The following is a 57,671-nucleotide window of genomic DNA, read 5'->3' as shown; positions in this document are numbered from 1 at the left end:
AGGCGTGCGTGCAGACTATTACGACGTCGCGGCCCAAGATGCTCTAGCGCCACAAGGGCAAATTGCCGCTCGTGATACTTATAATACTTGGCTGTACTCAGGCTCCCTAAGTGCTAATTTTAAGTTGCAAGATGACTTAGTGACTTACACTAGTTACAGCTACAGCGAAGCCACCTCTAACAGCATCGCTGGTGGCACAGCATTGGGCGCTAACAACCAAATTAACCCACTAAACTTTGAAACAGTCAATGAGCTGTTTGAAGTAGGTATTAAATATGCGCCTTCCCAAAAGCCTTGGTATGCAGATGCCTCAATTTTTGAACAAACCCGTAGTCTACGTAACAGAGACGGCAGTAACTCAGGGATTGTGGCAAAAGGGTTTGAAGGGCAAGTGGTGTACCAAGGGCAAAAACTTTGGGCTACTTTAGGTTATAGCTATTTAGATGCACGCTACGACGACTCGGCTAGTTTTCAAGATTCACAACAAGTGGCTGACGCCTTTGATAACTCACGACCAGACATTATTGTAGGCACAGGTATAGGCGCGCCTAACTTTGCTGGCTTTGAACCGTCTAATCAAAGAGTGCAGGGCATACCAGAACAAACAGTATCGATGAATGCAGGGTGGATGATCTCTGAAAACTGGGACGTTTCAGCCTCGGCAATTTATAGCAAAAGCTACCCGCTAGATTACTTGGCTACTGTGCTAATACGTGATCAAATTACTATAAACGCCAATACAACTGTGGCATTAAGTCAACATGCTAAGTTACGTTTCGAAGTTCAAAATTTAACGGATGAAAAAAACTGGCGACCAGTGTTTGAAGGTGGTTACTTTGGCTCTACCTTGGTATTCCCAGAATTACCCAGAAGTGTGCAAGTTACCTATCGTCATAACTTCTAAGCGGTTAATTGAATTAGGTGATAGGTTGGTCATAGCTCAATTAGTCTTCATGCAATCTTAAAAGATTACAGGGCGCAAGTAGCTTTTAATACGCTACTTCGTTCTAAACTAACTTATTGCCTTGTTAACTGCTTGCCCTCTTAATATTAAAAGAAGAATAACCAGTTAAACCTTCAAGTAAACACCTAATAGATATTACATACACTGTTTAGAGTTCACCATGCTGATACGTGCTGAAAACTTGGTTGAAGAGACTTAAAACTTTCTGGTGCATCCTTTTCCCACGGCCAAACACCGTTCACAGTAGGAAATACTAGTTGTAACACTGGGTAATCAGTTCCTTTGTATAACCAATTACATGAAAGCATATGTTCTTCTTTGTACTTTTCCGCAACAGGTTTAAAGCAAACTTCAAAACCATCAAGGAACCCCTCATAAAAATCCCCTACAGAAAAGTTTTCATCATTTTGGATTCGGCTATTATATTCATTTGCAATCCATGATGCTAAGTCGTTTCTAAGACCAAGTATGATCAATTCAGGCTTCTTTGTTTGCCTGGTGATACCTGTCGTATATGTAAAATTAGGATCGTCTTCTTTTGGGTCAAATACAGAAGTAACATGACATCCATATTCTTCTATATTTTTCATTATCTCTATTTCAGCTTGGTTCATATAAACGCTTGTGATTCCTTAGATTTAACATATACGCCTTTGCGGTGGGGTTCTGCAAAGTTCGTTACGTGTCGCTGTTAATTTTAATATTATTATCTTTACACCATTGAATAGTCGCTCGTTTTAACGCAGCCTCCTCGTACGTATACCAATCTTCTAGCTTTCCTTTTGATTCTAACAGCGACTTAAATTTTGCGTATGCGCCGCGGCGGCTAAAAATATCGTATCCAAGTTCCAATTTTTCGGGGATCAACTCGGCAATAAAACTCAGGGCCAATCGCTTACTTAATCCTAAATCCTGTTTGCTGGGTAACATAAGATATCTATTACTCTCATAGAGGTCATCTGGTATCGGTTCTTCCACAGCATCACCAACATAATAAATTTTGCCAGTATCTAAATTGACATACGCCTCATGGTCTCCCAATCCAGAAGAAGAGAATTCAATTGCCCACTCAATGTCATCTAATTTTGCTGCCATAACCTTCTCTTAGACATATAGTGATTTGCATATGAGGTGCGGCTTGTTCGCGTTTCATGCATAGTTGATTTGTTAGGTGCACTTTTACTCACAGATTTCATATACTTTTTTTAGCTCTGTCCACTCAGTGTCTTCGCACACTTGTAATTCGATTGGAAATTTATCGTGTTTCGATAGCGCACTATTTATTATTTCTCCTACTTTTTCAATGTTACCGGTATAGAAATGCCATTCGCGGGTGCCCGCATTTGTGTAGGAATAAACAAATATTGCTAATCGATCGACATCTAAGGGATCGACGATTGCATCTTCAAAAATTTTCATTTCATCTAGTTGGGTGTTGCTAGGCAACCCAGAGTCATTCGTCTGTTTATAATCCCAAAATATAACAAGCCGTTGAGGATAGTTAGGAGAGCCGATAAGTTGTCTTAACTCTGTTCTATAGCGGATAAGGCTAGGTTTTCCATTAGCTTTGCCTTCAGCAATGTTCCATGCGTCTGAATCCGCGGGTTTGATTTCCATTATGTTTCCTTAGTATAGATGTTAGTACTATTCCTTACATTTGAAGGTCCTTGTTTTTTGAATCTGTGGCGTTGATTACAAACATTTATATAGTTTGCAAGGATCAAATTTGCGTGAAGGCTCTCCATATATGTCTAAATAAGTTTTCCGACTAAACAGTTAGGTGTGATTGCTAAATACTACCTCAAGTTCGGGTAGCTTTATTCGCTTGCGAGATTGCATTATTGCGTCCTGTATAGCAAGCCGCTGTTCATCTGGTTTTAGGTTCAACAATAATTGTGCAAAATCCTTTACTGAATTAGCCCAATCCCTGTTATCGTTGCATTGCATAACATTTTCTAAGTGGTTTTTTGCATTTGGAGTATCCGAAGCGTATAAACACGCCATGCCTTTATGTAGGCAAGTCCAAATGTTCTGCTTGTCATCAATGGTGTTCTTTAATACAAACTCTTTTGCAAGCTCAGGAGATGACATTGAATGACGGTGGGTTAAGGCTTTATCTTTTGCTTTTTCAGCCAACTTAATTGCTTTTTTTAAAAACGTGTCTTCATCTTTAAATTCAACGAACGAGCTTTCTCTATAACCAATATCGAATGACAGGTGGTCTTTCGGGTACCAAAGCCAAGATATTCCCACGTTTAAATATGTACCTTTGGACCAACTCGATGGCTGAAACTCAATCATGGTGAGCCACCATTTGTTATCGTCCAGCCAAATTCTTGATTGCCCTTTTCTAACTAACCCAGCAGGCTTCAATACTTCCCTAGCGGCTTTATTGATTAGTTTACTATGTATTGGCGTCGCCATTGTTTCCTCTTGGCACCTGAAAGTATATTAGTCGGATCTCACTTGCCCCGACTGGAGTGACGATATATGTCCCTTTAATTAATTTATAGATTCTCAGTATCCATCCATAGAAAATCATCATTAACTTTTACTAACTGAAAGTTCATTTTTCCAGAAACAGGATATATTCCAGTTTGGCTTTGGGAGCACTGTCCAATATAAACCACCAAATGAAGCCTATGGATATTGTTAGCATTAACAAAAATATTTTCATGACAACTCCCATTGATTTATAACTCCAAACCAATTTTCTCGTATACATTTTACCAAGACGCCCAAGATAAAATACTTAAAAGAGTACGTCCATTTTATTATCCACTGACACCTATGCTAGCCGCTTACTAGAGAATATTATCCCCAACACTTCTGGATATGATTAAGCTTAATTCTTGTAACGAGCGTCCGCTTTGTTGTTGTAACTCGTTAAAGGATTGTTGTATTGCGGTAAGTGAGCGTTTTGATTGAGCAGAGCCTGAAATTATACCTCTTTGGGTAAAGTAGCCCACAATATCGTTGGTGAGTAAGAAGGTATCTTTACCAATGGCCCGCAAACCGTAGGGTCCAGTGTTGCCGCCTAATCTAGCGCCGTTCTTTTTGAGAAAAGCCCATAAACCAATGATGTCATCGCTGGGCCAGTCAGCCACAAACTTAGCAAAGCTGCCGTGCTCGCGGGCCACAGCGTCAATCATTTGCGCATTGTCGCGTATGGTTTTCACCTTAGTGAAGTTGCGAATAATGCTGGGGTCAGCTGCTTTTTGTTCTAGCATTTCGTCAGGTATTAATAAGATTTTTTCGATCGCGAACCCAAAAAACATGCGCTCAAAATCAGGCCATTTGTTTCTGACCACACGCCACACAAATCCAGACTGAAATACCTTTTGGGTAAACTCTGCTAAAAAACGGTCGTCACCAATTTGCTGTAATTCTGCTGGTTGTAAAGGTTTACCTAACATAGCTTCTAGTACTTTAGGGCCACCTTTTCGCTCACAAGCTCGCTGGTATATGTCTTTAAATTTTTCTAAATTTTCCATGGTGTGCTTAACATCTGTTGGGCGGTAACTGGGTATACGCCACGCGCTAATTTTAAGTTTACAGCGTGGCGCACGTTAGTATTTTTAGTTTGGGGGGCAAACTAAATTATGCAGCAATGCCTGAGTGACGTAACAGTGCATCAACTTCGGGCTCGCGGCCTCTAAAGGCAACAAACAACTCCATAGGCTCTTTACTGCCACCCATTTCGAGTATGTTTTGTAAAAAGTCTTGTCCGGTTTGAGGGTTAAAAATACCTTCTTCTTCGAAGCGGCTAAAGGCATCTGACGACAATACCTCAGCCCACTTATAGCTGTAGTAACCTGCGGCATATCCACCTGCAAATATGTGCCCAAAGCTGTTTTGAAAGCGATTAAAGCTAGGGGGAGTCAATACTGCCACTTGTTCGCGAACTTGATCTAACCAGGCCTGTACATTGGTTTGTTCTGCATCGATAAAGTTTTCGTGCAGACTAAAATCAAAAATACTAAATTCTAATTGTCTTAACATCTGCATAGCTGACTGGAAGTTACGGGCAGCTAACATATTGTCTAATAAGGTTTGTGGTAATGGCTCGCCAGTTTCATAGTGGCCAGAGATAAAGCTTAGAGCTTCTGGCTGCCAGCACCAGTTTTCTAAAAACTGACTAGGTAGCTCTACTGCGTCCCATGCCACACCGTTAATGCCTGATACGCCACCCACGTTGATTTTGGTTAGCATGTGATGAATGCCATGACCAAATTCGTGGAATAAGGTTACGACTTCATCGTGGGTAAATAGGGCTGGTTTGTCACCTACTGGGCCACTAAAGTTACAGGTTAGGTAGGCCACAGGAAACTGCTGAGTACCGTCTAATTTTTGTCTGCGTACTTGGCATTCATCCATCCATGCACCGCCGCGCTTTTTCTCACGGGCGTATAAATCTAAGTAAAAGCTACCTCTTAATTCACCAGACTCGTCTTTGATATCGTAAAAGCGTACGTCTTTGTGCCACGTGTCAACGCCTTCTCGCTCAGTAACAGTTAACTTGTAAAGCCTTGAAATAACTTCGAACAAGCCTTTTACCACTGTGTCTTGGGGGAAGTACGGTCGTAATTGTTCGTCAGATATTTTGTAGGTTTGCTCTTTTAGTTTTTCACTGTAGTAAGCAAAATCCCAAGCTTGTAAATCTGATGCTTGAAAATGCTCTTGGGCATAACTTGTCAGCGTATCAATATCTTGCTGTGCTTGTGGTTTAGAGCGATTGGCTAAATCGATCAAAAAGCCATTAACTTGCTCGCTAGAGTTGGCCATTTTGCTGGCTAATGAGTATTCAGCAAAGTGTTTAAAGCCTAGTAGTTTTGCAAGTTCTTGGCGTAACGTTAGGGTTTCGTTAATGATTTCGGTGTTGTCCCATTTGCCGGCATTTGGACCTTGCTCTGATGCCCTTGAGGTATAAGCTCGGTACATTTCTTCACGGAGCTGGCGATTATCAGCGTAGGTTAAAACCGGTAAATAACTGGGAATATCCAATGTAAATACCCAGCCATCAAGCTCTTTGCTTTGTGCCAATTGTTTAGCCGCGCCTAAAGCTGACTCTGGTAAACCTGCTAGATCTGCTTGGTCTGTGATATGTTTTTGCCAGCCTAAGGTAGCATCCATAACATTGTTGCTAAAGGTCGAGCCTAAATCAGATAAGCGACTTTTCACTTCGGCATAACGGGCTTTTTTCTCATCATCTAAGGCTACCCCAGACAATTTAAAATCACGTATCGCTTGGGTAATGACTTTTTGCTGGGCTTCTGACAAATCAGCAAATGCAGTACTGGCTTCAATTTCACAGTAGGCATTATATAAATCTGCATTTTGTCCTACCCAAGTACCGTATTCTGACAATGCAGGTAAGCAGGCATCGTGAGCTTCGCGAAGTGCATCATTGCTGACCACTGAGTTCATGTGTGACACAGGTGACCACTTTCGACTTAGCTGGTCGTCAATTTCTTCGATGGGAGCCACTAAGCTTTCCCAGCTATAATTTTGTTTGCTTAATAACTCAGAAATTTTAGTTTTACAGGCTGCTATCGCGTCTTCGATGGCAGGTTGAATGTGCTCAGGTTTAATGGCAGAAAATTGAGGCAGGCCAGATAAATCGTTAATTGGGTTCGTCATAAAAAACACCTTTTTACGTTAAGTTACTTTCAAAGGTTGGGTTGATAACAGTAAATCTCAATAGTAGTCCCATGATACCAGTAGAATTTTTTAACTCTGTGTAATTAATTTGTTTAAATTGGGTTCTTTTACATAATATGAATGCCTACATTCATTTTCTCGATTATATTAATTGAGAAAATGCGATGTTCTTTTTTGCAAATGGGCATTATCTTCTTATAACTATTTTTATTAAGGCAGACTTATGGCAGATTTCGATTTTATATGTATTGGTGGTGGCAGCGGTGGTATTGCATCAGCAAATCGCGCAGCCAAGCACGGCAAAAAGGCCGCTGTAATAGAAGCGGTTGCCATAGGTGGCACATGCGTTAACGTGGGCTGTGTACCCAAAAAGGTCATGTGGTTTGGTGCCCATGTAGCAGAAGCTATTAATTTATATGCTCCAGATTATGGCTTTGACGTAACGGTTAATAAATTTAATTGGAAAACCTTAGTAGATAGCCGTGAAGCTTATATCAAGCGAATTCATGGCAGTTACGGCGGTGGTTTTGAAAAAAATGGTGTCACCTTAATAAAAGGTTTCGCTACTTTTGTTGATAAAAACACTGTAGAAGTTGACGGCAAGCAATACACCGCTGATCACATATTAATTGCTACCGGCGGCCGCCCTGTTCAGCCTAATATTCCTGGTGCAGAGTTGGGTATAGACTCAAATGGCTTCTTTGAACTTGAAGAGCAACCTAAAAGGGCTGTAGTTGTAGGCGCGGGTTATATTGCTGTAGAGCTTGCAGGTGTAATGCATGCCCTTGGCACTAAAACAGATTTAGTGGTGCGTAAACATGCGCCATTACGTAACTTTGATACCATGTTGTCTGAGACGTTAGTAGAATTAATGGAACAAGATGGTCCTACGCTGCATACTCATGCAACCCCTACCCAAGTGCTTAAAAATGCTGACGGTTCGCTTACCATTGAATTTGCAAGCGGCGATAAAATCGAAACCGATTGTGTGATTTGGGCCATTGGCCGTGAACCTGCAACTGACAAAATTGGTTTAGACAAAATTGGCGTTGAGTTAACCGACCGTGGTTACATCAAGGTCGATAAATATCAAAATACTAATGTGCCAGGTGTATATGCAGTGGGCGACAACATTGGTTATGTTGAGCTAACGCCTGTTGCTGTTAAGTCAGGCCGCTTGTTATCAGAGCGTTTGTTTAATGGCCAAACTGATGCACACATGGATTACAGCTTAATACCTACAGTGGTATTTAGTCACCCGCCAATTGGCACTATGGGGCTAAGTGAAGCAGAAGCTAAAGCAGAATACGGTGAAGACAACATTACTGTCTTCAACTCAGGCTTTGCGGCTATGTATACGGCCGTTACTAAGCATCGCCAAATGACACGCATGAAGTTGATTTGTGCTGGCGACAACCAAAAAGTGGTAGGTATACACGGTATTGGTTTCGGTATGGATGAAATCTTACAAGGCTTTGGCGTAGCCATGAAAATGGGCGCAACCAAAGCAGACTTTGACGCTTGTGTGGCTATTCACCCAACGTCTGGTGAAGAATACGTCACTATGTAGATTTGCATTGAGTAAGCTTGAACTGGCGCTAAGCTAGTTGCTTACTCGGTGAGTTAAGACATTGATTAAAGGCCTCGCTATCGCGGGGCTTTTTTTCGCTGGCCGCTGGGCTTTTAAGCTTTAAGTTTCAAAGCTTAAAGATTTAGGGGCATCGCTTCGCGACTGGGTATTTACTGTTGTGAACAGAGCATGCGCTGCGCTTATTAAGATTATTCACTTCGTTCACTTATGTGCTTCGCACACTAAGAATTATTCACTTCGTTCACCGCAATCCATTGCGGGTTTTCAAACCTCATCCCTGAGGCTTGAGATACTTCTTTTCAAACGACAAAAGAAGTGTCCAAGAAAGTCTCTGCTCCGAACAAACCCCTAATCCATAAAATAATTGGCTTTAATGTCAGAACAGCAATAAGCCGCTCCAAGCTATAAAAGATTGCCTTGTCCAGATGTCCATATCTGGCCATCTGACAAGCCAATTAGTTTGTGGGGAATTTGTAGTCGAGGAACATCAAAAGCATATGCTTCGCACACAGAGAAAAGAATTTGTAGGTTGGGCTTAAGCCCATCAACTAACCCAGAAGTAATTATGACTAAAACCCTATTTACTTCCTGCATTTAATTTTACTTATATTAGTGTTTGAGCCGATTAAGGTGTATTATTCGGCTCATATATTGAGCCGAATATATATGGTTAATCGGCTCACTGGCTATTTAGGTGACTTGAGAAAGAGTGTTATATGTATATCTGGCAATCTCCGAACTGGACTAAGTTTACTTATCACAAAGCAAAGGTTGAGCCATTGCTGAAACAGGTATTGGATAATCAACGGCAACTTATTGGTAGGGCAGCTGACCTACCCGAGGAGTTAGATCTTCGGGCGCAAATGGATTCATTAATTCAAAGTGCCCTAAAAACCTCTGAGATTGAGGGTGAAATACTCAATGTAGGTTCTGTGCGTTCGTCAGTTGCACGGCATCTTGGGTTAGAAACGTCAGGCCTTACTCAATCTCAAAAAGATTTAGCCACAGAGCAAAGTGATAGCCTTATTACTTTATTAACCGATGCGACTTCGAATTTAGTTAAGCCGCTTACCCTTAAGCAATTGTGTGATTGGCAAAGCGCATTGTTTCCTAAAGCTGCTACCTTTCGGAATATCAAAACAGGGCAGTTAAGAGATGAAGCGCCAATGCAGGTTGTGTCGCAAACTCGTGGCCGAGAAGTCATTCATTTTGAAGCACCGTCAAGGGTGGAGTTATCGGATCAAATGACCCAATTTATTGATTGGTTTAATGCTTACCCACAAACCCAAGTAAACAGTGCTAGTGATAATATTATCAGGGCTGCTTTTGCACATTTATGGTTTATCACTTTGCATCCCTTTGAGGATGGTAATGGGCGTGTTACACGGGCATTGACTGATCGTGCTTTGGCTCAGAGTGAACAAACTAGTGTATGTTTTTATTCACTGAGTAGTGTAATTGAGCAAAACCGCAAAGGTTATTACGACATACTTGAGTCAACCCAAGGTTTGAAAACAGTTAGCCAAATCAAGAGTGGCCATGGTAATGATGTAACTGATTGGGTTATGTGGTTTTTAACGATTTTAAATCAAGCTATTGAGCAAGGGTTAAAACGTATCGACCGTGTTGTCAGTAAAACCCGTTTTTGGCAGCAGCATAGTCAGACAATATTAAGCGTTAGGCAAATTAAGGTGTTGAACCGTTTGCTTGATTCTAACGGTGAAGAGTTTGAGTTGGGCATTAATGCCCGAAAATATCAAAGCATTGCGGCTGTTAGTAAAGCGACTGCCACCCGTGACCTTAGTGATCTCCTTAGCAAAAACTGCCTTGTACAAGCAGCTGGTGGCGGGCGCTCTACTCGATATCTGTTAAATATTTACGATAAAGTTATTGTTTAGTTTTGTAAATTTCAAAAGGAATTTGTATTCACTAATTGTCTTCTGCATCTATAGATGCTCTTATTAGGTCAATAAAGTTAAAGCGTTTTTCATTTAATATGGGATCACTGGCGTGTAACCAATTACCGTTAAAAGCGATGACCAAATCATGTTTAGGATCAATAAAAATGGTTTGTCCAAAAATGCCTCTGGCGGTAAAGCTGCCATCATCAAATGTCCACCATTGATATCCATAACCTTTGTCATCTCGGCCTATATCGACTTGCTTATTTGTGGCTTTTGCCAACCAGTCATCGGGGAAAATCGATTCACCGTTTATGGCGCCTCCTTCTAAGATAAATAAGCCGTAACGTGCGTAATCACGTAAACTTGCTTGAATACAACAACCGGAAATTTCATAGCCGTCTGCACCTAATAACCAGCTTGCTTTATTTTCCATACCAAAGGGTTGCCAAATCTTTTCGGTAAGATAATCGGCCAGATTACGGCCTGTTGCTTGTTCAACTAAAATACCTATTAGGTTGGTTTCGCCAGTAGAGTAACTCCATTTTTCACCAGGTGGGTGGGCTCGTTTGAGTTGGCGCATGTAACTAACAATGGTAGGTAAACCATCTTCAGCTTGGTGCAAGTTAAATTGTGAAACGTCTGAGTTAGGATCAGTGTAGCTTTCGTTCCATGCTACGCCAGATGTCATTGTCAGTAATTGTTCAATTGTGACATCGTCATAGGCTGAGCCCTTTAGTCCAACAATGTATTGAGATACCTTGTCGTTAAGACTTGATATATGGCCTTCTTTTAGGGCAATACCCACTAAGCTTGACGTAAAAGATTTAGCCACTGAGAAACTAGTCCAACGCTTGTCTACAGAGTGCCCCAAACCGTATTTTTCGAAGCGTATTTTGCCTTTATGTAAAATTAATGCGCCAGATAAACTTTGTTCTTCAAAAAAGGCATTAATATCTTGGCTTAATGAAATGGCTTCTCCCTTTGGTAAAGGCCTCACGTTTTTACTGGGTGTGATGTCTCGTGATTTTACTAACCAAGGCAATTGATCGAGCAGCTTAAAGCCCTCGTCTCGTTGACTTTGGCTCCAAAAAAGAATTCTTGTATCTGTAGGTGGGTCGGACAAAAAGGCTCGCCAATCTGGGCCCACTGCCCACCAACTAACTGCTGCAACAATTAACAGTGTTAAAAAAACTCTGAGTGACCATTTTGTCCCTGCTTTCATGATAAGTCCCATTTAAATAAATTGGTGGAGTATTGTAGATCAAAGTAAATTGTCGTTTACCATTTTACATAGTGTTAGAAACTAAATTTTAGTCGTTTTATGATACGTATTATATTGTTCAGTCTCATGGTTTTATTTGTAATTGCTTGTGCACAACCAAGTGATTTTCCAAAAGATGTCAACGGACAAGTATTACAGCAATTTAAAGATAGCGGTGTTGATCTAGATAAAGAGTACGTAGTGGATTTTTGCCACTTGTTTGAAGATGAACAATCAGCAAAAAGTATGGCTAATGAGGTGGTAGAAAAATTCTTAGATGTATAAGTCGATATATTCGTAGACGAAGACTCAATATCGGTATGTGTATCCCGAAAAATGGTGCCCACCCACAAATCCATAACCATGGCTGAGTATGCTTTTGCCGGAATAGCGGATAAACACGGTGGCGTTAGTGATGGTTGGGGGTTTATGGTCGATTCACTTTAGGCCTAACTCAAATTTTTTTGGTTGGTACCTGAGCAATCCTTAAGATGGCTTAATGTTTTGATTGACTCTAAGTAGATTCGCTGACTCGAATTTTAAATCATTCTATAGCAATACAATATCAGCTTATAAGCCTCCCAATATAGAACTTTGGGTGGTCTTTGTAGTCAGACGCCTTAGTTTGAATTAGGTTCTCTAATTTCAAATCAGCCTCCAATTTTCCTTAAAATAAATGTTCAGGTTAACTAGTGACAAGTCTCAGAAGTCAAACAGATGCACAAATCGACAAAACCCGCCAAGGTAACCCTGAGTTCGCCCAAAAAGTAGATAAGCTTTTAGCAGATGCAGTAGCATTTAAACAAGGTGACAGTGCTTTAACAGTTGGTAGTAAAGCCCCAAGTTTTATTTTACCTGATGCAAATGGTGTTCTGGTAAAGTTTAGTGATTTGCTAGATAAAGGGGCTCTGGTTGTTACCTTTTACAGGGGCAGTTGGTGTCCTTATTGTAACTTGCAATTAAGAGCCTTGAGTCAGCGCTTAGCTGAATTACATGAGCTTATCGCCGAGCTGGTGGCAGTTAGTGCTCAGGTGCCAGATGAGTCATTAAGTGTTGTTGAAAAACAAGAGCTTACCTTCCCAGTTTTGTCTGATCAAGATGCCAAATTAGCCGAAGCCTTTGGTGTGGCATGGCAAGTGCCAGCAGTACTTACTGAGCACATGAAGAATGACCGCGGCCTAGATCTTGAAAAAATTAACAATGGTAATGGCAGTATTTTACCTATTCCTGCTACTTTTATTACTAATCAAGCGGGCGATATAGTGTGGCGCTTTGTAGATGTTGATTATCGCAACCGTTCTGAGCCAGACGATATTGTTGAGCAACTTAAAAGCCTCGGTTAAATCTATAGTTAATCCCCCTAAACTTGAAAATAGTCCATCACAGTAACCGACTATTTTCTAAACTTTAGCGCTTAAATCAGTTTGTCTTGCAAATGTTGTTTCATAAAGTTATTTGCTTTCCAGATATCAGTAATAGGCTGATGTGATTGGGGCTGTAAATGGGCATAAGGAAATGGACCAAACTCCGGTGTGATGGTGAAAGTTGATTGCTGGCGCTTTTTGGCGAAATCTATCACATTTTGCCATAGGTTCACGTGATTATTTACGTGATTTTCCCAGAGTGAGTCTTGTGGATCAGTCACCTGCGGCCCTTCTTCAAATCCCACTCGTGCATGAATATGATGCACATGAGGAAATATTTTTTCTAACCTAGCTAATTGATCCCCTAAGTCAGACTCGTGCACGACCATCCAGTGACTGATGTCTAAATTTAATTTTAATTCTGGTAGGGCAGAGACTATTTTTCAGTTTCAAATGTACTGAAGGTAGGTCTAAATCTGTGGGTTTCATGGGTAATGCTCACTTTGTATTTTTGCTCTAATTCTAAAGCGTGCTCAAACAGTTGTAGGTTGTCTTCTAAACTAAAAATATCTCTACCTGTGTGGCTGTTGATAAGTATAGGGTTAAACGATAGCGCTTGTTCTACTTGGGTTTCCATGCTTTTTAGGTGCTCTGCGACATTGTTACCTTCGGTTGCTATTCCTGTGATGATATTCAGAGAATAGTTGCGATGGGTAGCTAAGGTGAATTCAGCATCAAAGCCAAAAAATGGTAAAAATAATTCAGTGCCTTGGTATCCGTCTGCATGGGTTCGCTCTACTAAAGCTTTTAAGTCTTGTTCGTTAGTGCAGGGAGCTTCCCAGAATGATTTATGAAAATTCAGTTTCATGTATGTCTCGTGATCTCATGTATAGGGTGAGTGTGGTTTTCTTTAGAGGAGTAAAATAAAACTGCGATAAGCTTGTTTTACTATAATTAAGAGACACTTTACATGTCACCCTTACTCTTTCGTTAACAGTTGCGCCAAAGAGCTAGCCTCTTTGACATGACGCAGATAAATAACATCTGTTACTGCTTCAGATTGATTTCTATGTAAACCAAGCTGTATGAATAATGGGTTAGCATCGGGTTTGGTTTTTGCGTTTAACTTGGTAACGACGGCTTGGTTGTTAAACCACAGATTAATTTGCCCATCTTGTTTGTTTTCAGACCAGGTCAAAGCCATATCTATTTTATGCCATTTACCTACTTCAACAGTTTTTTGCCAATGTATCTGACGTTTTGGGTGGCTACTGAAAAATGTCAATTCTGTGATCGGATGTCCGTTTTTAACTTCTGGCGTGAGATAAAATCCCATACTTTGTTGATAGGTTTTGTCTGTTTCCCAGTAGGCTATGTTGTTAGTTATCTTGATGGGCCTGTCGAGGTAAAACTCCCAAGAAAAGTAGCTTGTATCTCCTTCGCTAGTTGCGCAGCCATTGTGCTTTACTTCGGCCCGAGTATGGCCATTAGGCCAAGTGGAGTTCGGTGTGATGGTTAACTTAGTGACAAGCGTTTTTTTATCTTTAGGGTCGGTAACGATAGTAATATCTTGTGGATTAAGTTGGTAATCCCACCCTGTTGCTTGATTGTTTTCGGTACTAGCGTGCCACTCAGGGCAGGCAATAGTTAGGCCTGAAAACAATAAGATAAACGCTGTTAAAAGTACTTTGATAGCCATCACAGAAAACTTGCAATTTGATCTAGTGGTTTTTTAGTACTAGCGTGGTGAGGCACTGTCGCACAACTTGCAGGATAACCTACGATTAATAGCATATAGGGGCGTTCATTATCTGGACGCTTGCAAATTTTGGATAAAAAACTCATGGGTTTAGGGGTATGGGTTAGAGTAACTAGGCCTGAGTGATGTAAGGCATTAATCAAAAAGCCTGTGGCGATACCAACTGACTCGTGTACATAGTAGTTATTTTGTTTTTGGCCAGCTTCAGACTCTTTAGTTTTTTGACTAAATATAGCAATTAACCAAGGGGCGTGTTCAAGATAAGGTTTGTTTGCGTCTGTACCTAGTGGCTTTAATGCACCTAGCCACTCTTCTCCTGCTCGGCCTTCATAAAAGCCTCGCTCGTGAGCTTCTGCTTGTTCTCGTACTTGCTTTTTAATTTCTGGTGAATAAATAGCAGCAAAGTGCCAAGGCTGATGGTTTGCACCGTTAGGTGCGGTACCTGCGGCTTTTAAGCAATTTTCAATAATAGCTTTGTCAACGGTCCGATCACTAAATTGGCGAATGCTATGACGACGTTTTATGTTTGTATAAAACTGCTCTGAACGCAGCAGCATTTCAGCTTGAGGATATTCAATAAAATCGTTTAATGGGGAGGCATTGTGGTTTTGCATAAGAGTCTCGTTACTAATTTTGTTTACGGTATTTGGTTGAAAATGAATTTGTTAGTTATCAATAAATATTAATTGTGACTTATTAAAGATTCTTTAACTTGGGGTAACATTCGCCTACTTACTGGAATTTGCAGCTTGTTGCTTAATATTAGATGTCCATTTTCGCCATCGCGTTTTAGGCTGATAACTTTATCGAGATTAACTATGTAAGACCTATGCACTTTGATAAAGGTGGTCGGTAATTGTTCTGCTATTGCTTTTAAACTACCGCTATAAAGCACCTCTTTGGTTTGCAGTTTTAGTTCAACGTAATCTCCTGACGCTTTGCAATAAAATATTTCTTGAGTGGGCACTTTATCGAGTTTTCCGGCACTGGGGATATTGATGAAATTAGCATTTTTTTGTTGCTGCATTTGTTCTAGTTTCAATTCAAGTTTGCCACGTAATGTTTTTTCAGCCTGTGCGATTTCCAGTTTATTTGAATAATCTTTTGCCTGTTGAAAAAATAAGTAGGTAAGTAAACTCGCAACAATGAGATAAAAGGCTAATTCGTGAAAGTATTGCTTTGTAGCCACAATAGTACTTATAAAAACGAACATAACGACTAAATACTTAGCTGTATACCAATTGAAGTTTTTTGCTAGTGTGGTGATAAGCAGTAGCGAAGATATGATGACTGGGAGCATGATCGCAAATGCCGTTTTGATATCAAAACCTGGAGTGAGAACCATTGCAATAATCGTAATCAAGGCCCCACTGTATATCCAGTGATGCTTATGCTTGCCAGCAAACTGATGGCTAAAAAAAGCGAGTAGCGATAGGCCAAAACCCATGGCAAATAAAGCGATACAAATTAATCGTATATCTTGCATAGGATAACTATAGTCAAATACGCCCCGTGATATCTCAGCTGCTAGTTGTGCGCTTACAAAAATTGACATCATAAAAAGTAAAGTTAAGGCTGATTTTTCTTTGGACATTAAAGCCAAGCTACCAAAATAGATGCTGCTAAGTATAAACATGCCCATAAAAATTAAGCCGAATGAACTACCTTTTTGAATAAATATTTTGTTAGTTCCGTAGGTCGCTAAACCTAAAAAGTGAATGGGGCGAGTAAGATCAAGATAGCCATGGTGAGCTGAAAGGTGCAGTACCAACTCATTTTTCTCTTGTTTTAAATGTTTTTTTGGTAGGTAAAAAACATGGTCCATTTTACCAACTATTTCTTCACTCTGATTAATATCTGGCTGCCCATTGTTGCCTATTTCTATGCCATTTAAATATACAGCACTTGATGTTTTACCTAATAAATAAAGTCCAATCGGTCTGTTATCTAAATCTAAAATAGTTTGGTCGGGTATGTCGGTGCGTAGCCATAAATTTTTGCCTTGAGGGTCGATTTCCCAAAAGTTTACCGGCTGACAGTTGGGTTGCGAAAAATCTGGAAAGTTTATCGAAGTGGGCACATCAACACATTGGGTGAATGTATGGGTGCCTAATGAATACACTGAATCAGTTGCACTAACGTTGGGACAGATTAATGTTGAAAATAAACAAACAAAGATGTGATACAAACGCAATTTTTATTTCCTATTTAGACTAGCAGATTAAAACAGTCTGCCGAATATCGTAAAAACACTACCGTTTAACCATTAGCCCAAGGGTTTAAGGGCCTTTGGCAGAAACCTCCTATTACCTGAGTGCCAAAAGGTGATGCAATTAAGCCATCTTAAATCAAATACGGGTATATCACATGTACTATAAAATTTTAGTGTTACTAATATTTACTGCGGTTAATTATGTAGTTAATGCCAATGAGAATATCGGATTATTTAAAAACGAAAAAGCAATATTATTCACAGCAAATGACGGACAGCAAACAGATGCCTATGAAGGATATATTATGGTTCCTGAAAACCGTAACAAAGCTAACTCTCGAGATATAAGGGTCAACTATGTGCGGTTCCCTGCAACCGGAAAATTCAAAGGCTCCCCTATTATCTATTTATCGGGTGGGCCAGGTGGCTCTGGAATTGGTACTGCCAAATGGCGTCGTTTCCCATTATTTATGGCACTAAGAGAGCATGCAGATGTGATTGCTTTAGATCAGCGCGGCACAGGCGCATCGGAAAAAATGCCATATTGTGTATCAGATTATGCCATTGGTTTAACTGAAGCTGTGCCCATCAATCAGGTCGAGCAAAGGTATCGTATAGCAGCCGCGGAGTGCGTATCTAAGTGGACAAAGCAAGGCGCAGATGTACTGGGTTATACAACGGTTCAAAATGCGTGGGATTTAAATGACCTACGCCTACATTTTAAGGCTCCTAAAGTCACTCTTTGGGGTATTTCTTATGGTAGTCACTTGGCACTAGCCGCTATCTCATTGTTTGAAGAACATATAGATAAAGTTGTGATTGCTAGCGCTGAGGGGATGGATCAAACAGTTAAGCTACCAGTTAACACCAGTGCTTATTTTAAACGTGTTCAACAGGAAATAAATCAGCACCCAGAGCTTTTGGCTGTATATGGCGATATCGTTGGCCGTATGCAAAGGGTACATCAACAGTTAGCTCATAAACCCATTAAATTAACCTTGAAGGATAAAGATGGATCACCTATGCCATTTTTATTTCAAAAGCGCCATATGCAGTTTCTTGCATCAAGAGTTATATCTGATCCAAGTGAGTTTCTAGCTTTATTACTAAGCACTTACAGAGATATTGAAGGTGGTAGTTATCAGTCAATCACAACAATACTCGAAAGAGGCATGTTTAATAACGAAAAAATTGGTTTTAGAATGATGTCTATGGCCATGGATGTTGCATCGGGGATCACTGACGCTCGTCTGGAGAAAGTACGCCAGCAAAAAGAAGATAGTTTGTTAGGCGATCTCTTGAACTTTCCTATGCCCCACCTAAACAAGTTAGTTGAAGGGTTAGATCTTGGTGATAATTTTCGTCAACCTAAACCTGCAGAAGTTTCTATGCTATTGCTTACAGGCACGTTAGATGGCAGAACTTATATTGAAGGGCAAAAAAAAGCAGTCGCTCATTTAAGTAATGTCACGCAGGTAAAAGTAGTTAATGCAGGACATAATTTATTTATGTCATCACCTGAGGTGCTTAGCACTATGCAGCAATTTTTGAGAGGAGAAAAAGTCGAAACGCTAACTATCTCTATTAAAGCTGAGTTTATAGAACACTTAAAACAGTCACTATAAGCATAAAAAAAGCCCAATCAAATATGATTGGGCGGCAGTATTTCATTTAGACCTTAGTCATTCTATTGTTAGCAATACTCAGGTCTACATGAATGTATATTATTATTATTGTAATCGATTTACGCTAAAACAACTTTTAATGCTGCAACACAAGCATCTGTTTCTGAAGGCGTACCAACGCTAATACGTGACCATGAGTCATAACCAGGCCAAGTTCTACCAACTACTCTGATTTTTAACGCTTTCATTTTAGCTGCAAACTCGTCATGAGGCATGCCTGTATCCATGTAAATGAAGTTTCCTTGTGGGTTTTTCGCATACGGTCTACCTAACTCTTCTGCTGCGGTTGTAAGTTTATTTCGTTCGGTTTTTATGGTGGCACGCATTGAATTTAGGTTCGCGTGGTCATCCATACTCGCCATACCGGCAACTAGACCTAGGTAGTTAACACCACCCATACGTAGCATGCGGCCCATAGTTTTAGCTTGTTTCGCAGGCATAATAGCGTAGCCTAAACGTTGGCCAGCCATAGCATGAATTTTAGAGAATGTACGACATACAACTACGTCATAACCATCGGCAACGAGTTTAGATTGAACATTAGCAGGATATGCGTCAGACATTTCAATATAAGCTTCATCGATGAAAACCTGACATCTTTTAGATACGCGCTTTGCAAATGCAGTTAATTTTGCTGCATCAACTACTGTCCCTGTTGGGTTATTTGGATTACAGATATAAACAGCAGTAGTGTCGTCTGTTACAGCTGCTTCAATGGCATCTAAATCAAAATTCAAGTCAGCATCTAATGGTACAAACGTTACATCTGCGCCCATGAATTTAGCACCGCGAGGCACGCCTTCATATGTCGCCATTGAAGTAACTAGTTTGCCGCCATTTTTTGCTATCCAGTCAGCATAACCAAACAAGATTGGGGATGAGCCGTTTGTTACAATGATTTGATCTTCAGATACGCCTTCTTGGGCTGCTATTTTTTTGATAAGTACATTAGTAGTGGCATCAGCGTAGCGACCAAGGTTAAATAACTCACCTTTCATGGCTTCAACAGCTTTAGTTGAAGGACCAAAAGCATTTTCGTTTGATGATAAACGTACCAGACCATCATTTAGGTTTGGTGTAGCTGTTGGAAAATGGTCAGTCTTCATTCCCGCAGCGCTAAGCTCTTTTACACTAGAGTTAACACAAGATGACAAGGCAACGGCACTGGCACCTATTCCAACAGACTTAAGCCACTTACGGCGTGAAGAATCGATTAAAGGGTTGTTTTGGTTCTCTTGGTTCATTAGCCACTCTGCTTATAAAAAATACCGGGTGGTTAGACTAATTAGTATTTGTAAGCTATGCAATGGTCCAATATAAAAGCTATAGGGGTACATAGAAAAACTTATTGCGTAAAAAAATGGGCGTTAAGTTGAGGGGAATAATTTGTAGTGTAATTAGCTCATACCCAGCGATTCGGATATGAGCTCAATTATTTTAAGCGTTTGCTTGCGCTTCTTTACGGCTGGCTAGGTACTCGTTATAAGTGCCTTGGAAGTTGATCACTTCTTGATTGTTTATTTCAATTACTCGGGTAGCAAGTGAAGACACAAACTGTCTATCGTGGCTCACAAATATGAGTGTGCCATCAAACTTTTTGAGCGCATTGTTAAGGGCTTCAATGGCTTCCATATCCATGTGGTTAGTTGGTTCGTCCATGATTAGTACATTAATATCAGACATCATTAGTTTGCCAAACAATAAGCGATTTTTCTCACCACCTGAGCAGACTTTGGCTTTTTTGTTAAAGTCATCTGCGCTGAAAAGCAAACTACCTAACATCGCTCTTACTGCTAAGTCGTCGTGTTTGGGGGTGCGCCACTGAGACATCCAATCAAACAAGCTTAAATCTTCTTCGAAGTCGGCTGTGCTATCTTGGGGACAATAACCAATAGTGGCATTTTCAGACCATTTCACTACACCCTCTTTCGCTTGTAATTGGTCTACTAAACAACGTAAAAACGTGGTTTTACCCACACCGTTTTCTCCAATAACAGCTAGCCTTGCTCCAGCCTCTAAAATTAAGTCAGCACCTTTAAACAACAACTCGCCTTCAAAACCATGGCCTAACTGCTCTAAAATTAAAGCCTGACGATGTAATTTTTTATGCTGCTTTAAAACAATACGTGGAGTACGGCGGCTAGATGACTTAACTTCATCAAGGGTGATTTTTTCTAGTCGTCTTGCCCGTGAACTTGCTTGTTTAGCTTTTGATGCATTAGCTGAGAAGCGGTCAACAAAGGCTTGAAGTTCGTCCATTTCTGCGCTTTTCTTGGCATTCTCAGTTAGCAATTGTTCTTGTATTAACGAAGATGCGGCTTGATAGGCTTCGTAGTTACCTGGATAGATGCGAAGCTCACCGTAATCAATATCTGCCATATGGGTACACACAGAATTTAAGAAGTGACGATCGTGAGATATAATGATCATGGTGCATTTGCGTTGGTTTAGGACTTCAGCTAACCAATTAATGGTGTAAATATCCAAGTTGTTGGTGGGTTCGTCTAACAACAAAATATCTGGGTTAGAGAATAATGCTTGGGCCAATAATACTCTGAGCTTTTTTCCTGGTGGAATTTGTGACATCAAACCAAAGTGAGCGTCTTCGACTATGCCTGCTTCTATTAGCAAGTCACCAGCGCGGGCTTCTGCCGTGTAGCCATCCATTTCAGCAAACTGTGTTTCAAGTTCAGCAACGTGCATACCGTCTTCTTCGCTCATTTCAGGCTTAGAATAGATTTCGTCTCTTTCTTGTTTAATTTTCCATAGTTTGGTGTCGCCCATGATCACGGTATCGACAACAGTAAACTCTTCAAAAGCAAATTGGTTTTGACTTAGAGTACCGACTTTATCTCCAGGGGTTATCGACACGTTGCCAGCACTGGGCACTAGTTCACCTGTTAGAATTTTCATAAAGGTTGATTTACCACAACCATTGGCACCTATCAGTCCGTAACGGTTGCCTTGGCCAAATTTGGCTGAGATATTTTCGAACAATGGCTCAGCGCCAAATTGCATGGTGATATTTGCAGTAGAAATCAAAAGTTTGTCGTCCAGAGATAAAGTAAATAGATGGGCTTGCACCCTGATAAGCTTATCGAGCAAGCGAAGGCGCGCATCATACGGAACTGAAGATCAAAAGTCGAGATTGTGAGGCTGTTTTTTAAACAGCCCTGTTCGGTTATTTAATGATTAAGGTGGTTGCTGATGTTTTTATCCCTTTGCTGAGTCACTTCTGTTATCTGCAGGGCGAGATTTTAAATATTGTTGAGTCATCTTTTCTGCCGAGCGGCCTGCAACATAACCCCCTAAACCAATTTGCAATAACGTCCATGCTTCTTTTGCTAATGGATTAGGCAGCCAGCCAAAGCTGTCAAATACCACTAAAGCTAGGAAAGTGAGCATGGTAATGGGTCGCCAATTACGTTGCATCCAAGATTGCCCCGTTGCCTCGGCGGTAATAATAGCGGTTTTGCTTTGCAATAATTGGTTTTCATAATCGATCACTTTTGCAAGTAGCTCGTTTTCGACAGCCTTAATTTGGCTTTGTAGTTTGAGCTTTTCTTCAGTACTGGTGTGTACTTCATCTATTAACTTTACTGCGGGTTCAAAAATGTTACTTATAAAAGAAAAAACGTTCATAATTCCTCCTAGGAATGACTGTTGTCCAAATTGGGCATCATTTTTTTAAATGCCGCGTAATGTTTTTGTATTTTTTCACCGTAAACTTGCTTCTGCCCTGAGCCGTTGTACATACCTGCAAATTCTTCAAAAGATCGGTCTTGCAAGTAGCTCAGCATTCTTGTTGAAAAAAAATCAAATAGGCCATTCACTTGTCCTTGAATACTCAATGAGAAAGTATCAAACATTTCAACCACAGATTGATAGCCAATACGTTCGTAGTGAAACCCCATTATTTGTGGCGCACCCATACTGATGGATAGCATGGCGGCCTTTTCATCTAATTGCCGCGCAAATTCAAATGCTTGCCATTCGTTAACTTGACGACCATGAAAACTTGTCCATTCACCTGCTGGCTCTCGTCGCCATTCATGGCCTTGCCATACTTTATCGTTGCTATACCGAAAATGTTGTCGGTATTGTTGGGTGTTATGTTTACCCCAATACTTCCAGAATTTATGATTTTCAAAACGAATAATCATACGATCACTGTTGTTTTGCTCGAACCCCTTTCCTGAACTTTCAACACAAAGAACAGCTAACGCACAGGCTACATCTAGCTTCTTTTGGGTGCTGAGAGACTCCAATAGTGCTCCCCATTTATTCCATGTTGCGGCTGCATTACGTTGTTCGCTTGATCCTGTCACTGTTAAAATAGTGCTTGGGGTGAGCCTTGATAAGTCCTGACCATGCTCTTCGATAGGGATAACAATGTCTTGGGTATCTTCTATTACAATTGGACGAGATTCTGGGCTAGCTACAGCAGTAATAAATTGGCTTGCTACATATCCGCGGTTGCCATTAAAACGAATTTGACTCCATTTTTTTTGTTGACCTTCCACCCAGATTTTTTCACCTTGAGCAAGTTGTCCAAATAAACTTGCTGAAGAGTAAGGGGCTGCGCGAACATTCAATAAATTAGCACTAACGTTAGCGTGATAGCCTGATGATACATACACTAAATCTACATAAGGGGCTGCGACATAAGCGGTGCTCCCGTTAAATTCTATTTCTAGCCAATCATTTACAAATGCTAGTGTTTTTATTGAAGCGCCGCGGGTGATAGTGGCTAAATATTTAGCGCTTGATGAAGGTGCAGATCGAACATTGAGGCGGTCAGTGTTAACTGTGCCGGTAAGTTTGGCGAGATCATTAACCGGCTGTAAATATTGGGCAGAAATAAAGCCAAAAGAATCGTTGTGTTTAAGTTGTATCCAGTTGTCAAACGGGCCTTCACCTTTAACCACCATGCCTTCACTTAATTGTCCAATCACCGACGCACTCGAAGTTGGCATGCTGCGGATATTCAGCAACTCACAACTAACAGCCCCTAACATGAAGTGCGGCTTATGGTGGGTAGAGTGCAAATAACGATATACATGTCATCAATCCCTTTTACTGATATATGTAACACCAATATAAAAGGCTAACACAGCAAATTCAATATTCAGTGGATGTTTATTGAGCGCTTATTTTTTAGCTTGCTTCGACGATTGTTTTTGCATGACTGAATAATGGAACCACTGCTGGGTGCTTTAGCTTACGTTCAGGTGATATAAGGTAGAGGTACTCTTTGATATCGTTTGTTCTACCTATAATGTCCACGTTGTATTGTTCAGACAAATGTTGTTCTACTGAAGTTGGGGCGCAAAATACTCCATAGCCAAATTGGCCAAATAGTTTAGTCAAAGCACTGTCTTCAAATTCTCCTTTTATAATTGGTTGTATTCCAATTGTTTCAAACCAAGTAAGCAAATTTAAACGTTGTACCGATTTTTCACCCGCAATAAGAAATGGTTGTCTGTGTAAAGATTGAGGGAAATTGTTTTGTAATTCAATCGCTAAGGCGGAGTTAGCAAAAAAGGTGAGGCCACTTTCACCAATAATATGATTAAACGCTTTTACATGTACTCCGGGTTGCATAGGCCGGTCTGATAGAATGACGTCGAGCTTATTGATGGCTAATTCTGTCATTAACGTATCTAAGTCTCCTTCTTTGCAGACTAAGCGAGTATCTGAGTCGTTATCGAAGCACGAGCGAAAAAGGTCAAATGCTAATACTTTTGGCAGTGCATCTGTTAGCCCTACAGTAAATATATGTTGAGAGGTTTGGTATTTATTGTTGAGTGTTTGCCGCAGTTCATTTCCTAGTTTGAATATATCATCTGCAAACGCATAAGTGAGTTTACCTTTTTCATTCAATACTAGCCGTTTACCAATTCTATCGAAAAGCTGAAAGCCACAGGCGTCTTCTAAAAGTGAGATTTGACTGCTAATAGTTTGAGCTGTGAGGTGCAATACTTTAGATGACCTAGCAATGCTTCCTTCTTTTGCTGTCATATAAAAGTAATAAAGGTGTTGGTAATTCAAGTTTGCCATTGACTACTTACGCCATTGAAAATTAAATCATCAGTTAAAAATTGATGATATGCAAATATAATTCGAATATTACAGAGTGAATATTTTCTGTATAACTACTCATTCTTATTATTAGGGGGGCTTATGCCAAGTTCAATTCAAAAGTTGTTTCAACACGAAGCTGCAAGTGGGGGTGTGTTAATTGTAGCGGCAATCATAGCTATGATAATGGCCAATACACCGCTCAATGGTTTTTATAACGGTTTGTTAGCTATCCCTGTAACCGTATCATTTGGAAGCTTCGAAATTGCCAAGCCTTTAATTCTTTGGGTAAATGATGGGTTGATGGCAATATTTTTCTTTTTGGTCGGCTTGGAAATTAAACGAGAAATTCTTGGAGGCAACCTATCGTCACCTGCGCAAATAACATTACCTGCAGTGGCTGCGATAGCAGGTATTGTGTTTCCAGCATTAATCTATGTTTGGTTTAATGCTCACGATCCTGTTGCTATCTCTGGTTGGGCTATCCCGTCTGCAACTGACATTGCTTTCGCTGTAGGTGTGTTCACTATCTTTGGTAAATACCTGCCTTTGAGTTTAAAGTTGTTTCTATTGAGTGTGGCCATTTTTGATGACATTGGTGCAATTGTAATCATTGCCTTATTTTACTCTCAAGACTTATCTACCATTTCTCTGGCAGTTGCGGTGTCTGGCTTAATTGTATTGTTTCTGTTAAATCGTTTTAATGTTCGTACTCAAGGTATCTACATTCTGGTGGGTGTTATTGTGTGGGCTGCAGTTTTGAAGTCAGGCGTACATGCGACATTAGCAGGATTTGCATTAGCCTTGTTTATCCCATTGAAACTCAATAATACCGACGGTCAGCCAATGTTGGAGCACCTTGAGCATAAGCTTCATAGCTGGGTGGCGTTTTTTGTGTTGCCTATTTTTGCTTTTGCCAATGCTGGTGTGTCATTGATTGGTGCCACTATGGACAACATCTTCAATCCTATTACCTTAGGAATAGCTGCAGGTTTATTTATTGGTAAGCAGGTGGGGATTTTTGGTATTTGCTGGCTAACTGTTAAAACAGGTTTAGCTAAGTTACCAGAAAAGGCTACTTGGGCACAGCTGTATGGCGTGACCTTGCTATGTGGTATTGGTTTTACTATGAGTTTATTTATAGGGACCTTAGCTTTTGAAGAGCAACCCTTAGAGTATCAAGTGAGCGTTAAAGTAGGGGTATTGATAGGTTCTATTTTATCTGCTTTTATTGGCGCATTTATCTTAGCAAAAGCAGGAGCTCAAGAAACTCAGCCTAAGCAGTTAACTGACTAATGAAAAAATTGTCAATGTAATGCCGCCTTAGTGCGGCGTTTTTTGTCCGAAAGACTGTATTAATCTCAGGCCGACTATGTGTGAGCTTGGTACTTGTAGTAAACTTGCGAATAATTTTTTATAGCAGCCTATCACTTTAACCTGTTCGTATTTGCAGAGTGTTTTTACTCGTTTTTGTGACAATTTGATGATGGCACCTGCTTATTACTTTTATATATTCGGAACATCAAATGTCAGACAAATTCTTTTTTAAAGGTCGTCAAGACGCCCGCCAAACGACCTTAAAATACGGTTATGAGCGCAACGCTAGCCGTATTGCAGGCAGTAAAAAATATCCCCTTGAGTTAGTGGTCACCAATGACACTCGTAAGCAAGAAGTAGAAGCGTTAGTGGCTGAAGCTAATTTATATGCAGATATTACCATTGATACAAAGGAAGGAGCGGTAGAGAAGATAAACGAGTTAACTGCATTACTGAATAAAAAGGGCACAGTAACCGTTGAAAAAGCCCCAGCACGGAATGATCCATGTATCTGCGGTAGTGGTAAAAAATATAAAAAGTGCTGTGGAAAATAGCTTATTTTGGTTAGTTCTCTGAGGCAAAAATGCCCCTTGTTCAGTTAGTCGCAAGGGGCATTTTTCACTAGTAAAGATTAATGAGAGGCAACCTTAAAGAATAAAGCGACTTAAATCTTCGTCTTCTACTAGCATTTCTAAGTGATCGTTGACGTATTTTGCATCAACCGTTAACGATTCGCCGTTTTTTTCAGAGGCATCATAAGATATCTCTTCCATAAGGCGTTCCATCACTGTGTGTAAACGTCTTGCACCTATGTTTTCGGTTCGCTCATTTACTTGCCATGCTGCTTGAGCAATACGTTCGATGCCCTCATCGGTAAAGGTAACATCGACGCCTTCGGTTTTAAGTAACGCCACGTATTGCTCGGTTAATGAAGCATTTGGTTCGGTTAAAATACGCACAAAGTCTTCTGACGTTAATGCTGATAATTCAACACGAATGGGTAAGCGGCCTTGTAGCTCTGGGATAAGATCTGATGGCTTACTCATTTGAAATGCGCCAGAGGCCACAAACAAAATGTGATCAGTTTTCACCATGCCATGTTTAGTGGATACGGTTGAGCCTTCAACTAATGGAAGTAAGTCTCGTTGTACACCTTCGCGTGATACATCACCACCGCTGGTGGTGCCTTCGCGCTTACAAATTTTGTCAATCTCATCGATGAAGACAATGCCATTTTGCTCTAATGATTCAATGGCTGTTTGTTTTAGGTCTTCTTGATTTACTAATTTACTAGCCTCTTCTTCAATCAATAACTTAAAAGCTTCTTTTACCTTTAGCTTTTTCTTTTTCTTCTCTTTACCAGACAGGTTTTGGAACATACCTTGAAGTTGGTTGGTCATTTCTTCCATGCCAGGAGGCGCCATTATCTCTACACCAACTTGAGGCGCAGCAAAATCTAGCTCGATTTCTTTATCGTCTAACTGGCCTTCACGTAGCTTTTTGCGAAAAATTTGGCGGGTACCTTTATCTTGTGGTTCTTCTTTTTCGCCAAAGGCGTTTTCTGGCGGCGGCAGCAAGGCGTCTAAGATACGCTCTTCTGCATTTTCTTCAGCACGGAATTTTACTTTTTCGGTCGCCTGTTCTTTGGTCATCTTGATGGCGATATCTGTCAAGTCACGGATAATAGTTTCAACTTCTTTACCCACATAGCCTACTTCTGTGAACTTAGTGGCTTCAACTTTAATAAAAGGTGCATTGGCAAGTTTAGCTAGACGGCGAGCAATTTCTGTTTTACCTACACCAGTGGGGCCTATCATTAAGATGTTTTTTGGCGTAACTTCTTGGCGAAGATCTGGTTCAAGCTGCATTCTGCGCCAGCGATTACGTAGAGCAATTGACACGGCACGTTTAGCATCTTGTTGGCCGATAATGTGACTGTCCAACTCGTGAACTATTTCTCTTGGGGTCATTTCTGACATATTAAAAAACCTTATATAAAGTGAGCCACTTTTGAAGCGCGGGTCTCATGAAATTCTGTTTGATATTAGTAGTCTATGGTTTCGACTGTTTGACTGTGATTGGTAAATACACAAATGTCGCCGGCTATAGTTAGGCTTTTTTCGGCAATATCTTGTGCCGATAATTCTGTATTGGCCAGTAAAGCCATAGCAGATGCTTGTGCAAAATTACCCCCAGAACCAATGGCAATTAAGTCATGTTCAGGTTGTACCACATCACCATTACCGGTAATGATGAAAGAAGCGGTTTCATCTGCTACCGCTAACAAGGCTTCAAGCTTACGCAGAGCTCGATCACTACGCCAGTCTTTGGCTAATTCAACGGCTGCACGGGTTAAGTTGCCTTGATGTATTTCTAGTTTTGATTCAAATCGTTCAAATAAGGTAAATGCATCAGCAGTGCCGCCAGCAAACCCTGCCAGTACTTTATTATGGTATAAGCGACGCACTTTTTTAGCATTGCCTTTCATTACGGTATTACCAAGTGATACTTGGCCATCACCTGCAATAACAACTTGGTTATTACGGCGTACAGATACAATTGTAGTCACGAAAATTCCTTCGATATCTCTTAACAACCAAGGGTTAATCAATTTTTGGTTGTTAGGGCTAAGAGTGGGCTATGGCGCTTTAATATTTTAAAACGCTGCCAGATGGATTAGATGTGGGGAGTATTGATTGTTTTTCAAGGATTGTCTCTATTTGCTTATCAATTGCTTTGGCGGAACCTAGCTTCTTGGCTATAGGTAGCACAGTATTCAGTTTGTCGTGAATGTGGCTTGACTGACGACCCCACTAATGTAAATTTGTATTCACTGTGATTACTGCATCAGTTTTATAATTAAATGGACTTTTAATGTTAAAAATACTTATTTTTTTGTTGCTCATCAACATGTGTATACATGATTTTTCTTATGCTGAAATTCATTTCACACATCCAGATATTGTCGCCACTCAGTCTTGTTACAGAGGGCCGTTTGAAAGTTATTCATCATGGATGCAAATGCTTAAAAAAATGAATCAACGCAAAGCAAAGACACCGGAGGCGCTTGAAAAGAGAATGAGTAGGCTTCAAACGCTTTTCTCGAAGTCTAGTTTTGACAATTATAAAGTGTCTTTAGAGTGTATTACTTTTAAATACAAGGTCGATGGTGTGTTTGTTGATGGCTATTTAATTAAACCTAAAAACCAAGAAAATTTACCTGTTTTAATTTATAACCGTGGTGGTAATGGACGTTATGGTGCAGTGGTTTTTGGAGCAATGTTAAATAACTTATTTCCCGTAGCTGAGCAAGGTTTTGCCATCATTGGCAGCCAATATAGGGGAGCTTTTGATGACGATGTAAAGCCTGGTGAGTATGACGAGTTTGGCGGCGCTGATGTTGATGATGTTCTGAAACTTATGGACTTTATTCCTAACATTGAAAATGTAGATGTGTCTAGAATCGGTATGTACGGTAGTAGTAGAGGGGGGATGCAAACATTTTTAGCTTTACAACATATGCCAAATGTTAAGGCTGTAGCGAGTGTCATGGGAGCAAGTGATTTATTAAAAGAGCTTGAAAATAGAGCTGAAATGGAAAAGGTCTATAAAATCAGAATCCCCAATTATGACACTAATAAAGCTGCAGAATTAGAGAAGCGCTCTGTCTTGAAATGGGCTGATAAATTGAATAAATCAGTCCCTATTTTATTACAACATGGCGATGAAGATAAAAAGGTTAATGTGGCCAATGCTATTTGGTTAGATAAAGTGTTAACTAAATTAGCGCACCCTCATAAGTTGAGTATTTATAAAGGGGAAGGGCATGGCTGGAGTTCAGAAACCAAACCGCTAGCGATTAAAGAATTAACCGACTGGTTTCATGAATATTTGTAATTTCTTTGATTTATCTCATTTACTTCAGTTAGGCCGTACACCTTGCATAATGATGTTTTGTAGGTTGCTAAGAGTACTTTCGAAAAAAGCTGGGTCATCAAGGTTTTTACTGGTTATGGATTCGATTTGAACACGAAAATCTGCATAGTGTTGGGTGGTTGACCATATAGTGAAAATTAAGTGGTATGGGTCTACAGGCGCTAGCTTTCCTGCTGCAATCCAAGCATTAATAACCGCAGCTTTTGAATCAACCAGTTCCTTTAATGGAGACTTTAGCTGATCTTCTAGTAAGGGTGCACCGTGCAGCATTTCCATGCAAAACAACCTAGACTCTGCTGGGTGATCCCGTGATAACTCCAGTTTTACTTTTATATAATTATTAATAGTTTCAAGTGCGTCTTGCTCTTCGTTAAAACTGGCTAAAGGTGCAAGCCACACTTCCAACAAATGCTGCATCACTTCTAAGTAGAGTTGCTCTTTACTATTGAAATAATAGAGTAAGTTAGTTTTAGATACCTTGGCTAACGCGGCTATTTTCTCAACTCTGGTGCCTTTTACACCATGGCGTGAAAACAGCTCTAAAGCGGCCTGCATAATGGCATTCTTTTTATCTAGTTTGGCTCTACTACGTTTAGTTCGGCCATTTAATGTTTGGGATGCCTTTGAATTAGCAGTTATTTTTTCCGGTGACAAGGTAAATGAATCCTTTTATTGGTTCTCTTGAATTCTAATATCCTTAATTAAAATAATCTAGGCTCATGGTGTTTTTATAGCCCGCCTTTTTTTTGTGCGTTGTTGCACGAATATCACGCAACATTGTGGACTGTTTGGTCCGTATTTTATGCTTTTTTCTGCTATCTGTCTGTTATTTATGGTTTTTTACCATTTGGTCTGAATTGTGCTGTGTCTAATTATTGTTTAACAACTAAGCAGTTATAACTGTCACCTTGTTACTTATAAATTTAGTTAGTTGTACGTAGCAAAGATAATCAAAAAATAAGTGAGGCAATAGTGGACGTAGGCGTATTTATTCCAATTGGCAACAATGGCTGGTTAATTTCTAAGACTTCACCTCAATACAAACCTAGTTTTGATTTGAACAAAGAGGTGGTGAAAAAAGCAGAGCAATATGACATGGATTTTGCCTTATCAATGATTAAATTGAGAGGGTTTGGGGGCGAAACTGAGTTTTGGGATTATAACCTAGAGTCGTTCACACTAATGGCTGGTTTAGCTGCGGTTACCTCGAAAATTAAATTATATGCAACTGCCGCCACCTTAGTGATGCCGCCAGCCATTGTTGCGCGAATGGCTGCCACTATCGATTCAATTTCTCACGGCCGTTTTGGTGTAAACCTAATTACTGGTTGGCAACGCCCTGAGTACTCACAAATGGGTATGTGGCCTGGAGATGAGTTTTTCTCTAATCGTTACGAATACTTGGGTGAGTACATCAAAGTCTGTAAAGAGTTGTGGGAAACCGGAAGCAGTGACTTTAAAGGCGAACATTTTAAAATGGATGATTGCCACATGAAGCCCATGCCAGAATCAAAAATTCCTATTATTTGTGCCGGTCAAAGTGCTGCAGGTATGGAGTTTTCGGCTGAACATGCAGACTACAATTTTTGTTTTGGAAAGGGTGTCAATACACCAACTGCTTTTGCCCCTACGGCAGAGCGGTTAAAAGTTGTGGCAGACGAAAAAGGCAGAAAGGTTGGTTCGGTAGTATTGATTATGGTTATTGCCGACGAAACTGATGAGAAAGCCATGGCTAAATGGCAAATGTATAAAGATGGTAAAGACCAATCTGCTTTAGATTGGATGACTCAACAGGGCGCCGCAGATAAAAAATCAGGAAAAGATACCAATATTAGGGATATGACTGATCCTACGTCAGCAGTTAACCTAAATATGGGGACGTTAGTAGGCTCTTATGCTTCAGTTGCTGCCATGTTAGACGAAATTGATACTGTGCCGGGTTGTGAGGGTGTGCTCCTAACTTTTGATGACTTTATCCAAGGCATGGATGATTTCGGAGAAAAGATTCAACCACTTATGAAGTCTCGTCAACACATCAAAGCCGCGGTAGGTGAATAATGTCTGATGTTACAGAACTGCCCATTGCTGGTTATTGTACTGGCGATAAGCCTAATGAAATTATATTGCCTGCTAAGCCAGAGCCTTTAGCCTTTGATGTTACCGAAACTGCGCTAATAGTTGTAGATATGCAAAATGCTTACGCTAGTAAAAATGGTTATTTGGATAAGGCGGGCTTTGATATTTCAAGTACAGGCCCTGTTATTGCACAAACGGCCAAAGCGATCGCTGCTGCTAGAAAAGCTAAAATGCCTATCGTGTTTTTCCAAAATGGTTGGGACAACAAATATGCTGAAGCTGGCGGCCCCGGCTCTCCAAATTGGTATAAATCTAATGCTTTAAAAACCATGCGTAAAACCCCTGAGCTTATGGGCACACTGTTAGCAAAAGGTACCTGGGATTACGAGCTGGTTGATGAGCTAACTCCTCAAGAGGGAGATATCATTATCCCTAAAACTCGTTATAGCGGATTCTTTAACACTAACCTGGATAGCATGATGCGTAGTCGTGGCATTCGTAACTTAGTGTTTACTGGTATTGCTACCAATGTCTGTGTGGAATCAACCTTACGAGATGGGTTTTTCTTAGAGTATTTTGGCGTTGTATTGGCTGATGCTACCTATCAAGCGGGTTCAGATATGATCCAAGAGTCAGCTCTTTTTAATATTGCGACTTTTTTTGGCTGGGTGTCTAGCGTTGAAGAATTCTGTGAAGTACTTGCCTAGAGCAAATTACTTAAATACTTACAATATCAACATTAAAGGTAAATTTTATGAGTAAAACATCAATTATTCCGCCGGGAACAGGTAAACCTCTTGCTCCTTATGTACCTGGCTCAATGGCTGATAACATTTTGTACGTATCAGGTACGTTAGCCTTTGATAAAGACAATAATGTAGTGCATGTGGGTGATGCTGAAGCGCAAACTCGGCATGTTCTTGAAACTATTAAAAGTGTGGTGGAAGCCGCTGGTGGCACTATGGATGATGTGACCTTTAACACCATCATGCTGACAAATTGGGATGATTACCCAGCGTTAAACAAAGTGTACGCTGAGTATTTCCCAGGCGAAAAGCCGGCTCGATACTGTATTCAATGTGGCTTGGTAAAACCCGATGCACTGGTCGAAATAGCAAGTATTGCTCACATCGGTTAATGCTTTACAGAATAGCGCAGCTTAGTCTTAAACTAAGCGATGCAAATGCTAAATGTGTAATAAGGTTGAAACATGTATTTTGAAATACTGGGTTCTCAGAACCCAGATGCGCCAACTATTGTTTTGAGTTCTGGACTAGGGGGCTCAGCCCACTTTTGGAGAGCTCAATTACCCGCTTTAGAAAGCAGTTTTCGTGTAATTGTCTATGATCAAAATGGTACCGGCCGCAGCCCAGAAGTTTTACCTGACGAGTATTCAATTCAGTTAATGGCAATTGAGTTATTAACATTATTAGATAGCATAGATGTGAGCCATTGCCATTTTGTAGGCCATGCTTTGGGAGGGTTAGTGGGCTTACAAATTGCTTTGGAACGCCCTGAATTTCTACAAAGTTTGGTGTTAATTAATGCGTGGAGTAGTCCCAATGAACACAGTTTACGTTGCTTTAGGGTAAGAAAATCTTTATTAGATAATAGCCCGCCTCTGATGTACTTGCAGGCCCAAGCTTTATTTTTGTATCCACCAGATTGGATTATGCAAAATATCGACATGCTAGAGCAAGAAGAACAACATATGCTTGGGTCTTTTCCTGACAAACACAACCTACTAGCAAGAATACAAGCTTTAAGTGAGTTTGATATAGAGGCTGATATCGCAAGCATTACTACCCCTACTTTAATCGTTGCTAACAAAGACGATATGTTGGTGCCTTGGCAAAGATCTGAAGTGCTAGCAGGCTTCTTACCTAATGCAGAGTTGGCAGTTTATGAATATGGGGGACATGCTTGTACGGTTACTACCCCAGATGTATTCAACGATAAACTACTTACATTTTTATCTCACTAATTTTTAAATCAATAAAACAAATTTTGGAACATTAACCATGACAACACCTTTAGACGATGCAGCACTTTCGCAACTCTTTTACGACGCGCATACCCACTCAAACTGGCAAGATAAACCTATTCCTGAAGCGTTGTTAACTCAATTATATGACATGGTTAAGCTAGGCTCTACGTCAGCTAACTGCAGCCCAGCACGTTTTGTATTTGTGACGTCTGCCGAGGGTAAAGAAAAATTAAAGCCTACCATATCGAGCGGTAATTTAGATAAAACTATGTCGGCTCCTTGTACGGTGATTGTTGCCTACGATGAAGAATTTTATGAAGAGCTACCGACTTTGTTTCCTTACGCCGATGCTAAAAGTTGGTTTACTGGTAGCCCAGAAGCGGCTTATGAAACAGCTATGCGTAACAGCTCACTTCAAGGAGCTTATCTAATCAGTGCCGCCCGTGCCTTAGGGTTAGATTGCGGCGCTATGTCTGGGTTTAACCCCAAATTATTAGATGAAACATTTTTCGCAGACAGTACATGGAAGGTTAACTTTTTGATTAACCTTGGCTATGGCGACAGCGAAAAAGTGCATAAACGTCTGCCTCGCTTAGCCTTTGAGCAGGCCTGCAAAATCGTATAACACAAACATATTAAGCTAGGAGACTCATCATGAGCGCATTAAAAGAAGTGATACTAGAGAACACAGCGCCGTGTATTTCTGGAGATGAATTTAGACAGGGCATGTCAGCCTTACCAGGTACAGTTAGCGTTGTGACCACAGGTTCAAGTCAAGACAAAGCGGGTTTTACAGCTACGGCCGTATGCAGTGTGAGTGATAACCCACCTACTTTATTGGTGTGTTTAAACCGCGGGGCTTCTGTTTATAAAACCTTCGAGAACGCTAGCAGTTTGGTGGTAAATACCTTAGACGCAGGGCAAGATAATTTATCAAATCTATTTGGCGGAAAAGCGCCCATGTCTGAACGTTTTGCACAGGGCACTTGGAAAACCCTAGTCACTGGCTCACCGGTTTTAGATGAGTCTGCAGTGTCCTTTGATTGCAATATTGTGGAAATGAAAAGTGTCGCTACGCACGATGTTATTATCTGTGAAGTGGTAGGTATCAAGCAAAAAGAACAGGCTGGGGCGCTCGTTTATTACAACCGTGGTTACCACCACCTTACCAAAAGTAGTGACTAATCTACTTTAAATAAAAAGATTGCCGACAGTGCACATAAATAGAAAACGAAAATTGTCGGTAAGCTTCATTCTATTAATAAGACTACCTAGTTTGCCATTGACCTTATTTGGGTTATGGGTAGCGCTGTGTTTGAGGAAAAATTATGACAACTATTGGGCATTTTATTAGAGGAGAAATAGTCACTCCTTCAGGGCGAACACAAGATGTTACTAACCCTGCTACAGGTACTGTCGATAAGCAGGTTTTATTGGCATCGACAGAAACTGTTCAAGAGGCAATCGATACTGCTCAAGCAGCGTTTCCTGCATGGCGAAATACTCCGGTATTGAAGCGGGCGAGGGTGATGTTTAAATTTAAGCAATTACTTGAAGACAATGCTGAGCATATTGCGGAATTGATTGGTCAAGAGCACGGCAAGATTAGCCATGATGCGGCTGGCGAAATTCAAAGAGGTATTGAGAATGTTGAGTTTGCCTGTGGTGCGCCACAATTACTAAAAGGTGAGCATAGTAGAAATGTAGGCCCAAATATTGATTCATGGAGTGAGTTTCAACCTTTGGGTGTGGTGACCGGCATTACCCCGTTTAATTTCCCTGCTATGGTGCCGTTATGGATGTTTCCGTTAGCAATAGTGTGCGGAAATACCTTTGTTCTTAAACCTTCTGAACGTGCGCCTAGCTCAACACTATTCATTGCAAAGTTGCTAAAAGATGCAGGCTTGCCAGATGGCGTTATGAATGTAGTGAATGGGGATAAAGAAGCGGTAGACGAGTTGCTGACTAATCCAACAGTAAAGGCTGTGAGTTTTGTTGGCTCTACACCTATAGCAGAATATATTTACACTACAGCTAACGCTGCCGGTAAACGTTGTCAGGCGTTAGGTGGTGCTAAAAATCACGCTATTGTAATGCCTGATGCTGATATGGATAACGCCGTTAATCAGTTATTAGGCGCGGCCTTTGGATCATCTGGAGAGCGTTGTATGGCTCTGTCTGTAGTTGTAGCGGTTGGCGACAAAGCTGGCGATACTTTAGTAGACAAAATGCAACAAGCGATGACTGGATTGAAAGTAGGGGCTTACACAGATGCGAGCAACGACTTTGGGCCGCTGATTAGTTGTCAGCACCGAGATAAGGTGAGCGGTTATTTAGCGAGTGCTGAGCAACAAGGCGCTAAAATTGTAGTCGATGGCCGAAATACTAAAGTTGAAGGTTACGATAATGGTTTCTTTATCGGCGCCACTTTAATTGATGGCGTCACCAAAGATATGGACAGCTACAAGGCTGAGATATTTGGCCCTGTGTTACAAGTTATTCGCGTAGACACTATGCAACAAGCCATGCAGTTAATTGATGACCATGAATACGGTAATGGTACATGTATCTTTACTCGTGATGGTGAAGCGGCTAGGTACTTCTCAGATAATATTCAAGTGGGAATGGTAGGAATTAATGTCCCTCTACCTGTACCTGTGGCTTACCATAGTTTTGGTGGCTGGAAGCGTTCATTGTTTGGTGATTTGCATGCCTATGGCCCAGACGGCGTTAGGTTTTATACTAAGCGAAAAACCATTACTCAAAGGTGGCCTTCAAGTGGTGTGCGCGAAGGTGTGAGCTTTGCTTTTCCAAGTTAATCAATACCTTAATTTAAGTCGTCAATTTTAAGCAGCACACCTAAGTGTGCTGTTTTCTTGCATGACTAGTTTAAATTCCAGTTCCAAATCTTACAGCCAATAATTTTAGCTCTTTGTAGGGTGTGTCGATCTTTTTCAGCCAGACGTTTGCTGTCATAAGGGCCTAAAATGACTCGATACCACAAGCCAGAAGAACCTTTACTTGAGCGTACTTGTGCCTCTAAACCTTGAAATGCAATTTTAGCTTTAAGCTCTTGTGCTTGGTGTTCTTGTCTAAACGAACCACATTGCATTAGCCTTTGCACTATAGGTTGGTCTTGCTCTTGCTGTTCAATTTCTACTGTGTATTCAGGCAGTGTCTTTATGAACTCCCATTCTTCATCGGGTATTTCGGGCAGCGCTTCGGTGTCTTCTAAAGTGTGAGTCTGTTTTGAGGCAGCTACTTCTGTTTGGTTATCAGGCGCTTTACCCTTAATACTCCATAAAAAATAAGCGAATAAGCCTAGTAAGCTAAACGTGATGATGATTCTTAGCCAAGGTAATGACGCTTTAGGAGGCGGGGGGGCCGGTTTTTTATTACGGCCACGAGCCACGTAATCTTTAGGAGCCATGAAACTGATATATCCGAAAACAGGAAGAGAGACGACGTGTTATTTTACCTTTACTGACATTTTCCTCAATCAGTATCTTTATTATTTTTAAGGATTAACTAAAGTCTTGAGGGTCGATATCAAGCGACCAACGTACTTTACTGGCAAGTGGTAGTTCTTCGATTTGATGTATAAACTGTCCTAATGCTTGTTGTAATGAGCTACGCTGTGGGCTTTGCAATACTAGTTGCATGCGATATTGACCTTGTCTTTTTTCCATTAAAGATGGAATAGGACCAATGCACAATACATCAAGCGCATGGTCAAAAAAGCTTCTTACATTTGCTAAAAATTCGTGAGCGAGTTGAGCGCTCATTGCCTGAGCTTTGAAAAGAGCTTGAAAGGTGAAAGGAGGCAATGCTGCATGTTGCCTTTCTAACAAGGCATAGCGAGCAAAATGCCCATAGCCATTATTAATTAAATCTTGCAATAAAGGATGTGCTGGATCATGTGTCTGCAACCACATTTCACCGGGTTTTTCCGCTCGGCCTGCACGGCCCGCTACTTGGGTAATTAACTGCGCTAAATGCTCTGCAGCTCTGTAATCTGCGCTAAAAAGTGCACCATCTATATCTAAAATTAATACAAGGGTAACATTCGGAAAATGATGCCCTTTCGATAAAATTTGGGTGCCTATTAAGATTTGATGCTCGTTGTTGTTGATGCTGTCTAGCATCTTGTCGAGTTTGTTTTTCCCTCTTGCGCTATCACTATCGATTCGGATACTACTGTATTCGGGGAAATACTCAGCAAGACCGAGTTCTAATTGCTCAGTGCCTACGCCTATAGCGGTTAAATCTTCAGAGTGACAATTTTGGCAATGTCTAGGAATAGGTTTAGCGTGACCACAATGATGACATTGCAACTTATTAAGTTGCTTATGAAGAGTATAAGGTTTGTCACAGCGTTTGCATTGCTCAATATGGCCACACTGATGACAAGTTAATGCAGGGGCATAACCTCGGCGATTAATAAACAGCATCACTTGAGTACCTTGCTGTAAATGCTGCTTGATTCTATCTAGCATGCCTTGAGCTAGGCCAAATTGAATGGGTTGTTGGCGAATATCAAATACATGTTGACTAGCCACTGAGGCATTACCGGCCCGTTGTTGAAGTGTTAAATGCTGGTATTTTCCTGTTAAGGCATTGTTTAGGGTTTCTAATGCTGGAGTTGCTGTACCTAACACTAATGGGATGTTTTCTGCATGGGCACGAACAACGGCTAAATCTCTAGCATGGTAACGCAGGCCATCTTGTTGTTTGTAGGATGCATCATGCTCTTCATCAACAATTAGCAAACCAGGGTTGAGCATAGGAGTAAAAATTGCTGATCGAGTGCCAATAACAATACCAAGTTGTCCTTTGCTACTTTGTTGCCACACTTGTAAACGTTCAAGGTTAGTTAAGCCAGAATGTAAAACCCCTACCTCTATTCCAAATCGATACTTAAAACGGTGCACGGTTTGCGGTGTTAAACCTATTTCTGGTACTAGGATCAGTACTTGCTTGCCTTGTTTCAATACAGGTTCGATGGCTTGTAAATACACCTCTGTTTTACCGCTTCCTGTTATACCTTCTAATAAAAAACTGCTGTATTGTCCAAGTGCTCCCTCAATGCAGCTAATGGCCACAGCTTGTTCAACATTAGGAACAGGTTTGTCTACTACAGTAAGTTGTTTTTGCCACGGTTCGAAGGTTGGTGCCTTATCTACCTGTGTTATAAATTTTTTTTCTAGCAGAGCTTTGATAGCGGCTGCCCCAAAATTTGTATTGGCAGTCTTTTTTGTTAATTCTGTAGTTTGTAGTTTTCTTAATAATTTTTGTTGTTTGGGAGCTCGTGATAATTCAGCTAATTTTAATGTTGCACCTGACTCACTGGGTGTTAAAAAAGTGATAGGTTTGGGTAAGCTAGATTCTCCTTTTCGAAGGGCTACGGGTAACGCCGTTTGTACTACATCGCCTATTGGGTGTTTATAATAATGAGTTAGCCAGTTGCATAATTTTAGCAACGTTTTGTCTAAGACAGGTCTCTCGTCAATGACCTGTTCAATTGGTTTTAACTTAGCAATATCCCAATCTGACTCAGATGTTACCTCCCAAATTACTCCAATTAGCTTGCGGGAACCAAAGGAAACACACACTCTTACGCCTAGTTCTGGCTTTACACCTTCGTAAATGTAATCAAATAGTCTACGCTTTGGGATGGGTAGGGCGACACGAAGTATTGCCATAGATATTATAAGACCTGTTTTAGCTATAAAATGTATATGTGACACAAGATTTTTAGAGGGTTACTTAGTCTACAACTTTAGTCTAGCCAGCATTGTGTTGTTAATAACCTAACGATAATATCTTACTCGAAAAATATGATGACATTCAGATAATGCATTAAATTATCGATGTTCGAAACAACTGTATTGAATTTTGCAAGGGAATCTGATGTTATTTAATACCATTAAAAATACCACTTCGTCTATTTCCGTTATTGCAATTTGTTTTGTCAGTTTAGCTATTTTATATTTTTCAATTCAGGAACATGAAAAACTATATTTTGAGTCAGTAAAGGGGGATCTTGATGCCTTGTCTGAAAATATGTCAAGTGACCTAGTTCCTTTATTAGCAGAACAACCTGATGAATTTGAACTCGCGACCATGTTATTACGTTTAGACCGCTATGATAATGTAAAATATGCGTTTATTTATGATAACAGTTGGCTTCCTTTGCAGAGTTATCAAGGGAAAGCATTTCCACACCTGCACACTAAATCGTTGGAACAATATGGAGGGATTAAAACTAAGCTGCCAGATGTTCATGTTGATAAAGACGAATTGGTGGCTTTAAAATTAATAGGGGATGAACTCTTTCCTTTAGGGTATTTGCGTATTGTCCTCGACTCTAGCGGTCCATTAAATAAGAGTAAACAGAGTCTTCTTAAGCAGGTTCTCCCGATTACACTGCTGCTGTTAATTGTTGTATTTTCCTTTCTCCTTTGGGTTCAAGAAAGGTTGTTTTTTCCTCTTAGCCGTTTGTCTCGTATCGCACAAAAAATTCAAAAAACTCATGATTATTCTCTAAAAATTAATATCAAGGGAAAACATGAGGTTACGTCTCTGAGCTCTGATCTTAATCTAATGATGGAAACCATCAATCAAGAAACGCAAAAAAACAAACAATACACAGACAGGTTGATGGAACAACAAGAAGTAATGGAACAGTTAGCTAGTTTTGATACTTTGACCGGTTTACCCAACCGTCAGTTTTTTATGGATACTTTGAAGAAAGAACTAACGGAAGCGCAAGATGAAGTGCGGGATCTTACTTTAATGTATTTCGATCTTGATGGTTTTAAAGGAGTAAATGATTCATTTGGTCACGAAATTGGTGATTTAGTGTTAATAGAAGTCTGCCGCCGAACGAAATTGAGCCTGCGAGAAGGTGATTTAATATCCCGTATAGGGGGGGACGAGTTTTTAGTTTTATTGCACAATGAACCAAGTGAGATTGAGTTATTACAAATCTCTGAGAGGTTGGTAAATAATTTGAATGTTCCCTTCAAAGTTAGAACCTGGGAAATTCATATTGGTGTGAGTATTGGTATTGCAAAAGCCAGCGATTCTAATTTTAACGTTAGCGAATTTATTAGTAACGCTGATACGGCCATGTATAGATCGAAACTAACTGGCCGAAGTCGACACACTTTATTTATCCCGGAGATGATGGAAGAACATAAAAGACGCTTACTTATTGCTAACTCAATTGCTAATGCAATTAAGTACGATGAGTTCTGCCTTCACTATCAAGGTAAGGTGAATTTCAGTAGAGATATAGTCGGATATGAAGCATTAATTAGATGGAATAGTGATGCTTTGGGAGGAATTTCTCCAGCTGAATTTATCCCCATTGCGGAACAAAGCGGTAAGGTTTTATCCATAACAAAATGGGTTATTAAGAGAGTATGCATAGAAATTGAACACCTCATAGCTCTGCATGGTAACCAATTGGTTATATCTTTAAATTTATCAGCTTTTGACATTAAAAATATTGCCTTGGTTGATTATATTAAAGAGATGTTTGCTCAATATGGAGTAAGCGCTTCAAATATTGAGTTTGAAGTCACTGAATCTGCTTATTTAGATAATTTTGAATTAGCCAATGAATTTATTTCCCAATTGAGAGGAATGGGGTGCTCGATTGCATTAGACGATTTTGGTGCGGGGTATTCATCATTGGGTTATTTAACTAAAATTGACCTTAATACCTTGAAAATAGATAAGCAGTTTGTGGATCATTTATGTATTTCCAAGAAGAATACTTTAATTACTAAGTCTATTATTCAAATGGCTAAACAGTTAGATTTAAAAGTATGTGCAGAGGGAGTAGAGACCAATCTACAGGCAGACTATTTAATTGCTCATGGTTGCAACCAATTGCAAGGTTATCTATTTTCTAAACCCACTAATTTAGCGGATATTAAAAAATTATTTCTTGATAAAAAATTGCAATAATTGTTAATCAACGTACCTCTTACATATGGGGAATATAACAAAGAGGGCTAATGACAACTTCTAAGCTGTTTCCTTTTTTATATCGTAATCTTAGCTGAGAGTGACTGGTCCATATTTACAGAGAGTAACCTATCAATTGTTGATAAAAACAACAAATATCTTGATCCCTTAGGTTCCTTACATTAATATGCGCGCCACTTTGCGGTATGTGCAAAGTGTTTAATTTAATTTTCGTATGGTGTTCAACTTCGGGTTGGATAGCGATGCGGCCTGACGAAGAGGTAACCCATGAAAGAAGGTATCCATCCTGATTACCAGGAAATGACAGCAACGTGTTCTTGCGGAAACGTAATTAAAGTACGTTCTACTTTGAAAAAAGAACTTAACTTAGACGTATGTTCGTCTTGCCACCCATTTTACACTGGTAAGCAACGTAACGTAGACACGGGCGGCCGTGTAGATAAGTTCAACAAACGTTTTGCTGGTCTTAAAAAGAAGTAAGCTGTTTGTTGTCTTAAAAGACAAAAATTAAAGGCGCTTAAATAGCGCCTTTTTTATGCCTGTAATTTGTTGCCCCTGGTGTTTTCAATATCACTCTACCCCTAACTCTCACTCTTTATTGGATTTGCTAATTGCGCTTTCATAAACAGTAATAAGGTTTCGTATCAATCTTCATTTATAAAAAAGTTAATTGCCTAAGGTGGAGTAAGCTCATGTTTACAATAGAGCAAAAATAATGTCATAGTCACTATACGGACGCAGTTAAATATAAAATTATAAGGAATCTATTTTGTCTGAATCAAACGTCTATACCGCCCCGGATGCGAATTTACATACCGAAATTGAAAATAACTCTGGAATGGGGAAAGGCCACCCATTACCTGATGGGGTAAAAGGTTGGAGTTGGGGCGCATTTTTACTTAACTGGATTTGGTCCATCGGGAACTCTACCTGGATTGGTTTGATAGCATTGATTCCATATATAGGCTTTGTTATGGCTATAGTCTTGGGTATTAAAGGTCGAGAGTGGGCTTGGCAAAACAAAAAGTGGGAGAGTGTCGAAGAATTTCAAAGGGTACAAAAAAAATGGTCTTTTTGGGGTGTTTTGATAATGGTTGGGTTTTTCTTGATAGGTATTTTAGCTGCCATTTTGATACCTATGCTTGCCGCTTAATTAAACTTTAATCTCTACAGTACCCAATAAAAGGACTCTATTTTGCCGACTGATGATATGTATAAAGCTCCCGAAGCTGAACTCATAACTGACTCCAATGACAGTGAAGAAGCCAAGCCAGAGTTTTTCACTACAGCGATTAGTAAAATGATTATTTTGTCTGTAAGTACGCTAAACCTTTATAGTTTTTATTGGTTTTACAAACATTGGACGGCGCAAAAGTTACATGCTGGGCGAGATTGTCTTCCGGTGTTGCGGGCTATATTTCAAGTGTTTTTTGTTTACTCATTATTCGCTACTATTAAAAATGAAGCTAACGTTAAATCCATTAAAGCATCATGGATGGCTGGCCCATTAGCCGTGTACTATATTGTGCTGCAAATTTTACAAAATGTTAGCGATAAACTCCCTGCAATATCTGAAAATATATTATTTGATAGCCTTTTTTGGATACTGTTTGGATTGACCTCTATTGTGCCTATGGTTGTTGTTCAAAAAACTGTCAATGTCTTAAATGATGATCCAGAAGGTGTGGAAAATAAACATTTTGGTTGGGCCAACTGGGTTTTTACTCTTATTGGTGTCTGTTTTTGGGGGTTAATGGTTGTTGGTTTGATATTACCAGCCGTATAAATATTTAATTTTACAATGATAGATAATCGTTACGCCCTAGAAACACCTGAAGGTATCGACATTATGTTGACACCTGCAGGTATAGGTGTGCGCACCATGGCCTTTGTGATTGACTTAATTATTCGCGGCGCTATTTTGTTTGCAGCATCAATGGCTCTGCAATTTACTGGAAATATGGGTGATGGCCTTTTTCTGATATTACTATTTTGTATAGAGTGGTTTTACCCTGTGTTATTTGAGATATACAGAGGGGCTACCCCAGGCAAAAAGCATTATGGCTTAGTTGTGGTTTACGATAATGGTTTGCCGATTACCTTACCGGGCTCAATGCTGAGAAATTTGTTTAGAAGCATAGATATTCTTCCTTTTGCTTACCTAAGTGGCTTTATTGCCATTTTATGCTCTAAACAGTTTAAGCGTATTGGCGACCATGTGGCTGCTACTATGGTGGTGTATCAAGAAACACCGAGTAAAGTCGAGCACTTTACAGTTGATGAGCTTCCTCAAACGACATTGTCACTCACCTTAGAAGAACAACAAATCATAGTCGCTTATGCAGAGCGTAGTCATAGCTTTAGTCAAGAGCGTTTACAAGAGCTAGCTAACCAACTTGAGCCTATGTTGGAGTGCCGTGGTAAAGAAGCGGTCATTAAATTAAAAGCCATGGCAGCAGGTTTAGTAGGTAAAGCATGAGACAGAATGACTTTATTCAACTCAAGCAACAAGAATGGCAGCGATTTAGAGAGACGGTTGAATCTTCTGAAGCATCTGATGAGGATGATTTACCTAAGATGTTTAGGCAGCTAACCCATGATCTTGCCATAGCAAAAAGTCGTCATTACAGCCCTGCTTTGGTTAGCCATTTAAATCAGTTATTACTGCTAGGGCAACAAAAGCTATATAAGCCTCATAATCATATATTGATGCCCTTAATGGCTTTTGTTACACAGACTTTCCCTGCGCAACTCACAGAGTTTAGATGGTATGTCATGTGGGCCCATATTTTGTTTTATGGGGTAGCCTTAGTGTTTTTTGGGATAACGTTTTTTGACCCAGAGTTTGTTCGTAATGTTTTACCTAATGCTCAAGTGGTGCAGTTAGAAGAAATGTATGATGTGACTGCACCAAGATTTGAGGAAGAAAGAGCGTCTGATAATGACTTTGTGATGTTTGGTTATTATATATTCAACAACATATCCATCGCTTTTCAATCCTTTGTAGGGGGATTATTGCTGGGTTTTGGTGCCTTATATATTTTACTCTTCAATGCCTTGTACTTTGGTGTAGTCAGCGCTCATATTGTGAATATTGGTTATCAGACTACGTTTTTTTCTTTTGTTATCACCCATGGTGCATTTGAATTAACAGCCATTGTTATCTCAGCTGCAGCGGGAAGTGTAATTGGTTTCAGCCTTCTTTCACCCAAAAAACTGAGCCGAATAAATGCGATGAAAGCCTCCGCCAGAAAGGTATTCCCTTTAATTTTTGGCTCATTTTTAATGTTAGTTATTGCTGCATTTATTGAAGCCTTTTGGTCTTCAAGTGCTTCGATCCCAAATGGTGTGAAGTATCTAGTAGGCGGTTTTTGCTGGATATGGGTTTTACTATATGTATTTAAGCGAAGCTCCAATGAAAATTGAAGCGCTCGCCATAGCAACCCAACCCCGTAACAGTTGGAAATCCTTTGATTTAGGTTGCCGAATGGCCATGCAATGGTGGGTACCTTTGTACGGGTTTATGCTGTGCAGCACGCTGCCTATTTTTATTGTTTGTACCTTGCTAAGCCCCGAATATGGCGTGTATCTTTTGTGGTTATTAAAGCCGTGGTTTGAAAGAGGTTTGTTGTACATCCATAGCCGCCAAGTTTTTGGTCAGCACGTTTCCGTCTTTGAAGCCTTAAAAGCGTGGCCGTCACAAATGAAAATCTATTGGTTGGCAAGTATAACGTGGCAGCGTTTTTCACCTAGTCGCGGTTTTGATTTACCAGTCGCGCAACTTGAGGGTTTAAAAGCTGAAAAACGCAAGGCGCGGCTGAGGTTATTGCATCAAACCACAGATGATAATAGTTATTGGTGGTTACTCATTTGTTTACACTGGGAGCTGTTCATTACCTTTGGCTTGCTTGTGTTAGTGAATATGTTGATGCCGCTAGGGTTTGAATGGAACATTGCAGATGCTTTTTATGCTGAATCAAACTTCATGCTTATTGCCTATAATGTTTGTTGGTATTTTGGTTTAGTGATGGTTGCTCCCTTGTTTGTAGGAGGAAGTTTTGCTGCCTATTTGAATAGAAGGATCCTTTTAGAAGGTTGGGATATTGAACTAGGGCTAAAGAAGATACGCAATAGATGGTCAACCAAACAAACCAGTCTACTTATTATATTAGTCGTTGGAATAATGGGGTATACCGCAGATGCTCCGGTTGCTTACGCTCAAACCACTGAGGCTAAACAAGCAACAGAGAAGTTAGAAACGGACTCAGAAGAACCGCAGCTGTCAGAAGACGCCCTTTTAAAACACACCGCAATTAAAGAACACCTGCAAGATATACTGGCAGCCCCTCCTTTTCATAATAAAGAGATGGTCCGTGACTGGCGCTGGACGGGATGGAAATGGGAGTCATCGGAATCTGAAGAGCCTCCCGATCTAAGTAATTGGATGGGAGTTTTGGCTGTTATAGCTAAGTTTGCTGAGGTTATTTTGTGGGTATTGTTTATCTCTATACTTGCTTGGTTGTTATGGTTAAGTAGGCACCACTTAGCTAAACTTTTAAATATTAAGGTGAGCCGTAAAAAAGAAGCAGTAGACTTGCCTGCTTTTAGTCGCCATGAAAAGCAACAAGGTTTACCAAGTGATATTCCTGGCGAATTGAATGTTTTATTAGAACAAAAAGCTTATCGCCAAGCTTTGTCATTGTTATTGGTCAGCAGCTTAACTTACCTATATGAAAAACATGATTTGGCCCTTACTAAGTCTATGACAGAATTAGAATGTTTAGCCGAGATAAAATCTAAAGTTAAGGGTGAAAATCTAAATTTTATGACAGAGCTAATTCAATTGTGGATTGATTTAGCCTGGGCTCATGTTTGGCCGTCTGCAGAAAACATGCATACACTATGTATCCATTGGCAGCAGCTATTTTTAACCACAGGGTCTGACAAAACATCATGATCCAACGTCACCTGCGCACTATTTTATTGCTATCGCTGACATTAATTGTGGCTGTGTATCTCATTAAAAGCATAGAGTTTTATGATAAAGAGCGAGATATAGCAGTATCTAAAGAAGTAAGAGAGCAGCCTTTTCTAGCGACTCAAACGCTCTTAAAAAATCATGGTGTAACTATGGTTTTTGAAAAAGACTACCGTCGTTTATATGCCAACGAAGATCAGGGCATTACACCAAAAGTAGATGATACCGTTATCTTAGCGGATGCAGAGGCGGCTATTTCTTCTTCCTTAGCATCAAACTTACTCGATTGGGTAGAGCAGGGGGGCTTTTTGATTGTTGCTGTAAACGCAAGTGACCAATCTGATAGCCACAGAGCCAATGCCTTGATTCGACAGCTTGGTATAGGTGTTGAGTGGCTAGCTGATGATTCGGTTCTTTATTCTGAGTACGAACAGCAAGCGAGCGATATGACTGACCCTCATGGAGACCCTATTCAAGTAGGGCTAGAGAGTATTTATCGCATCACCTTTCCTGAAGAACTAGAGCCTTTTTATTCCGTCAGTAATGAAGAGGGTTACACCTTTGTGCAATTTGATAAAGGTGAAGGTTTAATTACGTTAATGACCGAAGTGGAAATTTGGAATAATTGGCAAATAGACGAATACGACAACGTCATATTGATGTTAGGGCTGTTAGAAGAATCCGATACCGTTTACTTATTTCAACCAGTTGAGCGTCCCCATTGGTTTACCTTACTCTATGACCATGCCCCGCTATTTATTTGGTTAATTGGCCTGTTGATCTTTTTAGTGCTTTGGCATGTTGGAAAAAGATTTGGCAGTGTATCTGAAGTGGATCTAACCGATCACTCGCGGTTTTCTGAGCATATTCGTGTTGCCGGTAATCATTACTGGCAACAAGGTAAACAAACAACCATGTTAACTGAAGTGCGACATACTATTTTACAAAGAATTAGCCAGAAATGGCCTAACGTGAGTGGCGCAGACCAACAAAAAGTCACGCTCTTGTTAGAAGAGTTATCGGGTTGGCCTACAGATACCATTTATCAGCTTATGTTTGACCAAAAAGAATTAAATCAAAATCAATACAGCCACTGTATCAAGGGGCTACAACAACTCAGGAAGATGTTATGAGTGACACGTTAGATAACGATATTTTGCAGCAATCAAAGGAAAAAATTGCACTGTTGAAACAAAATGTAAGTCAGGTGCTTATTGGTCAAGGTGCGGTGTTAGAGCAGGTTATTATTGCTTTTTTAGCGGGTGGACATGTATTGATTGAAGGGGTCCCAGGGCTAGGCAAAACCTTGTTAATTAGGGCGCTAGCACAAAGTATTAGTCTTAATTATAAGCGCGTGCAGTTTACACCAGACCTTATGCCTGCCGATGTCACAGGGCATTCAATGTTAGATGTCTCCAGCGGTAAGTTTGTACTGCGCAAAGGTCCTGCTTTTACTAATTTGTTGTTAGCAGATGAAATCAACCGTGCTCCTGCTAAAACTCAAGCAGCGTTATTAGAGGTGATGCAAGAACATCAAATTACTATTGATGGCGAAAGTCATAGTCTAGACGCGCCATTTATGGTTTTAGCGACCCAAAACCCTATTGATAACGAAGGTACCTACCCGCTACCAGAAGCAGAGTTAGACAGGTTCATGATGAAAGTGCAGGTAGAGTACCCTGAGCTTTCTGCTGAGATAGCCTTAACTCAAGGGATTACGGCAAATAGTCACAGCGTTGAAGCTATTAATAGTGTCATCAGCGCAGAAGATGTGTTGTCGTTACAAGATATGGCCTCTAAAGTGCTGGTGGATGAAAAAATTGTTGAATATGCCGTTTCTTTAGTTCGAGCTTCAAGGGAGTGGCAAGGGGTGGCACATGGTGCTGGTGTTAGGGCGAGTATTGCACTAGTTCAAACTGCTAAGGTACATGCCTTGATGCAAGGCAGTGGTTTTGTATTGCCTGACCATATTAAGGCGATGGTGTTTCCTGTTCTTAGGCACAGAATTATTTTATCGGCTGAATTAGAAATATCGGGCGTCAACACCGAGCAAGTTTTAAATGACATAATCGCTAAAGTACCAGCCCCAAGACAATGATTCGAAAGGGAGGGAAACCAAGTAAAAAGCTATTGCGACAGCTATTTTTTGTATGCTGTTTGAGTATATTACTGCCTACGTTAGGGTATTTGGGGGATATCCCCCAGTTGTCTATTTTACCTTATGTGCTTGCGGTTTTTATGGCAGTGGTTATTACCGTTGATTGGGCTTTTAGTCGCAGGCGACCCTTGCTATCAAGTAGACGTAACATCCCCCAAAGTTTATCTGTGAACTGTGAGCATACAGTTAAAATTGAAATAACCAATAACGATAGGCTAGCATTTCATTTTGATGTAGAAGAACATTTTCCCGAAGACTGGAGTTTACTGACCGATCTTCATGAATTAGAGATTGAACCTGGTGAGTCGCTGCAACTTGAATACAAAATTATCCCCCATCAAAGAGGGCTAGCGCGCTTATCTTTTACAGAGTTCTGTACGGCGTCTATTTTAGGGTATTGGCAGTTCTCGTGGCTTTTTGAGAATGACTCTGACGTTAAGGTATACCCTAATTTTTTAGCCATTCAGAATATGGCCGGCCTTAATGGCAACATCAATCTCACCCAAGCTGGGCTGAAAAAGTTTAACCTGCGGGGCTCAGGTATGGATTTTAGGCAGCTAAGGGAATATCGCGAGGGTGAAAGCTTGAAGCAAATTGATTGGCGAGCCACCAGTCGCTTCAATAAGCTCATTTCTAAAGAGTTTCAAGAAGAAAAAAATCAGCACGTCATGATCATGCTTGATGCAGGCCAGAGAATGCGAGTGCATGATGACGATATGACTTACTTTGACCATGCCTTAAATTCGCTTATTTTGTTATCTCATTCGGCTTTAAAAAATGGAGATAGTTTAAGCTTGCAAAGTTTTGGCAGTGAGACTCGCTGGTTGGGGCAAATGAAAGGCGTGCAAAGTGTAAGTAAAATATTGCATCACTTTTATGACTTATACCCTCAAAAAATTGCCAGTGACTATGTAAAAGCCGCCCAAGATTTATTGCTAAAGCAACCTAAAAGAGCGCTGATTTTATTAGTGAGTTGCCTAAGAGATGAAGATTTTTCTGATTTATTGGCTGCAGTAAAAATTCTTCAAAAGAAACATTTAGTTGCTGTAATAAGTATTTCTGAGCCTATATACGAAACTATCCTTAGTGAACCTGTAGACAATTTTGAGCAAGCTTTAATGTATAGCTCTGCACAGGTGTTAAATCAGTCCATAGAGCGTAATTTTAAACGCCTTAAAAAACAGGGAGTGATATGTGTACATGCTCCAGCAACACAGCTTACTTCTAATGTCATTAATACATATTTGAGTGTAAAAAAAGCTGGTCTGCTCTGAGTCATTTTGTGCTGTACAGTGCTGATGCTGAGTAAGCTAATTATTTAATAAAAAGCCATGACGATTTCAACAAATCGCCATGGCTGTTATTTTTATGTAGAAAAGAGCTAGGTTAAATACTAGTCTCTCACTGGTAAGCCACTGGGGACCGAATCAGGGATCATCCATCCTTGATTCAATACATTCCAATCTGTTAAGGCGCGAAGAAACTCTAACAAATCATTAATTTCTGCTCTAGTTAGTTCTACTGGTTCTAAATCATTGGCATCTATGATTTTTTGACGCAATGTTAGATCATTATATCCATCTAAATCGGTAGCATCTAACGCCGCATCTTGAGGCAAAATTAGTTGGCTAGCTTTGTAGTTTTCTAGAGAGGTTATTGGATCAAGGTGATGCTCAACCATTTTTCTAAGTGTGCCGTACGCACCAGAGTGGCCGTATGGAGCAGTAATCCAAACATTACGTAGTGACGGGGTACGGAATGTAGCCCAATCTTCAGCTAACCCCGTTACTTCTGCTCTTCCTCTATCTTCTAAAGGAAATGCAGCTTCTGCACCGGGGCCCACTTGTGGCATCGCTATACCATGAAATTCATGGTCGGTTTGAAATGTACCGCTATGGCAAGTGGAACACCCAGCTTCACCATAAAAAAGTTCCATGCCACTAATTTGCTTCTCAGTCATTGCTGCAGTGTTACCTCTCAAATACTGGTCAAATGCACTATTGTCACTTCTAAAAGCAAACCCTTGGAAGGCTGATACCGCATTTGCATAATGTTGAATGCCTATGTCATCTTCAGAATTTACATCATCGAATGCAGCCATAAAAAGAGAAACATATTCAGGAATAGCTTTGAGGCGGTCAACATAGGCGTTCCAAAGCACTGGGAAACGATCGTCTTCTCGAGTGACAAGAGCAATGATTTCGTTTTCGCCTCCGTCCCCTAGCATTTCGTTTAAATTAACGATTGGAAACAATGATTGCCCAGCGAGCACATCATTTAGGCCATTAGGAGTCGTTAAGCCTGATGGGAGATTAAGACCACCTGGAAAGCTTTCATCAACTTGATGAATACCATTCCAATTTAGTTTTTCAAATTCTTTAGCACCTAAATTATATAGCTGTGGAGCATGGCGACCAATTCGAGATTCAACCGCATCAGAACCTTCACCTGTTGTTCTATATCTACCAAGGCCTTCTCCACCTTCACCTACGCCTAGAGATAAGCCATCACTGCTGGCTAATAAGGGGTTATGGCACGTAGCACATGAAATGTTTTTATTACCACTCATTATTTTATCAAAAAATAGACTTTGGCCTAAATTGATGATGTTTCGAGTGGGTGCGCCGTCGTAATAATAATCTTCGTTTGTTGTTGGCTCCGGAAGGTCATCAGCATAGGTATTGGTTGCTGAAAGTACTAAGACTAATGCGGCTAAACTTGAGTGGATATTGTTATTTTTATATTTCATTTGTTCATCCTTAATAAATGTCAGTGTGACACAACGTAATTATATCAATCAATTACCATGCTAATGGTAAGGCCATAGTATAAGTGATGGCAAGGAGGGGAGCAAAACTTGACCAAGCTATATTTAGACTGTTTCGGATTGAACAATTCAAAAAATGGTGCATTTATTTATAGTTGGTAGCTACAAGCAGTTGCTTTGCAAAAAAGCCCCTGAAAATAAAGAGGTTTTAAGTTTTTTGTATTATTTGTGTTAATGTAATGTAAATTCAATCCGCTTTGTTATTTTAGTTAAATAACGCCATCTTAGGTTAGTTAATGTTTTTCAAGTCTATTAAAAGTGCAACTACTGTATATCTTACCTGTGCTCTTATATTCATTTCTTTTATTACCATTCTTATATCGGTCGAAGAAAATAGGCGGGTCTCTTTGGACTCAATATCTAATGAGCTTTACTTGGTGTCTACATATTTAGGACAAGAATTAATTCACTCACCAGAGCTATTGCAACCAAGTTTACAACAGGCCCAAGTGTTTAGTGCTCTAGATAAATTTAAAAGTATTTCCTATGCTGCCGTTTACGACTCTAATTGGTTGTTGCAGCAGTCTTATCATACAGATAATTACGATTCAAAAACTATAGTGTTTCAAGATTATGCACACATTTCTACTTTAAATCAGCAGTCAGTATCTAACCTTATTAATGATACTTTGCTCGTTATTACAGCTATTGGTGGTGAATTATCTCCTCGAAATTACCTAGTGGTAGTGAGTGACGTTTCTAACATTTTAGAGGAAAACATCTCTAGCCTTTTAAGGCAGGTCTTACCCTTATTCATAGTTTTATTAACCCTATGTGCTGCATTTGGATATGCGCTTCAAGGTAAACTATTAGACCCTCTAACATTAATTAGTAAATTTGCTAAAGAGGTTGAAGTTAGAAAGGACTATAGCATTACCATCAAAGCTCCAGATAAACGAGAGTTGGTTGAGCTGAGCGGCAGCATAAACTCAATGTTGCGTACCATTAATAGTGAATACTCTAAAAGTCGTGAGCTTTCGCAAACCTTGAAAGATCATCAAAAGAACGCTGAAAAGTGGGCTAATTTTGATCGGCTGACAGGGTTTCCAAATCGCCAATTTTTTATGCAAACGTTACGCATTGAACTTGCCAAGTCAATGCGTAATAGCCAAGATTTAGTGCTTATCTATTTTGATTTAGAAGGGGTCTCAAAGGCTTATGAGAGACTTGGAAAAGAAATAGGTGATCAACTGCTTGTAAAAGTGTGCCAACGAGCGAAAGGACTTTTACGAGGGGGAGATCTCATTGCCCGCTTGGATGATACTGAGTTTTTGATTTTGCTTCATAATCAACCTACTGACACTATGTTGGCAAACATAGTTGAGCGTTTAATAAGTGATTTTAACTCGCCCTTCTCACTAAATAAGCAAGATGTTGAGGTCAACATAAATGTGGGGATTGCAAAAGCCTCGGATTCAAATTTCAACCTCAGTGAATTTATAGAAAATGTTGATATAGCTATGTATCGATCAAAAATACTTGGGGTAAATACTTATACCATGTACCGCCCTGATATGATGAAAGATAATAAGCGTAGCATTTTGATTGCAGCTGCGATCGAAGAGGCTATTCAAAATCAAGAGTTTACTATCATTTACCAATCTAGAGTTTCTATTGACGAGTGCGTGCTGGGATATGACGTATCTGTGCAATGGAACAGTAAGACGTTAGGCTTTATACCAGAGAGTGAGTTTTCGCCTATTGCTTTACAAAGTGGAAAGTCTTTTGAGATAACTATGTGGTTAATTGAAACAGTATGTCGAGACTTAGCCACTATATCTGAGCTTAAAGATACTCAGCTTGTATTATCTGTTAACTTATCTTGCGTTAATAACAATTGCACTAAGGTACTCGATTTTATTAACGATACTTTTTCTTCTTTTAAAGTGAACCCAGCAAACATTGAGTTTACATTGTCAGAGCTGGTGTATTTAGAGAATTATGATGTAACCTCAACCTTTTTAAAGAAATTGAGAGAAATAGGGGTTGGAGTTGCTTTGTGTCACTTTGGTAGTGGGTATTCAGGCTTGGGGTATTTGCGTCAGTCGGACTTCACAACTATTAGAATTGACAAATACTTTATCGATAACTTGATGCTTTCCAAACGCTCCACTCTTGTTGTAAAAACCATTATGAAAATTGCCAATCAACTTGGATCGCAAGTGTGTGCTGATGGTGTCGAAACCCGAGAACAAGTCGACTTTTTAGCCACAGTGGGCTGCCATCAAATGGAAGGTTTTTTATTTTCTAAGCCGAGTACGTTAGCTCAACTTATACATGAAGCGAGCTAATGTACATCAGTTTCTATGTATGCTTTGGGTATTATTTAAATTGATATTAAGTATTCAAATCAATTTAGTGTGAATCTACATTAACTTGTCGCCAGCCATGTTACATTAATGTAAATGTTTGTCGAGACACCAACTGACGTGCTCTGCAGCTGAAATTGCTAACTGATGTTTTGTTTTTAACCATTATAAGGACCTATATTAATATGTCTGATTTTCGCCAGCAGGCCCTTGATTATCACGCTAAGCCCACTTCCGGTAAAATTTGTATAGAAGTGACTAAGCCCGCAGAAAGCGTGACTGATTTAGCCTTAGCTTATAGTCCGGGGGTTGCGGAGCCAGTAAGAGAAATTGCCGCTGACCCAAGTGCGGCTTTTCAATATACAGCTAAAGGAAACTTGGTAGCCGTAATATCTAATGGCACCGCAATTTTAGGTTTGGGAAATTTGGGGCCCCTTGCTTCTAAACCTGTAATGGAAGGTAAGGCATTGCTGTTTAAACGCTTTGCAAATATTGACTCAATCGATATAGAAGTGACCCATAAAACAACCGCAGAGTTTATCGATACTGTGGCTAACATTGCCGGTACCTTTGGTGGTATTAATTTAGAAGATATAAAAGCGCCGGAGTGTTTTGAGATAGAAAAAGCGTTAATAGGACGTTGTGACATCCCTGTGTTCCATGATGACCAACATGGCACGGCGATTGTTACCGCTGCAGGATTGCTCAATGCCTTAGAAGTGCAAGGCAAATGTATTGGTGACACTATTATAGTGTGTTTAGGGGCTGGAGCTGCTGCCACAGCATGCATGGAATTATTAGTAAAATGTGGTGCTAAGCGTGAACATATTTATATGTTAGACCGCCAAGGAGTGATTCATACAAGAAGAGATAATCTTACTTACCACAAAAAGCTTTTTGCAAATAATACTGACAAGCGCACCTTAGGAGAGGCGCTAGAAAATGCTGATGTGTTTGTTGGTGTGTCTGGCCCCGATTTGTTGCCAGCGTCAGCACTAAAGTTAATGGCGCCTAATCCAATTATTTTTGCATGCTCTAATCCCGACCCTGAAATAAAGCCAGAGTTAGCTCATTCAGTGAGAGATGATCTCATCATGGCTACTGGTCGTTCTGATTACCCTAACCAAGTAAACAACGTGCTTTGTTTCCCGTTTATTTTTCGTGGGGCATTAGATGTAAGAGCATCAAAAATTAATGACGAAATGAAAATAGCAGCAGTAGAGGCCATTCGCACGATTGCAAAAGAGCCTGTTCCCGCTGACGTTTTAGAGGCAAGTAATATAGATAGTCTTACCTTTGGTAAAGATTATATTATCCCTAAACCTATGGATCCTAGACTGCTGCAGCGAGTAGCCAAAGCTGTAGCTCAGGCTGCTATTGATTCTGGTGTAGCTGCTTTTGATAAGCTACCGGACAGTTATTGATATGGGCACACCATAGACATTATAAATCTTTTTGATATTCAGCTGTAACAGCCGCCTTATTAAAAACAGCTCTTGCAAGAGGTACATTGCTTGCGAATAGTTAGCATTCGCTTACCAGCTATAGCTTGTTCTTTAATAAACGTCTTCTCCTTTTTGCTCTTTGATCTAGATCAAGCTACCACTAATGAAATTCTCTTAAACTGATAGGGCTGTTTTTTAACAAGCTCATTTTAGGAGAAACCGAATGAACGAAACATTAGTCGAGCTCTCTCGATTACAATTTGCCATGACTGCAATGTTTCATTTCATATTTGTTCCACTCACGCTAGGTATGACCTTTATGCTGGCAATAATGGAATCTGTATATGTTTTGACAGGCAAAGAAATCTACAAGCAAATGACCAAATTTTGGGGCAAGCTGTTTGGAATTAATTTTGCCATAGGGGTTGCCACAGGTTTAACAATGGAATTCCAGTTTGGAATGAATTGGTCGTACTACTCCCATTATGTAGGAGACATTTTTGGTGCTCCTTTAGCCATTGAAGGTTTGATGGCTTTCTTTCTGGAATCCACATTTGTAGGTTTATTCTTTTTTGGTTGGGACAAAATGTCTAAGGTGAAACACCTTATGACAACTTGGCTAGTTGCCATAGGCTCCAACTTTTCGGCATTGTGGATTTTAATCGCCAACGGCTGGATGCAACACCCTGTAGGATCAGAGTTTAACTTTGAGTCAATGCGTATGGAGATGACTAGTTTTAGTGAGGTTGTCTTTAACCCTGTAGCACAGGTAAAATTTGTGCACACCGTATCAGCCGGCTACGTTACTGCTGCTGTGTTTGTGTTGGCCATATCTGCTTATTACTTACTTAAAGGCCGAGATGTAGCCTTTGCAAGGCGCTCTTTTGCTATCGCGGCTAGTTTTGGTTTGGCGTCAGTTATCTCTGTGATTATCTTAGGTGATGAAAGTGGTTATGAGTTGGGTGATGTTCAGAAGGTTAAGCTTGCTGCAGTTGAAGCCGAATACGAAACCCAAGAGGCTCCCGCTGACTTTACCCTCTTTGGTATTCCTAATGATGAAACAGAAGAGGTCGATTACGCCATTCAAATTCCATATGCCATGGGAATTATAGCCACTCGCTCTCTTGATGAAGAAGTCATGGGATTAGACGAGCATAAAGTGATTAATCGAGAACGTATTTTGTCGGGTATTAAAGCTTATGCATTACTAGACAGAGTGCGTGCAGGAGAAGCTTCTGCGTTAGAACGTTCTATATTCGAACAACACAAAGACGACCTTGGTTACGCCATGTTGTTACAACCTTTTACTGATGATGTTACTAACCCCAGTGAAGAAGCCTTAATTAGGGCTGTTGATTACAGTATACCGCCAGTAGCGCCGTTATTTTGGAGCTTTAGGATCATGGTGGCATCGGGTTTTATAATGTTAGTAATTTTTGCTTTGGCTTTTTACTATTCTACAAAACACCAAATTACTAAGCCTCGCTGGTTATTAAAAGCAGCACTTTGGAGCCTACCACTACCTTGGATTGCCTGTGAAGCGGGATGGTTTGTAGCTGAATATGGTCGCCAACCTTGGTCTATCGCAGAAATACTGCCGGTGCATACGTCAGTATCTAACCTAAGTGTTTCTGATGTCATATTTACTCTTGTGGCTTACACAGCCTTTTATTTCGTGATGTTTGTGATTGCGTTTTACCTGATGCAAAAGTATGCCAAAAAAGGGCCTTCACAAACCTTTGCAGAAGCTGAGCAAGCACTTGAAGAAGCTTCACTTATTGACTCTCAATCACAAGGAGCACAATCATGATTGATTACGAATTTCTTCGCGTAGTGTGGTGGGTATTGGTGGGCGTGTTACTAATTGGTTTTGCGGTAACCGATGGGTTTGATTTAGGCGTAGGGGCGTTGCTTACATTAGTAGGTAAAACCGACCAAGACCGCCGAATTATGATTAATACCATTGGGCCTCATTGGGACGGAAACCAAGTCTGGTTTATCACAGCGGGTGGCGCAATTTTTGCGGCTTGGCCCATGATATATGCCACGGCTTTCTCTGGGTTTTATGTGGCCTTAGCGTTAACGCTAATCGCGTTATGGATGCGCCCTCTAGGGTTTGAGTACCGAGCCAAGCTACCTCATAAACAATGGCGTTTAG

General features: G+C 40.2%; 53 protein-coding genes and 1 pseudogene (2 of these 54 cut by a window edge). 30 read left to right on the top strand and 24 right to left on the bottom strand.

Features of this window, described 5'->3' with window-relative positions; translation table 11 throughout:
• On the top strand, window positions 1-904 hold the 3' portion of the coding sequence (locus ABJD71_RS17300; protein ID WP_348172402.1) for a TonB-dependent receptor. It extends 1,442 nt beyond the left edge of the window; only the last 904 of its 2,346 coding nucleotides appear in the window; its start codon lies beyond the left edge, outside the window; the stop codon is at window positions 902-904.
• Between the two features lie 215 nt (window positions 905-1,119).
• Here the strand turns inward: ABJD71_RS17300 and ABJD71_RS17295 are convergent, their stop codons facing one another.
• The 6 genes from ABJD71_RS17295 to prlC all read right to left on the bottom strand — a co-directional run bounded on the left by ABJD71_RS17295 (window position 1,120) and on the right by prlC (window position 6,604).
• On the bottom strand, window positions 1,120-1,578 hold the full coding sequence (locus ABJD71_RS17295; protein ID WP_348172399.1) for a DUF4262 domain-containing protein: 459 nt from the start codon (window positions 1,576-1,578) through the stop codon (window positions 1,120-1,122).
• A 64-nt stretch (window positions 1,579-1,642) separates the two neighbouring features.
• The gene (locus ABJD71_RS17290; RefSeq protein ID WP_348172397.1) at window positions 1,643-2,059 is read right to left on the bottom strand and encodes a UPF0158 family protein; all 417 of its coding nucleotides are present in this window, start codon (window positions 2,057-2,059) and stop codon (window positions 1,643-1,645) included.
• An 84-nt stretch (window positions 2,060-2,143) separates the two neighbouring features.
• Window positions 2,144-2,581, bottom strand: a complete 438-nt coding sequence (locus ABJD71_RS17285) for a DUF695 domain-containing protein (RefSeq protein WP_348172394.1) — start codon at window positions 2,579-2,581, stop codon at window positions 2,144-2,146.
• A 159-nt stretch (window positions 2,582-2,740) separates the two neighbouring features.
• Window positions 2,741-3,388, bottom strand: coding sequence for a hypothetical protein (locus ABJD71_RS17280; RefSeq protein ID WP_348172391.1), 648 nt, complete (start codon window positions 3,386-3,388; stop codon window positions 2,741-2,743).
• Between the two features lie 380 nt (window positions 3,389-3,768).
• The gene (locus ABJD71_RS17275) at window positions 3,769-4,458 is read right to left on the bottom strand and encodes a DNA-3-methyladenine glycosylase I (protein ID WP_348172388.1); all 690 of its coding nucleotides are present in this window, start codon (window positions 4,456-4,458) and stop codon (window positions 3,769-3,771) included.
• A 106-nt stretch (window positions 4,459-4,564) separates the two neighbouring features.
• Complete coding sequence (prlC, locus tag ABJD71_RS17270; RefSeq protein ID WP_348172385.1) at window positions 4,565-6,604, bottom strand: oligopeptidase A; 2,040 nt, start codon at window positions 6,602-6,604, stop codon at window positions 4,565-4,567.
• A gap of 244 nt (window positions 6,605-6,848) precedes the next feature.
• Here prlC and gorA point away from each other — a divergent pair, with 244 nt between their 5' ends.
• Window positions 6,849-8,195 carry a glutathione-disulfide reductase gene (gene gorA / locus ABJD71_RS17265; RefSeq protein ID WP_348172382.1) on the top strand — a complete coding sequence of 449 codons (1,347 nt, stop codon included), beginning with the start codon at window positions 6,849-6,851 and terminating at the stop codon, window positions 8,193-8,195.
• Between the two features lie 423 nt (window positions 8,196-8,618).
• Here gorA and ABJD71_RS17260 read toward each other — a convergent pair whose 3' ends face one another.
• Window positions 8,619-8,810, bottom strand: coding sequence for a hypothetical protein (locus ABJD71_RS17260; protein WP_348172379.1), 192 nt, complete (start codon window positions 8,808-8,810; stop codon window positions 8,619-8,621).
• 122 nt (window positions 8,811-8,932) lie between these two features.
• On the opposite strand from ABJD71_RS17260, the gene ABJD71_RS17255 reads away from it, so the two are divergent.
• A complete protein-coding gene (locus tag ABJD71_RS17255) occupies window positions 8,933-10,114 on the top strand; it encodes a Fic family protein (protein ID WP_348172376.1) in 1,182 nt (393 codons plus the stop codon).
• 31 nt (window positions 10,115-10,145) lie between these two features.
• On the opposite strand, the gene ABJD71_RS17250 is transcribed toward ABJD71_RS17255, so the two are convergent.
• Window positions 10,146-11,342, bottom strand: coding sequence for a serine hydrolase (locus tag ABJD71_RS17250; protein WP_348172373.1), 1,197 nt, complete (start codon window positions 11,340-11,342; stop codon window positions 10,146-10,148).
• A 99-nt stretch (window positions 11,343-11,441) separates the two neighbouring features.
• On the opposite strand from ABJD71_RS17250, the pseudogene ABJD71_RS17245 reads away from it, so the two are divergent.
• Both ABJD71_RS17245 and ABJD71_RS17240 read left to right on the top strand, forming a co-directional pair.
• Window positions 11,442-11,828, top strand: a pseudogene (locus ABJD71_RS17245) (ribonuclease E inhibitor RraB).
• A 245-nt stretch (window positions 11,829-12,073) separates the two neighbouring features.
• Window positions 12,074-12,724: a peroxiredoxin-like family protein gene (locus tag ABJD71_RS17240; RefSeq protein WP_348172370.1), complete on the top strand. Its 651-nt coding sequence runs from the start codon at window positions 12,074-12,076 to the stop codon at window positions 12,722-12,724.
• A gap of 71 nt (window positions 12,725-12,795) precedes the next feature.
• Here the strand turns inward: ABJD71_RS17240 and ABJD71_RS17235 are convergent, their stop codons facing one another.
• From ABJD71_RS17235 to ABJD71_RS17215, 5 genes are all read right to left on the bottom strand, one after another.
• Window positions 12,796-13,128 carry a hypothetical protein gene (locus ABJD71_RS17235; RefSeq protein WP_348172367.1) on the bottom strand — a complete coding sequence of 111 codons (333 nt, stop codon included), beginning with the start codon at window positions 13,126-13,128 and terminating at the stop codon, window positions 12,796-12,798.
• A 53-nt stretch (window positions 13,129-13,181) separates the two neighbouring features.
• Window positions 13,182-13,613 (bottom strand): hypothetical protein, encoded by a 432-nt coding sequence (locus ABJD71_RS17230; RefSeq protein WP_348172364.1) that lies wholly within the window; start codon window positions 13,611-13,613, stop codon window positions 13,182-13,184.
• Between the two features lie 111 nt (window positions 13,614-13,724).
• Window positions 13,725-14,444, bottom strand: coding sequence for a heparin lyase I family protein (locus ABJD71_RS17225; protein ID WP_348172361.1), 720 nt, complete (start codon window positions 14,442-14,444; stop codon window positions 13,725-13,727).
• Entirely contained in the window at window positions 14,444-15,118 is a 675-nt protein-coding gene (locus tag ABJD71_RS17220) for a nitroreductase family protein (RefSeq protein ID WP_348172358.1), read from the bottom strand. The genes ABJD71_RS17225 and ABJD71_RS17220 overlap by 1 nt, the downstream gene beginning before the upstream one ends.
• Before the next feature lie 68 nt (window positions 15,119-15,186).
• Window positions 15,187-16,698, bottom strand: coding sequence for a LytTR family DNA-binding domain-containing protein (locus ABJD71_RS17215; protein ID WP_348172355.1), 1,512 nt, complete (start codon window positions 16,696-16,698; stop codon window positions 15,187-15,189).
• Window positions 16,699-16,871: 173 nt separating this feature from the next.
• Between ABJD71_RS17215 and ABJD71_RS17210 the strand changes: the two genes are divergently transcribed.
• Window positions 16,872-18,341, top strand: coding sequence for an alpha/beta fold hydrolase (locus tag ABJD71_RS17210; RefSeq protein ID WP_348172352.1), 1,470 nt, complete (start codon window positions 16,872-16,874; stop codon window positions 18,339-18,341).
• 119 nt (window positions 18,342-18,460) lie between these two features.
• Here ABJD71_RS17210 and ABJD71_RS17205 read toward each other — a convergent pair whose 3' ends face one another.
• The 5 genes from ABJD71_RS17205 to nhaR all read right to left on the bottom strand — a co-directional run bounded on the left by ABJD71_RS17205 (window position 18,461) and on the right by nhaR (window position 24,461).
• Window positions 18,461-19,645, bottom strand: coding sequence for a histidinol-phosphate transaminase (locus ABJD71_RS17205; protein ID WP_348172348.1), 1,185 nt, complete (start codon window positions 19,643-19,645; stop codon window positions 18,461-18,463).
• A 193-nt stretch (window positions 19,646-19,838) separates the two neighbouring features.
• A complete protein-coding gene (locus ABJD71_RS17200) occupies window positions 19,839-21,443 on the bottom strand; it encodes an ABC-F family ATPase (protein ID WP_348172345.1) in 1,605 nt (534 codons plus the stop codon).
• 171 nt (window positions 21,444-21,614) lie between these two features.
• Complete coding sequence (locus tag ABJD71_RS17195; RefSeq protein WP_348172342.1) at window positions 21,615-22,043, bottom strand: 3TM-type holin; 429 nt, start codon at window positions 22,041-22,043, stop codon at window positions 21,615-21,617.
• A gap of 8 nt (window positions 22,044-22,051) precedes the next feature.
• Window positions 22,052-23,419: an N-acetylmuramidase domain-containing protein gene (locus ABJD71_RS17190; protein WP_348172339.1), complete on the bottom strand. Its 1,368-nt coding sequence runs from the start codon at window positions 23,417-23,419 to the stop codon at window positions 22,052-22,054.
• A gap of 139 nt (window positions 23,420-23,558) precedes the next feature.
• Window positions 23,559-24,461 (bottom strand): transcriptional activator NhaR, encoded by a 903-nt coding sequence (gene nhaR, locus ABJD71_RS17185; RefSeq protein ID WP_348172336.1) that lies wholly within the window; start codon window positions 24,459-24,461, stop codon window positions 23,559-23,561.
• A gap of 123 nt (window positions 24,462-24,584) precedes the next feature.
• Here nhaR and nhaA point away from each other — a divergent pair, with 123 nt between their 5' ends.
• Together nhaA and ABJD71_RS17175 are read left to right on the top strand one after the other, a co-directional pair.
• Window positions 24,585-25,778, top strand: coding sequence for a Na+/H+ antiporter NhaA (gene nhaA / locus ABJD71_RS17180; RefSeq protein WP_348172333.1), 1,194 nt, complete (start codon window positions 24,585-24,587; stop codon window positions 25,776-25,778).
• A 230-nt stretch (window positions 25,779-26,008) separates the two neighbouring features.
• Entirely contained in the window at window positions 26,009-26,353 is a 345-nt protein-coding gene (locus ABJD71_RS17175) for a PBPRA1643 family SWIM/SEC-C metal-binding motif protein (protein ID WP_348172330.1), read from the top strand.
• A gap of 93 nt (window positions 26,354-26,446) precedes the next feature.
• On the opposite strand, the gene hslU is transcribed toward ABJD71_RS17175, so the two are convergent.
• Complete coding sequence (gene hslU, locus ABJD71_RS17170) at window positions 26,447-27,778, bottom strand: HslU--HslV peptidase ATPase subunit (RefSeq protein ID WP_348172327.1); 1,332 nt, start codon at window positions 27,776-27,778, stop codon at window positions 26,447-26,449.
• Window positions 27,779-27,843: 65 nt separating this feature from the next.
• Window positions 27,844-28,368, bottom strand: coding sequence for an ATP-dependent protease subunit HslV (gene hslV / locus ABJD71_RS17165; RefSeq protein ID WP_348172324.1), 525 nt, complete (start codon window positions 28,366-28,368; stop codon window positions 27,844-27,846).
• A gap of 305 nt (window positions 28,369-28,673) precedes the next feature.
• On the opposite strand from hslV, the gene ABJD71_RS17160 reads away from it, so the two are divergent.
• On the top strand, window positions 28,674-29,696 hold the full coding sequence (locus ABJD71_RS17160) for a prolyl oligopeptidase family serine peptidase (protein WP_348172321.1): 1,023 nt from the start codon (window positions 28,674-28,676) through the stop codon (window positions 29,694-29,696).
• Window positions 29,697-29,720: 24 nt separating this feature from the next.
• Here ABJD71_RS17160 and rutR read toward each other — a convergent pair whose 3' ends face one another.
• Window positions 29,721-30,389, bottom strand: a complete 669-nt coding sequence (gene rutR, locus ABJD71_RS17155; RefSeq protein ID WP_348172318.1) for an HTH-type transcriptional regulator RutR — start codon at window positions 30,387-30,389, stop codon at window positions 29,721-29,723.
• 318 nt (window positions 30,390-30,707) lie between these two features.
• Here rutR and rutA point away from each other — a divergent pair, with 318 nt between their 5' ends.
• The 7 genes from rutA (at window position 30,708) to ABJD71_RS17120 (ending at window position 36,617) form a co-directional block, all read left to right on the top strand.
• Window positions 30,708-31,793 carry a pyrimidine utilization protein A gene (gene rutA, locus ABJD71_RS17150; protein WP_348172315.1) on the top strand — a complete coding sequence of 362 codons (1,086 nt, stop codon included), beginning with the start codon at window positions 30,708-30,710 and terminating at the stop codon, window positions 31,791-31,793.
• Window positions 31,793-32,518, top strand: a complete 726-nt coding sequence (gene rutB / locus ABJD71_RS17145) for a pyrimidine utilization protein B (protein ID WP_348172312.1) — start codon at window positions 31,793-31,795, stop codon at window positions 32,516-32,518. Before rutA ends, rutB begins: the two co-directional genes overlap by 1 nt.
• Window positions 32,519-32,565: 47 nt before the next feature.
• Complete coding sequence (gene rutC, locus ABJD71_RS17140; RefSeq protein WP_348172309.1) at window positions 32,566-32,949, top strand: pyrimidine utilization protein C; 384 nt, start codon at window positions 32,566-32,568, stop codon at window positions 32,947-32,949.
• A 72-nt stretch (window positions 32,950-33,021) separates the two neighbouring features.
• Window positions 33,022-33,795, top strand: a complete 774-nt coding sequence (rutD, locus tag ABJD71_RS17135) for a pyrimidine utilization protein D (RefSeq protein ID WP_348172306.1) — start codon at window positions 33,022-33,024, stop codon at window positions 33,793-33,795.
• Between the two features lie 37 nt (window positions 33,796-33,832).
• The gene (locus tag ABJD71_RS17130) at window positions 33,833-34,423 is read left to right on the top strand and encodes a malonic semialdehyde reductase (protein WP_348113503.1); all 591 of its coding nucleotides are present in this window, start codon (window positions 33,833-33,835) and stop codon (window positions 34,421-34,423) included.
• A 29-nt stretch (window positions 34,424-34,452) separates the two neighbouring features.
• Entirely contained in the window at window positions 34,453-34,983 is a 531-nt protein-coding gene (locus ABJD71_RS17125) for a flavin reductase (protein ID WP_348172303.1), read from the top strand.
• A 143-nt stretch (window positions 34,984-35,126) separates the two neighbouring features.
• Window positions 35,127-36,617: a CoA-acylating methylmalonate-semialdehyde dehydrogenase gene (locus ABJD71_RS17120; protein ID WP_348172300.1), complete on the top strand. Its 1,491-nt coding sequence runs from the start codon at window positions 35,127-35,129 to the stop codon at window positions 36,615-36,617.
• 65 nt (window positions 36,618-36,682) lie between these two features.
• On the opposite strand, the gene ABJD71_RS17115 is transcribed toward ABJD71_RS17120, so the two are convergent.
• Complete coding sequence (locus ABJD71_RS17115; protein WP_348172297.1) at window positions 36,683-37,228, bottom strand: SPOR domain-containing protein; 546 nt, start codon at window positions 37,226-37,228, stop codon at window positions 36,683-36,685.
• Between the two features lie 94 nt (window positions 37,229-37,322).
• On the bottom strand, window positions 37,323-39,500 hold the full coding sequence (priA, locus tag ABJD71_RS17110; protein WP_348172294.1) for a primosomal protein N': 2,178 nt from the start codon (window positions 39,498-39,500) through the stop codon (window positions 37,323-37,325).
• A 208-nt stretch (window positions 39,501-39,708) separates the two neighbouring features.
• Here priA and ABJD71_RS17105 point away from each other — a divergent pair, with 208 nt between their 5' ends.
• The 10 genes from ABJD71_RS17105 to ABJD71_RS17060 all read left to right on the top strand — a co-directional run bounded on the left by ABJD71_RS17105 (window position 39,709) and on the right by ABJD71_RS17060 (window position 50,206).
• A complete protein-coding gene (locus tag ABJD71_RS17105; protein ID WP_348172291.1) occupies window positions 39,709-41,775 on the top strand; it encodes an EAL domain-containing protein in 2,067 nt (688 codons plus the stop codon).
• Between the two features lie 288 nt (window positions 41,776-42,063).
• On the top strand, window positions 42,064-42,276 hold the full coding sequence (gene rpmE, locus ABJD71_RS17100) for a 50S ribosomal protein L31 (protein WP_348172288.1): 213 nt from the start codon (window positions 42,064-42,066) through the stop codon (window positions 42,274-42,276).
• 289 nt (window positions 42,277-42,565) lie between these two features.
• Window positions 42,566-42,949 carry a hypothetical protein gene (locus ABJD71_RS17095; protein WP_348113496.1) on the top strand — a complete coding sequence of 128 codons (384 nt, stop codon included), beginning with the start codon at window positions 42,566-42,568 and terminating at the stop codon, window positions 42,947-42,949.
• Window positions 42,950-42,991: 42 nt separating this feature from the next.
• Window positions 42,992-43,582: a hypothetical protein gene (locus tag ABJD71_RS17090; RefSeq protein WP_348172285.1), complete on the top strand. Its 591-nt coding sequence runs from the start codon at window positions 42,992-42,994 to the stop codon at window positions 43,580-43,582.
• A gap of 15 nt (window positions 43,583-43,597) precedes the next feature.
• Entirely contained in the window at window positions 43,598-44,275 is a 678-nt protein-coding gene (locus ABJD71_RS17085; protein WP_348172282.1) for an RDD family protein, read from the top strand.
• Window positions 44,272-45,222: a stage II sporulation protein M gene (locus ABJD71_RS17080; RefSeq protein WP_348172279.1), complete on the top strand. Its 951-nt coding sequence runs from the start codon at window positions 44,272-44,274 to the stop codon at window positions 45,220-45,222. Before ABJD71_RS17085 ends, ABJD71_RS17080 begins: the two co-directional genes overlap by 4 nt.
• Window positions 45,212-46,753, top strand: a complete 1,542-nt coding sequence (locus ABJD71_RS17075) for a hypothetical protein (RefSeq protein WP_348172276.1) — start codon at window positions 45,212-45,214, stop codon at window positions 46,751-46,753. Before ABJD71_RS17080 ends, ABJD71_RS17075 begins: the two co-directional genes overlap by 11 nt.
• Entirely contained in the window at window positions 46,750-47,907 is a 1,158-nt protein-coding gene (locus ABJD71_RS17070; protein ID WP_348172273.1) for a DUF4350 domain-containing protein, read from the top strand. The genes ABJD71_RS17075 and ABJD71_RS17070 overlap by 4 nt, the downstream gene beginning before the upstream one ends.
• The gene (locus ABJD71_RS17065; RefSeq protein ID WP_348172270.1) at window positions 47,904-48,872 is read left to right on the top strand and encodes a MoxR family ATPase; all 969 of its coding nucleotides are present in this window, start codon (window positions 47,904-47,906) and stop codon (window positions 48,870-48,872) included. Before ABJD71_RS17070 ends, ABJD71_RS17065 begins: the two co-directional genes overlap by 4 nt.
• A 59-nt stretch (window positions 48,873-48,931) precedes the next feature.
• Complete coding sequence (locus ABJD71_RS17060; RefSeq protein WP_348172267.1) at window positions 48,932-50,206, top strand: DUF58 domain-containing protein; 1,275 nt, start codon at window positions 48,932-48,934, stop codon at window positions 50,204-50,206.
• Window positions 50,207-50,325: 119 nt separating this feature from the next.
• On the opposite strand, the gene ABJD71_RS17055 is transcribed toward ABJD71_RS17060, so the two are convergent.
• Window positions 50,326-51,681, bottom strand: coding sequence for a cytochrome c peroxidase (locus ABJD71_RS17055; protein ID WP_348172264.1), 1,356 nt, complete (start codon window positions 51,679-51,681; stop codon window positions 50,326-50,328).
• Window positions 51,682-52,106: 425 nt separating this feature from the next.
• Between ABJD71_RS17055 and ABJD71_RS17050 the strand changes: the two genes are divergently transcribed.
• The 4 genes from ABJD71_RS17050 to cydB form a co-directional block, all read left to right on the top strand.
• Complete coding sequence (locus tag ABJD71_RS17050; RefSeq protein ID WP_348172261.1) at window positions 52,107-54,050, top strand: EAL domain-containing protein; 1,944 nt, start codon at window positions 52,107-52,109, stop codon at window positions 54,048-54,050.
• Window positions 54,051-54,253: 203 nt separating this feature from the next.
• Window positions 54,254-55,492 carry a malic enzyme-like NAD(P)-binding protein gene (locus ABJD71_RS17045; RefSeq protein ID WP_348172258.1) on the top strand — a complete coding sequence of 413 codons (1,239 nt, stop codon included), beginning with the start codon at window positions 54,254-54,256 and terminating at the stop codon, window positions 55,490-55,492.
• A 244-nt stretch (window positions 55,493-55,736) separates the two neighbouring features.
• Window positions 55,737-57,323, top strand: a complete 1,587-nt coding sequence (locus ABJD71_RS17040; protein ID WP_348172255.1) for a cytochrome ubiquinol oxidase subunit I — start codon at window positions 55,737-55,739, stop codon at window positions 57,321-57,323.
• Window positions 57,320-57,671 carry the start of a cytochrome d ubiquinol oxidase subunit II gene (cydB, locus tag ABJD71_RS17035; protein ID WP_348172252.1) on the top strand. Its footprint extends 785 nt past the window's final position, so only the first 352 of its 1,137 coding nucleotides appear in the window; its start codon is at window positions 57,320-57,322; its stop codon lies off the right edge, out of view. Before ABJD71_RS17040 ends, cydB begins: the two co-directional genes overlap by 4 nt.

This window comes from Paraglaciecola sp. (genome assembly GCF_039943935.1).
GTDB lineage: Bacteria > Pseudomonadota > Gammaproteobacteria > Enterobacterales > Alteromonadaceae > Paraglaciecola.
The sequence above is the reverse complement of the archived record's forward strand: the minus strand, read 5'-3'. Positions and strand labels throughout refer to the sequence as shown.

What these genes read in the sequence shown, in the direction of transcription:
- ABJD71_RS17295 (WP_348172399.1), bottom strand. Translation starts at nt 1,578, where the DNA reads ATGAACCAAGCTGAAATAGAGATAATGAAAAATATAGAAGAATATGGA.
- ABJD71_RS17290 (WP_348172397.1), bottom strand. Translation starts at nt 2,059, where the DNA reads ATGGCAGCAAAATTAGATGACATTGAGTGGGCAATTGAATTCTCTTCT.
- ABJD71_RS17285 (WP_348172394.1), bottom strand. Translation starts at nt 2,581, where the DNA reads ATGGAAATCAAACCCGCGGATTCAGACGCATGGAACATTGCTGAAGGC.
- ABJD71_RS17280 (WP_348172391.1), bottom strand. Translation starts at nt 3,388, where the DNA reads ATGGCGACGCCAATACATAGTAAACTAATCAATAAAGCCGCTAGGGAA.
- ABJD71_RS17275 (WP_348172388.1), bottom strand. Translation starts at nt 4,458, where the DNA reads ATGGAAAATTTAGAAAAATTTAAAGACATATACCAGCGAGCTTGTGAG.
- prlC (WP_348172385.1), bottom strand. Translation starts at nt 6,604, where the DNA reads ATGACGAACCCAATTAACGATTTATCTGGCCTGCCTCAATTTTCTGCC.
- gorA (WP_348172382.1), top strand. Translation starts at nt 6,849, where the DNA reads ATGGCAGATTTCGATTTTATATGTATTGGTGGTGGCAGCGGTGGTATT.
- ABJD71_RS17260 (WP_348172379.1), bottom strand. Translation starts at nt 8,810, where the DNA reads ATGCAGGAAGTAAATAGGGTTTTAGTCATAATTACTTCTGGGTTAGTT.
- ABJD71_RS17255 (WP_348172376.1), top strand. Translation starts at nt 8,933, where the DNA reads ATGTATATCTGGCAATCTCCGAACTGGACTAAGTTTACTTATCACAAA.
- ABJD71_RS17250 (WP_348172373.1), bottom strand. Translation starts at nt 11,342, where the DNA reads ATGAAAGCAGGGACAAAATGGTCACTCAGAGTTTTTTTAACACTGTTA.
- ABJD71_RS17230 (WP_348172364.1), bottom strand. Translation starts at nt 13,613, where the DNA reads ATGAAACTGAATTTTCATAAATCATTCTGGGAAGCTCCCTGCACTAAC.
- ABJD71_RS17225 (WP_348172361.1), bottom strand. Translation starts at nt 14,444, where the DNA reads ATGGCTATCAAAGTACTTTTAACAGCGTTTATCTTATTGTTTTCAGGC.
- ABJD71_RS17220 (WP_348172358.1), bottom strand. Translation starts at nt 15,118, where the DNA reads ATGCAAAACCACAATGCCTCCCCATTAAACGATTTTATTGAATATCCT.
- ABJD71_RS17210 (WP_348172352.1), top strand. Translation starts at nt 16,872, where the DNA reads ATGTACTATAAAATTTTAGTGTTACTAATATTTACTGCGGTTAATTAT.
- ABJD71_RS17205 (WP_348172348.1), bottom strand. Translation starts at nt 19,645, where the DNA reads ATGAACCAAGAGAACCAAAACAACCCTTTAATCGATTCTTCACGCCGT.
- ABJD71_RS17195 (WP_348172342.1), bottom strand. Translation starts at nt 22,043, where the DNA reads ATGAACGTTTTTTCTTTTATAAGTAACATTTTTGAACCCGCAGTAAAG.
- ABJD71_RS17190 (WP_348172339.1), bottom strand. Translation starts at nt 23,419, where the DNA reads ATGTTAGGGGCTGTTAGTTGTGAGTTGCTGAATATCCGCAGCATGCCA.
- nhaR (WP_348172336.1), bottom strand. Translation starts at nt 24,461, where the DNA reads ATGGCAAACTTGAATTACCAACACCTTTATTACTTTTATATGACAGCA.
- nhaA (WP_348172333.1), top strand. Translation starts at nt 24,585, where the DNA reads ATGCCAAGTTCAATTCAAAAGTTGTTTCAACACGAAGCTGCAAGTGGG.
- ABJD71_RS17175 (WP_348172330.1), top strand. Translation starts at nt 26,009, where the DNA reads ATGTCAGACAAATTCTTTTTTAAAGGTCGTCAAGACGCCCGCCAAACG.
- hslU (WP_348172327.1), bottom strand. Translation starts at nt 27,778, where the DNA reads ATGTCAGAAATGACCCCAAGAGAAATAGTTCACGAGTTGGACAGTCAC.
- ABJD71_RS17160 (WP_348172321.1), top strand. Translation starts at nt 28,674, where the DNA reads ATGTTAAAAATACTTATTTTTTTGTTGCTCATCAACATGTGTATACAT.
- rutB (WP_348172312.1), top strand. Translation starts at nt 31,793, where the DNA reads ATGTCTGATGTTACAGAACTGCCCATTGCTGGTTATTGTACTGGCGAT.
- rutC (WP_348172309.1), top strand. Translation starts at nt 32,566, where the DNA reads ATGAGTAAAACATCAATTATTCCGCCGGGAACAGGTAAACCTCTTGCT.
- rutD (WP_348172306.1), top strand. Translation starts at nt 33,022, where the DNA reads ATGTATTTTGAAATACTGGGTTCTCAGAACCCAGATGCGCCAACTATT.
- ABJD71_RS17130 (WP_348113503.1), top strand. Translation starts at nt 33,833, where the DNA reads ATGACAACACCTTTAGACGATGCAGCACTTTCGCAACTCTTTTACGAC.
- ABJD71_RS17125 (WP_348172303.1), top strand. Translation starts at nt 34,453, where the DNA reads ATGAGCGCATTAAAAGAAGTGATACTAGAGAACACAGCGCCGTGTATT.
- ABJD71_RS17120 (WP_348172300.1), top strand. Translation starts at nt 35,127, where the DNA reads ATGACAACTATTGGGCATTTTATTAGAGGAGAAATAGTCACTCCTTCA.
- ABJD71_RS17115 (WP_348172297.1), bottom strand. Translation starts at nt 37,228, where the DNA reads ATGGCTCCTAAAGATTACGTGGCTCGTGGCCGTAATAAAAAACCGGCC.
- priA (WP_348172294.1), bottom strand. Translation starts at nt 39,500, where the DNA reads ATGGCAATACTTCGTGTCGCCCTACCCATCCCAAAGCGTAGACTATTT.
- ABJD71_RS17105 (WP_348172291.1), top strand. Translation starts at nt 39,709, where the DNA reads ATGTTATTTAATACCATTAAAAATACCACTTCGTCTATTTCCGTTATT.
- rpmE (WP_348172288.1), top strand. Translation starts at nt 42,064, where the DNA reads ATGAAAGAAGGTATCCATCCTGATTACCAGGAAATGACAGCAACGTGT.
- ABJD71_RS17085 (WP_348172282.1), top strand. Translation starts at nt 43,598, where the DNA reads ATGATAGATAATCGTTACGCCCTAGAAACACCTGAAGGTATCGACATT.
- ABJD71_RS17080 (WP_348172279.1), top strand. Translation starts at nt 44,272, where the DNA reads ATGAGACAGAATGACTTTATTCAACTCAAGCAACAAGAATGGCAGCGA.
- ABJD71_RS17075 (WP_348172276.1), top strand. Translation starts at nt 45,212, where the DNA reads ATGAAAATTGAAGCGCTCGCCATAGCAACCCAACCCCGTAACAGTTGG.
- ABJD71_RS17070 (WP_348172273.1), top strand. Translation starts at nt 46,750, where the DNA reads ATGATCCAACGTCACCTGCGCACTATTTTATTGCTATCGCTGACATTA.
- ABJD71_RS17065 (WP_348172270.1), top strand. Translation starts at nt 47,904, where the DNA reads ATGAGTGACACGTTAGATAACGATATTTTGCAGCAATCAAAGGAAAAA.
- ABJD71_RS17055 (WP_348172264.1), bottom strand. Translation starts at nt 51,681, where the DNA reads ATGAAATATAAAAATAACAATATCCACTCAAGTTTAGCCGCATTAGTC.
- ABJD71_RS17045 (WP_348172258.1), top strand. Translation starts at nt 54,254, where the DNA reads ATGTCTGATTTTCGCCAGCAGGCCCTTGATTATCACGCTAAGCCCACT.
- ABJD71_RS17040 (WP_348172255.1), top strand. Translation starts at nt 55,737, where the DNA reads ATGAACGAAACATTAGTCGAGCTCTCTCGATTACAATTTGCCATGACT.